Genomic DNA, 57,671 nt, shown 5'->3' with positions numbered 1-57,671 from the left:
AATGGCGTCCCGGACAGAATGGAAAAGCAGGTCACACAGGGGTCACATTTGAACTTGGGGCGAATCCCTTTGATTCGATAGGTTCGATTGCCTCTGCACGTGGGGCATATCGCGTGTGGAGCATTGAGCATCGTTTCGATCCAGACCATGACCGCTTGCTGCTGCACAGCAATATGCTCCGGCGCTTGCAGGTTTTCCCGGTAATGCCTTGCCGCCCACCACTGATGCAGCTCAGGACACTCTTCAGCCATCACCTTGCGGATCGCCTTGCCCCAACTGAAATAGACCTTGTGGTTCACTCCCAGACGAGACGCTATCTGGACACTGGACCAACCGGCCAGCAGGTACAGGGCAAACGTAGACCACAGCTCCATACGGTGCAGTTTTGCGAACGGCGTATCGCTCAGACTGTTGCAGCTCCTGCGACATGAAGCGCAGTAGTAATGCGGTAGCCGGCGGGCCAAACCAGCCCGGCAGGTCAGATTGGTGTTGCTGCACCATGGGCAAAACTTCAAGCGCCGACTCGGCAACCGGTGCAGATAGCGGATCAACCGATTTGCGTCGGCACGCATATGCATCGGCAGACACACCTCGTAGTCCGGCATATCGCCGTGACCTGGGACGGGCAGAGCGGGAAGTTGAGACATAACGGGCTCAGGACCGATTCATGATCAAGGATTGCCCGGCAAGTTCGGCCTCACGCCGGGCGATGGCGAGTTCCAGTTCTGGCGACCGTTTGGCCCAGTGTTCCGGCGGGAGTGGTTTTGACCATTCGAGGATGTCGGGATGGGGCAATTCCGGTGGATGGGAAAGCTTCCAGTCCTGAAGCTTTTCCGCCAGATAGGTGCCCAGAAACGTTATGCAGAAAACTCCCCACAGGACGCTTAATATTTCCCCTTTACGCAGGTCGACGATTAGCGATCCGATTTGGGTTTCTTCGTAAGGTGCGATACCCACCCGACTTTCGGGGACAGCCTCAGGTCCAATTTCCATGTAACTGCGCGTGCATTCCCATAACGCCATCGCTGTAGTGCCGCCGCCACAGTTAAAGCCTAGTGAAAAGTGTTTGTTGTCTTCTTTAGCGTGCGGGTTGGGGTTTTCGAAACCAATGACCAGAAGGCCCATTGTGGCTTTGCCGGCCTGACTGACTGATGACTGTTGAGTGGCGGCCTCCGTCACGGTTTCCCAGGAGACAATCCAGTACTCGCCGTTGTCGCGGGGGACGCAGACTTCGCGGCGTTGGCGGTTGAAGCGTATGGGTAAGGGGACTTCGCGGAAGAGGCTTTGGATCAAAATCAGCGTAGGGACACCCAATATAACGGCCCCTAGGATCAAAACATCTCGGCTGTAATCAGGGTCGAGATTTAGAGTAAAAAAAGAAATAGCTAAAAACACCATCATCGTCGGCCACATCCCCATCACGGCCGATCCGATGCTGTAGTTACCAATATCGAGAAACACCTCGCTCTTGCGCCAGATGATGTTGAGCACATCACATGGCTTTTCACCTGTGGGAATGGGTAATGGCGCCAGATAGTCATTACGCGAAAACATCCTTTTTTCCGTTGTGCCTGCCGGTGGCGTACTCATGACTGCGCCTCAACTCGTTCGGCCAACTCGGTTTCGCGTTTGACGATGGCTGCTTCTAGTTCTGGAGAGCGTTTGGCCCATTGTTCAGGCGGGAGCGGTTTTGACCATTCGATGATGTCGGGATAGGGCAAGTCGGGCGGAGGGTTCAACTTCCAACGCTCCAGCACATCGATCAGCAGCGTGTTGAATATGAATATTCCGCAGAACCCCTCCCAGAGAACGGTTACGAACCAGCCTCTCAACTTCGCGGCTTTGATCAGATCGTCCAGATAAGTCGCCCAGATTCCTTTTGACCTGTCGAAACGCGCGGTTTGATCCTCGACAGCATCTGGCCCGATCTCCATGTAACTGCGCATGCATTCCCACAGAGCCATCGCCGTAGTGCCGCCGCCACAGTTGAAGCCCAGCGAAAATTGCTTGTTGTTGTCCGAAGCGTGCGGGTCGGGGTTTTCGAAACCGATGACCAGTAGGCCCATTGTGGCTTTGCCAGCCTGACTGACTGATGACTGTTGAGTGGCGGCGGCTGTCACGGTTTCCCAAGGGACGATCCAATATTCACCGTTTTCACGAGGGACGCAGACTTCGCGGCGTTGGCGATTGAAGCGTATGGGTAAGGGGACTTCGCGGAAGAGGCCTTGGATCAAGAAAAAAGTTGGCACGCCAATAATGAACGTCGTCATGACCGCAAAAATATGCATGTCATCGTGATCATTTCGAAACAGATACCCCATGAAAGCGAACAACACCACCATTGGCCAAAGCACCATCACCGCCGAACCGATGCTGTAGTTACCAATATCGAGAAACACCTCGTTCTTGCGCCAGATGATATTGAGCACATCAGAAGGTTTTCTACCGGTGGGAATAGGTAATGGCGCGAGATAGTCATTGCGCGAAAACATCCTTTTTTCCGTTGTGCCTGCCGGTGGCGTACTCATGACTGCGCCTCAACTCGTCCGGCCAATTCGGTTTCGCGTTTGACGATGGCTGCTTCCAGCTCTGGAGAGCGTTTGGCCCATTGTTCAGGCGGGATTGGTTTCGACCATTCGATGATGTCGGGGTAGAGCAGATCGGGTGTCGGGTAAAGCTTCTTCCTCTGCAGGTAGGTGGCGAGAGGAGCATTGAAGATGAATACGCCAAAGACACCTTCCCACAACAGGGTCAAAAACCAGCCACGTTCTTTGGCTTTATCCTTCATGTAATCGATGTAGTAACGCAGGTTGGCCCCTGAATTAAGCGCTGCGGCATCCGGAGCCGCCTCTGGCCCAACTTCCATGTAACTGCGCATGCATTCCCACAGAGCCATCGCCGTGGTGCCACCGCCACAGTTGAAGCCCAGCGAAAAATGCTTGTTGTCTTCCGTGGCGTGCGGGTCGGGGTTTTCGAAACCGACGACCAGTAGACCCATTGTGGCTTTGCCGGCCTGACTGACTGATGACTGCTGAGTGGCGGCGGCTGTCACGGTTTCCCAAGGGACAATCCAGTACTCTCCGTTGTCGCGGGGGACGCAGACTTCTCGGCGTTGGCGATTGAAGCGTATGGGTAAGGGGACTTCGCGGAAGAGGCCCTGTATTAAAAAGAAAGTTGGAACTCCAATGATGAACGTGGTCATGACTGCAAAAATATGCATTTCATCGTGATCATTTCGGAACAAGTAACCCATGAAAGCGAACAACACCACCATTGGCCAAAGCACCATCACCGCCGAGCCGATGCTGTAGTTACCAATATCGAGAAACACCTCGTTCTTGCGCCAGATGGTGTTGAGCACATCACAAGGCTTTTCACCTGTAGGAATGGGCAATGGCGCCAGGTAATCATTGCGCGAAAACATCCTTTTTTCCGTTGTGCCTGCCGGTGGCGTACTCATCGCTTGTCCTTGGGTTGCAGATAAATCGCGCCGGGGTGATCCTCGCCGAGCGGATAATTCGGTACACGATCAAGTTCGGGAGTTGGGTCGTTTCTCAGCGCTATGACGCCCGAGGTGTTGTTTAAAGTAAAAGCCAAACCTCGCTCCCCGCCAATAAAGCTCCAGGCGCCGAGTATCGCGGTCAATGGCGTGCGGTAACGCAACCTTAGCGACAGCGTGCTGGGGGGTGTGCCCAGCACGTCTTTCAACTCCTTGAAAGGGCCGCTTATACGCAGGCCCTGGCCTTCCTTGAACGGTATCCACTGACAGCTGCTGCCGGACAACCAGTGAGGCGTCATGTCACGCCACGGACGGGGTGGTTTGTAGTTGCTGGTCGGGCTGTTCTTGATCAGATGCCGATAACCCTGGGTGTCCACCGGGTCGCCGACCATGCTCAGTTCCAGGTAGACACTGCCGGGTTCGGCGCCCGGCAAGTCGATGGTCAGCGCCTCAATGGCACTGACGTAAGCCAGGCCGGTACGGCCGTCATCCGGCGCGGGTCTGGCACTGCTTTGCATGGTGACCCGAGGCGTATAGAGGATGAGATACAAACGGTCGAGTTCGTCGTGCTGGACTTTAGGCGCGATGGGGTTCAGATCGATAGCCCGCGCTTTAGACCAGCAGCAATTGTTAAGGAAATTTTGCAGCGGCGTTTTCTCAAAAATCCAGACAGTCAGATACAACAGGCCCAATCCAGCAATTACCCAGTTCAGCGGCCCCATGTACAGCGTGTAACGCAAAATGGCGACTTCGGCTGTTATCGAACCAGCCAACGCTCTCATCGTGTAAGAAGCCCCCAGTAATGCTTGGGTACTAAATGCAGCGACTTGTCCTCCTACCGCAACTTGGCGCATTTGCAGCCAGGGATCTATCTGACTCTGGGAGTTTTCGAGTTGCTTTTGCAAGGACCTAAACTCCTGATATGCGGCACCCGCTGACAACCCACCAATCACCCCACCAAACAACGTAAGCGCCGGCGCCGCAGATGAACGAATAAAGAACCGATCCTTCCCCAACCCCATCCGCACCTGACTATCCACCACCGCCACCAACGCCGCCGCCCCATACAAACTCGCCGACACCGTGTCATTCACCCGCCGGGCATCCATCCCCTCCAGCACCCCGGCCTCGCTCAAATAGTTCTGCACATTCACCACGTTGACCAACAACGCCGCCAACGGCACCACTCCCCCGCTGTTGACCACCACCGGCGAATTGACAATCCGCTCCACCCGCCCAACCCCAATGGCTTTCCCCGTCTTGTTCACCCATTCACTCAACGCCTCGGCCCGTTGCCCCAGCAATTTCCACACGGGTCGCCCGGCTTCGATTGCGAACTGCAAGCGGCTCTCCCCGCCCAACCTCGCAGCGATAAAAATACTCATCCACGATGCACTGAAACCCTTGTCTCCCTTGAGCAACAACAACGCCGCACCCAGCCGATTGACCAATACATTCCATTGGCTGTCGGCCTCGCGGGCCATGGTTGCGATGTCGTCCAGCACCACCACGCTCAGCGGCGCCAAGGCCTGATGGGTGGCGCTGAGGTTGTCGGCGGACAGGGCGGCCATCAACTCACCAAGGCGCGAGGCGTTGTTGACTGCCGCCTCAATCGACGGCGCCCAGGCGCTGAACAGTTGCCGGAGTGCGCCACCGTCGGCGGCGCGCACGTAGTCGGCGTATTGCTCGGCGCCCTGGGCGCGAATGCATTGGGCGGTCAGGCAGCCGGTGGCGAGTTCGGTCAGCCATTGGCGGGTTTCGAGGTCGTCGTAATCGACAAACCAGGTGCCGCTGGCCGAGCGTTTCAGGTACACGCCACGGTCGGCGAACAACGCCGTGTGGCGTTGTTCGAGTTGTTGGAAGTGGCCGGCGGCGGTGTCGGTGAACCATGTGTTCATGGCGTCGAGGTCGATGTACTTGCCGACCTTGGCGCTGAATGCGTGATTGTTGAGGTTGGCGTGTTTTTCCGCGCGGTATTGCCGGACCACTTCCTCCGCTTCGTAGTACAGATCGGCCGGAATAAACGCCCGCACCGGGCCGACAATGGCCGCGATTCGCCCGTCACGGACGGCAGCTTCGGCCTCGGTCGGCCGACCGCCGTATTGGCGATCCCGGGTTTCAACCCTGAGTTCCTCGTTCAGCCGATCCTGGGTGTCGAGCATGATCTGGCCCTGTTCGGGCGTGAGGCTGATGTCGCGATCCTTGTAGCGGTAGCTGAGATTGCCGGCCAGTTCGGCGCCATCTTCGCTGATCAGACTGCGCACGAAACCGCCGATGCTCAGGCGCAGATTGTTTTCGCCCAACCATTTTTCGTGGCCGGCTTCCAGCCATTCCTGTTCGTGGTTGATGTCGCGTAACACGCCCAGATCATCGTCCAGGCAGGCGAAAACGGCGAACAGGCCCTCGGTTTGCGCTTTGGCGCTTTCCAGCCAATCGCGCGTGCCCTGCCCGTCCCACGGCTCGGCGCTCCACTCGCCCGGTGGCTCGTCGCTGGCGTCGGGATATTGCGCAAGAACCTTGTGGCGCTCGCGGTTGCGATGCATGGCGTCTGTGTAGGCCTTGATGTTGGTCGGCGTCGGGGCCTCTAACAGCGTCGCGCCGAGGGCTTCGGTGTCCTCGGCGTTTTTTTGCTGGTCGACTTTCATTGACCGGGCAAAGGTCTCCGGGAGAAGTTCGGCGATGACCTCATCGGCCTTCTCCAGTGGCGGACAGTGCGGGGCCAGCAATTCGTCGGCCACCGTGCGCAAGGCGATCTGGCGCATGTGCTGGCTGCGTTTGGCGCTGCTCTCGCTCAGGACTCGGCAATGCCCGGCGTTCAACGGGAACTCGCTGTAAAGCATCCAGGCGTCGTGGACTTTTTGCAGTGACAGGCCTGTGAGTGTGGCGTCGGGCACCGGAGCCGCCGCCGCGTCCAGCGCCTGCTCTTGCAGCAGCCCCTGCGGCGAAACGGCAAAACGCTTGAGCGGCCCCTGATGCTGCCAGAGGTACACAAACCCCGCCCGCAAACGACGTGCTGCTATCGGGCGGCTCTGCGGTGTAATACCGGGAACGCAACAAGCGTGTTCAGCCTTTTCGTGCGCCAGCGCATAGCGCACCGGCACCACAAACAGTTCGGGCTGACTGGCGGGACACGGATGCACCGTGCAGTTGATATCTACGCTTGGCTGGGCTTTGGCCTCGCGTTCGGCCTGAGCGGCCTCGTCGACCATGGCCAGTTTTTCGGCGCTCATCGGGCGAAGTCCTTGTCGGTCAGCAATTGGTGCGTCAATGCGCTGTTGAGGTTGTCCAGACGCTGGTGCGGCAACACCCGGGGTTCGGCCAGCAATTGCCGGTAGGCGCCGTGCTCCGCCCCATCGGGAAAGTCAGTGCCCAGCACCGTGAAAAAGCGCGCCCAGAGCAGGACTTCATCGACGGCACTGAAGCCCCGGCGTGCAGCACTGGCCTGACAGTCCATGGCCCATTGCTGCAAAGCAGTCGAATCCATTGAGTTGAGGTATGTGGCGAAATGGCGTTGACCGTGTGCGATCAACTGTCGGGAGAAAGACTGGCGCTTGACCGCGTTCAGCTGATCGAGTTGTTCCGCTGTCAGCAGCAGCCAGGGCTTATGCGCATAGGGGATCGCGGGGTGCTCGGTTTGCTGATGAATCTGTAAATCCGGCAGACGAATCAGCCGTACCGGCCCCATCAATCGATCACGCTCAGGCGCGGGCAAATCCTTCAGCCACAACGCGGCAATTCGCGGGTCGTAGAACCGGAAGAAAACCGTCGCAGCCCCGTCGACACGCGCGTGGATCAGGCTGCGCAGATGTTCCAGCACCTGGTCTTCGTCGGCCTCAGACTCCAGCCAGATGCCCACCGTTGCGCTCCACTCCTGGCAAAAAACCGTTGCCAACGGGCTATCGGGGGGCACACCGATCAGCACGGGGCCGGCCTTGTCCAAAGCGCTGTAGGCGGTACGTTGATAAAGCGAGTGAACAGGCGTGCCGCCCGTCAGCTCGAACAGGCGATCCGGAAGGTTTTCGATCTGGACTCGATCCAGCAACATATACGCCCGGCTCATGCGCTCACCTGTGACAGTTTTTCGCACACGGCACAGACTGAGGAGGCTTGCGCTGCCGCCTGAGTCAACGCAGCCATTTGCGCGGTGACCGACAGCGCGAGCAGCGCCTGCGGATCTTCGGGCACCGCCGACAACGCCGTCTGCGCCGCCACCCCCGCCACCGGCGCACCGCCCTCGACGATGGCCACACTGCTGAATATCCCGGCCGCATTGATCACGAGGTGATGCCCACCCGCCGTCAGCGTCAGGCTCGTGCCGGCATCAATCACCACTTGGCTCGCGGTGAGCCGCGCATGCGGGCCGGCCTGAATCACCAGCGTGCCTTGCGCCGTGGTGCTGCTGTTGCCGCTGACGCTCAGCACGTCATCGGTGCCGATCAGCGTGTGGCGCGTACCGTCAGTGGTGTGCCGTTCATCAGCCTTGATCAGGCTGGTGCTGTGGTTGTCGACCTGTTCGAAACGGTCGCGACGGATCTGGTTGCGGCTGTCGTTGAGGATCAGTTGTTCGAAATCACGTTCGGCGCGCAGGTAGATTTTTTCCTGGCCGGCGCGGTCTTCGATCATCAGTTCGTTGTAGCCGCCAGTGTGCGGCGAACTGTGGCTGCGCAGCACGGTTCGGGTGTTGTGCTCGGGCAAGGCGTAAGGCGGAGACTTGACCTTGTTGGCCACGCAACCGGTGATCAGCGGCTGGTCCGGGTCGCCCTCGAGAAAGGTCACCACGACTTCCATGCCGATGCGCGGGATGGTCACCGAACCGAAATTTTCACCGGCCCAACTCGATGCAACACGAGTCCAGCAACTGCTGCGTTCGCTGTTGAATTCAGCACGGTCCCAGCTCAGCTCACACTTCACGCGGCCATATTCGTCGCAGTAGATTTCTTCGTTGGCAGGCCCGGTGACGCGTGCGGTCTGGCTGACCAGCGGCCGGCGAGGCGCTGGCAATGGCGGGCGAAACACCACCTCGGCGGGAATCGCGCTGAAGCTGTTGCGATAGCCCTGAGTGAAACCGTCGGTGTCTTTCGCGTCGCTGGTAATCGATTCCTCAAGCACCTGGGGCTGTCGGCCAGTGTGAGAAACGCTGAGCAACAGCCACAGGTCATTGCCGCTTTTGCGCGGGTGCTCGGTCAGTTCGAACAGGTGGCCGCAGCGCAAGCTCGACTGATCGCTCTGCCCCTCGCCCATTTCATAGTCGCTGCGATAGCGCTCAAGTGCCTGCCGGGCCAGTTGCTTGCCGCGCTTTTCGTTTTCGATCAACAGCGGGTATCGGTAGTCCTCCAGCACCGGGGTGAAGTCGGCGGTGAATCTACTTTCCAGCAGTAGACTCGGACGTTCGAGGTCATAGTCGCGGCGGGTAACGGTGCTGGTGCGCGTGCTTTTGCGCACACTGAAGCGGCTGACCACCGGGTGCTCCGCGACCATACCCGAGTCCTGTTGATAGGGCGTGGCACCGAGTGTGGGCAGGAACACCTGATCGTCGGTGAACACCAGCAAATGATCGTCCGCCGAGTGCTGATGATGCCAGGCGATGCCGTCCTCGGCGCATAGCCTCTGGATGAACTCGTAGTCACTTTCGGCGTACTGCGTACAGTATTCGCGAACAGCGCTGGTGCTGACATGAAAGCTGAACGCATCGGCCTGAAGGCCATGGCCCTTGAGCACCTGCGCGATGATCTGCGGCACGGTCAGACGCTGAAAAATTCGTTGATCGCGGCTGAACTGCAAGTAATACAGCGCTGGCACCAGCGTCAGGTGATAGCGGGTCAGGCGCTTGCCTGATTCGCCGACCAGGACGTCTTCGATATGCCCGTGAATGCCTTCGCCGCGATGGCCGAATTGCAGAAACGCGGGTTGGCCGAGCACACTCTCCAGATCGAAATCAGGGTGCTCGCTGACCAGTTCGACCCGGATGCCGTAGAGGGTACTGATCGCTTCGGTGCCACTGAAGGCCAGCACCTGAAAGTCGTGACGGATTGCAGGAATCTGCAACGCAAAATGCGCGGCATTGGCCGGCCGGAACATACGCTTATCCTTAAGCAAATAGGAAAAGAGCGCGATGTCCAAACCGTCCGTGGTTCGTGCTCGCGAGTATTGGCGGGCACGGTAACAACGGGGAAAAAAAATCTATGTAGGAAGGCTCGCTGAAGAATGCGGGAACATTCCTCAATGCGAATATCAGCTTCTACTAAAAGGCCGGTTTAAAAGAGATCGCTGCGCGCGATCTCTTTTAAGCCGGGCTACTTTAATAACCTGCCCAGTCCATCCAGCAGTCGCTGCAACGCGCCCTGATTGCGGCGCATCACCGCCAGCCCGGCCTCGGCCATGCGTTGCGCATCACGCGGCAATTCGAACAGCCGCTGCACTTCCACCGCCAGCCCTTCGGCATCATCCACTTCGGCCAACGCCCCGGCCTCGCGCAATTGCGCGGCGATGTCGAGGAAGTTGAACAGGTGCGGGCCGCTGAGCACCGGTTTTGCCAGGGCCGCCGGCTCCAGCAGGTTATGTCCGCCGTTCGGCACCAGGCTGCCGCCGACGAAAGCGCTGTCAGCCAGCGCATAGAGAAACAGCAACTCGCCCATGGTGTCGCCGAGCAGCACCGAGGTGTCGGCCTCGACGTTGGCACCGGTGGAGCGGCGCACCGTGGCAAAGCCTTCGCGCAGGCACAATTCGAACACCGCGTTGAAACGCTCTGGATGACGCGGCACCAGAATCAGCAGCGCATTCGGGTAGTTCGCCAGCAGGCGACGATGGGCGTCGAGCACCACTTCGTCTTCGCCTTCGTGGGTGCTGGCGGCGATCCACACCGGGCGCTCCAGCGCCTGCCATTGGCCGCGCAGTTGATTGGCGCGTTGCAGCAGTTGCGGGTCGATGGTCAGGTCGAACTTGATCGAACCGGTGACCTCGACCGTCTCCGGGCGCGCACCCAGATCACGAAAGCGCTGGGCTTCGGCTTCGGTCTGCACCGCGAACAAGCTCATTTCAGCCAGCATCGGCGCGGTCAGCTTGCTGAAGCGGCCATAACCCCGGGCCGAACGTTCGGACAATCGGCCGTTGGCCAGCGCCACCGGGATCCCGCGTTTGGCGCACTGGTGGATGTGGTTGGGCCACAGCTCGGTTTCCATGATCACCGCCAGTTTCGGCTGGACGCGATCCAGGAAGCGCGCTGCCGCACACGGCAAGTCGTACGGCAGATAGCAATGCTGGATGCGCGGCTCGTTGGCGAACAACGCCTGAATCCGCTCCGAACCGGTCGGGGTCATGCAGGTCACGGTGATCGGCAGCTGTGGATAACGTTGCAGCAAGGCGCGGATCATCGGCGCGGCGGCGATGCTTTCGCCCACCGACACCGCATGCACCCAGATCCCGCCGGGCTGCAGCGACGGCATCCCGTAGGAGAAGCGCTCGCCAATCCGCTTGGCATACGCCGGGGCCTTGCGCGAGCGCAGCCACAGCCGAATCGCCACCAATGGCAGCCCCAGGTAAAACAGCGCGGTGTAGAGAGTTCTATTCATGGCGGCGGAGTTTATCGACTTTTGTCGCCAATCGCCCGCAAGTGCACGGCAAAACGTTCAGCCAGCCAGCGCGCGGCGGGCCCCAAAGGCTCATCCCGACGCCAGACCAGCTCCACCACCAGCGCTGGCGGCGTCCATTCGCTCTCCAGTTCAACCATCAGGCCCTGATAGGCCGAATACTGCACCACATGCCGGGGCAGCCACGCCCAGCCAAGATCACGCACCAGCCATTCGGCCATCACATAGAAACTGTCGGCGCGCCATACCTGTGGGCTGGCCGGTTCGTTGCCGGGATAAACGCTGGTTTGCGTCGACATCAACAGCTGCCGGTGTTGCGCCAGTTGCTGACAGGTGACATAGGACTGCGTCGCCAGCGGATGATTGATCCCGCAGACCGTGACCATTTCCACCCGACCCAAGACCCGGCGCTCCAGTGCTTCGGGGATTTCATCGTGATAGAACAGCAGGCCCAGATCGGCGCGGCGCTCGACCAGTTTGCGCGCCACCTCGCCTTGGGCGGCGCTGGTCAGTTGCACTTCGAGGCTGGGGAATTGCTCGGCCAGGGCATCGAAGCTTTCCACCAGAGCCTGATAAGGCATCGCCTCGTCCTGAGCCACGCGCAACTGCGCTTCCTGGCCGCGCATCATCGCCATCGCCCGACCATTGAGGCGCTCGCATTGGCGCAACACTTCCCGGGCCTCTTCGAGCAGCGCTTCCCCCGCTTCGGTGAGCTTGGGCTGCCGTCCACTGCTACGCTCGAACAGGCTGACGCCCAGATCATCCTCCAGCATGGCAATTGCGCTGCTGATCGCTGATTGTGCCTTGCGCTGCTGGCGGGCCACAGCGGAAAACGAGCGTTGCTCGGCGACGCTGACGAAGGCGCGCAGTTGTTCCAGGTTCCATTGGGTATTCATGGCGTAACCCATCTTTAAAACAGATAGGTAATGACTTTACCCCATCTGGCGAATCACTAGAATGCCGCCTCAGCAAGCAATGTTTTACATGAGGATTTACACATGAACGCCTACGCCTTTCTGGCTATCGCCATCTGCGCCGAAGTGATTGCCACCGTTTCGATGAAAGCGGTCAAAGGCTTGAGCACCCCGCTGCCGCTGATCCTGGTCATCGTCGGTTACGGGATCGCCTTCTGGATGCTCACGCTGGTGGTGCGTACCGTGCCGGTGGGCGTCGCCTACGCCGTGTGGGCAGGCATGGGCATCGTGATGGTCAGCGTCGCGGCGCTGTTCATTTATGGGCAGAAGCTGGATGTGCCGGCAATGCTCGGGATGGCGCTGATCGTCCTCGGTGTGGTGGTCATCCAGTTGTTCTCGAAAACTGCCGGGCATTGACTGAGTAATGCATATCCCCCTGTGGGAGCGGGCTTGCTCGCGAAGACGGTGTGTCAGGCAACATTGGTGTTAACTGATAGACCGCTTTCGCGAGCAAGCCCGCTCCCACAGGGGCCGACGCCTTCCCCTCTGTTGATCATCGACAAATCCCCTCTTTCCCGAGTCTGTATACTGCGCCCTCGTCTTGAACACTGAGGTCGTTGCATGCCATCCGTTATTTCCACCGACGTTCTGATTGTCGGCGCTGGTGTCGCCGGCCTCTGGCTGAACGCGCGTCTGCGCCGTCAGGGTTTTTCGACCGTGCTGGTGGAAAGCGCCAGCCTCGGCGGCGGGCAGAGTGTGAAGTCCCAGGGCATCATCCATGGCGGTGCAAAGTACGCCTTGCACGGCGCGCTGACCGGCGCCTCGGAAGCGATCGCCGACATGCCGCGCCGCTGGCGTGAAGCGCTGGCCGGCACCGGTGAGCTGGACCTGTCCGGCGTACGCCTGCTATCCGAAGCGCATTACCTGTGGTCGCCAGGCACCCTGGCCGGCAACCTCACCAGTTTCTTCGCCAGCAAAGCCGTGCGTGGCCGCGTCGATCAGGTCAAGGGCGATCAACTGCCGCCAGCGCTGCAAGACAAACGTTTCAAGGGCAAGGTCTATCGCCTGGCTGAACTGGTGGTCGACGTGCCGAGCCTGATCCAGCGTCTGGCCGATCTGGCCGGGGACGGTCTGCTCGCCGGACAAACCATCGAGCCGCTGTTGGAAGCGGGCGTGCTGGTCGGCCTGAAAGTCGACGGCCGCGAGATTCGCGCCCAGCGCATCGTCCTCAGTGCCGGGGCCGGTACCGCGCGGTTGCTGGAAGACCTGGGCCTGACCCAACCGGCAATGCAACGTCGTCCGCTGCACATGATCATCGCCAAAGGCCCGGGCCTGAAGCCGCTGTACGCTCACTGCCTGGGTGGCGGCACCAAACCGCGCATCACCGTGACCACCCACCCGGCCGCTGATGGCAACTGGGTCTGGTACATGGGCGGTGACATCGCCGAAAGCGAAGGCGTAAACCGCGAGCCGGCCGAGCAGATTGCCACGGCGCAAAAGGAAATCGCGCAGTTGTTGCCGTGGATCGACCTCAGCACCACGCAGTGGGCGACCTTGCGGGTCGACCGCGCAGAACCGCTGCAAACCGGCCTGAGCCGTCCGGACAACGCCTTCCTCGCCGAACAGGGTCGCCTGCTGGTCGGCTGGCCAACCAAGCTCGCACTGGCGCCAGACTTCGCCGATCGTGTCATCGCCTCACTGGAGCGCGACGGCATCCAGCCGCAAGCTGCCGAGCCGTTGCCGGCGCTACCGAAACCACCGATGGGCGTACCGGCCTGGGAGCAACTGTTGCCATGAGCGTAGCGACCCTGCACGAACTGCATCGCCCGCTGGGCAGTACCGGACTGCTGGTTTCACCGCTGGGCCTGGGCACGGTCAAGCTTGGCCGCGACCAGGGTGTGAAATACCCCAACGGCTTTCAGATCCCCGACGATGACGCAGCACGCATGCTGCTCAAGCAGGCGCAGGGGCTGGGCATCAACCTGATCGACACCGCCCCGGCCTATGGCCGCAGCGAAGAACGCCTCGGCCCGCTGCTGCGCGGCCAGCGTCAGGACTGGGTGATCGTCAGCAAGGTCGGTGAAGAGTTTGCCGACGGCCTGTCGCGCCATGACTTCAGCGCTGCGCATACGCGGATGTCGGTCGAGCGCAGCCTGCAACGTCTTGAAACCGATTTTATCGATCTGGTGCTGGTGCACTCCGACGGCAACGACCTGGCGATTCTTGAGCATGAAGAGGTTTACGCCACGCTCGCCGCACTCAAGGTCGAGGGCAAGATTCGCGGCTTCGGCTTCTCCGGCAAAACCGTCGAAGGCGGCTTGAAAGCGCTGGAGCAAGGGGACTGCGCGATGGTCACCTACAATCTGAACGAACAGAATGAGAAGGCAGTCATTGACTATGCTGCTGCCCACGGCAAAGCCATCCTGGTGAAAAAAGCCCTGGCCAGCGGCCACGTGTGCCTGAGTCCGGGCGTGGACCCGGTGCGCGCCAGCTTCGAGCTGTTGTTCCAACAGCCCGGCGTTGCCAGTGCTATTGTCGGGACGATCAATCCGCTGCACCTCGCCCATAACGTTGCGACCGTTGCCCAGGTCCTTCGTGGTCACTGACGCCGCCTCGCGGCCTTAAGCAGGAGCCGACATGCCGCGCACGCTCATCAGAAAGAACCCGAGCAACTTCAAGACCCTGCCGCTGTTCGTCGAAGCCTCGCCCGAAGGCCTGACCTATCAGAGCGTGGGCATGCCGCTGAACTTCGCCCAGACCTTGCAGCGACGCAAACCGGTGAGCGTGGCGGATGCCGAGCGCTTCGCGCTGGAGCTGGCCAACCTCGGGGTTTCGGTGCGCCTGACCCTGCATTGGCAGAATCGCGACTACTGGGTGCTGGTGCGCCAACGCCGCCAGGATCGCGGTGACGTGGTGCTCAAACTGATCTCCGGTTACGTGCCGGCCCATGAGCTGAACATCCCGCTGCACACCGCGATTCAGGAGATTGCCGAGGAGTGCCTGCTGGAAACCCCGGAAGGCTGGCTCGGCGGGCGCTTCAACGACACCTGGCTGCCGGCGCCCTACTCGTCCGCGCTGCATTATCGCGAGGCCCTGCCGTTTCGCCTGACGCCGCTGTCCGGCTCGGCGCGGCCGGTGCGCTGTGCCAACCTGCAATTATTGGAGCGTCCACGGGCCTATGTGCATTTACCCACCGCGTCGCTGCAACTGATCTACGACCTGCGTCTGGAAGTACCAAAAGAAGCCAAGTCGCTGAGCCTGTTTCATGTCGATGAGCGCCTGGAGGGTGATCAACTGGTCGCGCGCCTGGACCGCAAACGCCCGGATCTGTACCTGATGCCGTTGCAGGATGGCGAGCCGCTGGCCGAACTCTACACCTTGAAGAAAGGTCAGCTGTATCCGGCCGGCACGCGCGGTCTGTATCTGGCCGAAAGCTTTGCCAGACAGGATGGCTGGCTGGTGCGCGAGGAGCGGATTCGCTGGAAGGACTGGCTGCGCCAGCAAGGCCTGACACCGCCGGAAAAGCCCACGGGACTGGCGCGGTTGCGCGGCAAGGCCAAGCAATTGCTGAAGAAGATCGTACCGCGCAAGAAAGTCAGTTCCTGAAACGAAAAAAATCGCCCGAACGCAGGCCAGGGCCGCGTTCGGGCGATTTTTTTAGCGTGAATCAGTGACCGCGGATTTTCTCCACGATCGCTGTCGTCGAACTGTTTTCCACCAGCCCCAGCACTTTCACCGTGCCGCCGTACGCCTTGACGATGTCCGCGCCGACCACCTGATCAATGCCGTAGTCACCGCCTTTGACCAGCACGTCCGGCTTGACCTCGCGCAGCAGGTTTTCCGGAGTGCCTTCCGGGAAGCTGATCACCCAGTCCACCGCACCGAGGCCGGCGAGTACCGCCATGCGCCGGTCGACACTGTTGATCGGACGTCCCGGCCCTTTCAGGCGACTGACGGAGGCGTCATCGTTGATCGCCACGATCAGACGGTCGCCCTGCGCGCGCGCCTGCTCGAGGTAGGTCACGTGACCGGCATGCAGAATGTCGAAGCAGCCGTTGGTGAAGACGATGCGCTCGTTATGCGCGCGAGCATCGGCGACTGCCTGTACCAGTTGTTCGAGACCCAGCACGCCACGTTCCGAGCCTTCTTCGCGCTGGATCGCCCGGCGCAGTTCCGGCGCGCTGATCGCTGCGGTACCGAGCTTGCCGACCACAATGCCGGCTGCCAGGTTGGCCAGCGCCACCGCGTGCGGCAACTCTTCACCGGCAGCGATCGCCGCCGCCAGCGTGGAAATCACCGTATCACCAGCACCGGTCACGTCGAACACTTCACGGGCACGGGCCGGCAGGTGCAGCGCCGGATGCTCCGGGCGCAACAGGGTCATGCCGTGTTCGCCACGGGTCACCAGCAGCGCGCCGAGTTCGAGATCGTGCATCAGGGTCGCGCCCTTGCTCACCAGCTCGTGCTCATCGACGCAACCGCCGACGATGGCTTCGAATTCGCTGAGGTTCGGCGTGATCAGGCTGGCACCACGGTAGATCGAAAAGTCCTTGCCCTTGGGATCGGCCAGCACCGGAATGCCTTTGGCCCGGGCAGCCTGAATCAAGGCCTGATGGTTTTTCAACGCGCCTTTGCCGTAGTCGGACAGCACCAGCACCTTGATGCCTTCCAGCAGATCATCGACCTGCGAGGCCAGGGCCAGTGCATCGGTGGCAAACGGTTCTTCAAAGTCGATACGCAGCAATTGCTGGTGCCGGCTCATGACCCGCAGCTTGACGATGGTCGGCTGATGCGCAATGCGCTGGAACAGAGCACGCACGCCAGCCCCCTTGAGACTGTTGCTCAGGCTGTCGGCGGCTTCGTCATCACCGGTCACACCGACCAGGGACGCCGGCGCACCCAGCGCGGCAATGTTCAAGGCAACGTTGGCAGCACCGCCCGGGCGGTCTTCGATTTGCTCGACTTTTACGACCGGAACCGGTGCCTCAGGGGAAATCCGTGAGGTTCCACCATGCCAGTAACGGTCGAGCATGACATCGCCGACCACCAAGACTGGGGCTTGATCGAATCGCGGCATGGACAACTTCATGGAGCAACCCACATACAAAATGAACAGGGGCGCGATATTAACACAGGGTTGGCGCAGGCTTGAGTGCAGCCTGCAACAGGATGAAACAGCTGAGTATTTTGCTTATTTTTTGAGCACCAGCGCCGCCAGTTGCTGGCAGGCTTCGGACAAATCGAGGTCCTCGGTGTCGATCTGCCACTCGGCTGTCAGCGGCGGCTCGTAAGGACTGTCCACCCCCGTGAAATGCTTGATCCGCCCTTCCCGCACGGCCTGGTACAGACCTTTTGGATCGCGCCTGGCACAGACGTCCAGCGAGGTACTGACATGCACCTCAATGAACTCATCCGGCGCAAACAGCCGGCGTGCGGCATCGCGTTCGGCGCGGAACGGCGAAATGGCGGCGACGATCACGATCAACCCGGCGTCGACCATCAGCCGCGCCACCTCCGCCATGCGTCGGGTGTTTTCCCGGCGACAGGCATCACTCATGCCCAGGTCACGGCACAGACCGTTGCGCACGTTGTCGCCATCGAGCAGAAAAGTGTGTCGACCGAACGCATGCAGGTGCAGTTCGAGGGCATTGGCCAGGGTCGACTTGCCGGCCCCGGAGAACCCGGTCAGCCACAGGCAGCATGGGCGCTGCGCCTTGAGCGCAGCCCGGGCCTGGTGCGAGAGCGCCAGACCATAAGGCCGGATGGCGAGCGTCTGTACCGCCCGTGACATGGACTCATTCATAACCGAGCAACTCGTAGTCACGCTGATAGACCCGACGCACCAGGCGCCGGGTGCGTACGCAACAGAACTCACGCACAGGCATCGATTGCCGCTCCCGCGAACTGTTGACGTGAGGCAACTGACTGTCCAGCCCCAACTGTGCGCAGACCAGACCAAAGTCGCGCGTCAGGTGCTCCTGATAACCGACGAAATCCAGCGCCAGGTGACCGAGCGAATCAACGAGAAAGTCCGTCTGTGGCGCGAAGTGCAGTTGCCGGGCGATGGTTTCCGGGTGCAGCCAGCGTGCGACAAAATCGTCGAAATCGCGGTATTTGCGCACCAGCTGCTGCGCCGGGTGGTCGCGCGCGCTCAACGCGTTGCCACGCAGAAAGGCATAGGCCGAATAGGCGCGCTCCAGCGGGTCGCGGACAAAGGCAAACTTGAAAGCGCTCGCGAACTGCGCGGGGAACTGCGCCTCGTACCAGTACAGCGGCAAATGCCCGGGACGCCAGCCGTCAAACATTGCCGTGCAGATGCTGCTGCCGGCGCATTTGGGGACGTGAATGAACAGGCAGGAACGCTGCTGGAAGGCTTGGGGAAACGTCAGGTTGGCCGACATCGATTTGTTCACCACCTGACGATCGACCACCGACAGGCGCCCCAACAGAAAGGCCCGCTGCGACTTGGGCAGCAGTTTCCAGAGATAGCGTTGCAGCATGAAAGCACCCGCGCGACGGGGATGGCCCCCTCGATGAAAGTCAGAGTTCGTTGAGGAACCTTAACAAGCGCGGTGCCCGGATTTATTCCGGTTTGGTCAAGAAGGGTAAAGGTCTGGATACAAACGACTGTGGGAGCGAGCCTGCTCGCGAAGGCGTGTGCACATTCGACACGGATGTCGTCTGTTGCACCGCTTTCACGAGCAGGCTCGCTCCCACAGGATCAGGCCTGGAATCAGGCGATGTCTTCGGCCGGAGTGTCCAGGCCCATGGCGTTCAGGCGTGCGTAATAGCCGTTCTGGGCGAGCAACTCGTCGTGAGTACCGCGCTCGACGATCCGCCCCTGATCCATGACCAGAATCAGATCGGCCTTCTCGATCGTCGACAGACGGTGAGCGATCACCAGCGTGGTGCGGCCCTTCATCACTTGATCCAGCGCCGCCTGAATGTGCCGCTCGGATTCGGTATCGAGTGCCGAGGTGGCCTCGTCGAGAATCAACAGCGGTGCATTCTTGAGCAGCGCACGGGCAATCGCCAGGCGCTGACGCTGACCACCGGAAAGCAGTACGCCGTTTTCGCCAACCTGAGTGTCCAGGCCTTCAGGCAGTTGCGCAATGAAGTCCATCGCATAAGCATCACGCGCGGCTTTCTCGATGTCTTCGCGGGGCGCGCCGGCCAGATCGCCATAAGCGATGTTGTTGGCCACGGTGTCGCTGAACAGGGTGACATGCTGGGTCACCTGGGCGATATGGCGACGCAGGTTGAGCAGTTTGTACTGTTCGACTTCCACGTCATCGATAAGGATTTCGCCCTTGTCGTGGTGATAGAAGCGCGGAATCAGGTTGGCCAGCGTCGACTTGCCGCTGCCCGAGCGCCCCACCAATGCCACCATCTGCCCCGGTTGAACCGAGAAGCTGATGTTGTCGAGCACCTGACGTTCGGTGCCCGGGTAGGTGAAACTCAGGTTGCGTACGTCCAGACGACCGCTGACCGAGTCACGCTCGACCGTACCGGTATCGACTTCGGGCTCGACGTCCAGTTGCTCGAAGATGCTCTCGGCACCGGCCACACCTTTCTGGATGGTCGAGCTGACTTCCGACAATTGGCGAATCGGCTTGGGCAGCAGGCCCGCCAGGGTGATGTAGGCGACCATGTCACCCGCCGAGGCGTCACCGCGCAGGAACAACACCAGGAACATCAGCACGGCCATGGCGGTGTAGATCACCAGTTGCAGCATCGGCGTATAGATCGCACCGGTGCGAGTCATGCGCAGTTGCTTGTCGGTGTTACTTTGGCTGGCGTTGAGGAAGCGCTGTTCTTCGTAAGCCTCGCCGCCGAAGCTGCGTACCACGCGATAGCCCTGGATGGTTTCCGAGGCCACGTGCGTGACGTCGCCCATCGCCAGCTGGATCTTCTTGCTCTGCTTGCGGAATTTCTTGCTCGCCGTGCGCACCATTACGGCGATGAGCGGCAGGATCGCAACCATCACCAGGGTCAGCTTCCAGTTCATGAACAACAGCGATGCGAACAGGAAGATCACCGTCATCCCTTCACGGATTACGACCTTGATCGCATCTGTTGCCGCCCCCGTGACCATGGTCACGTTGAAGGTGATACGCGAAATCAGATGACCGGAGTTATGCTTGTCGAAATAGCGGTTAGGCAGGACCAGCAGGTTGTTGAACAACTGCACCCGCAGGTCATGCACCAGGCCCAGGGAGACCTTGGCCAGGAAATAGTTGCCCAGATAGGAGCCAAGCCCCTGCCAGGCGGCGATCAAGATGATCAGCAGCGGTACGGCCTGCAGCAGTTGCAGGTCACGCAGATACGGCACGCTGGGAAACAGCACCGCTTCAGGGTTGGACAGGCCATCGACAAAGTACTTGAGGATGTAGCCGAGCATCGGCTGCGTCGAGGCGAAAATCAGAAAACCGACGATGCTGATCAGAAACAGACTGATGTACGGCCGGACATAGCCGAGCAGGCGGAAGTAGATTTTCAAGCTCGAAGGGCTTGCGGCTGGACTGGAGTCGGTCATATCACGCGAAAGTCGATAAAAAGGACGCTGACTTTAGCACAGCTTCTTCAGGGTTCTGGCAATCGGCGAAAGGCTGTTATTGTTAGGCATCTTTTTCCGTATCAAATAGCCATCACTCGAATGGTCGATCAACCTCAGGAATGAATCTCACAGCATGCAACTCAGCGGCTTCAGCAGTACGTCCAACCGGATTTTCGATTTCATCAGCCTGTGGATACTTCCCGCCGGCTATTTCCTGCTCCTGTGCGCGCTGTTCTTTTTGCCGGGCCGAAGCCTGCATCACAAGCTGTTTTACGGACTGTTCAGCATTCCGACATTGATCGCATTGTGCCTGCGCCCGCGCGAGCTCAGAGAGTTGCTGCGCGAGCCGATTTTCATCGCGGTTCTGCTGTTTGCGGCGTGGGCCTTGCTCAGTCTGGCCTGGGGACCGGGCGGTGAACCTTTCGGCGGAATGCTCAAGCCGCCACTGCATACCCTGCTGTTGTTCGCCGGCTGCTACCTGCTGGTGCGCTACCGCAGCGATATCCTTCAACCCTTGATGTTCGGCGCAGCGCTGGTCGCCCTGATTGCCACCACCATTTTCCTGTTCATGTTCGCCCGGGTCTATGAACCGGGGATGCGCCTGATCGGCGGTGGCGCCTTCGACAATCCACTGCTCAGTTCGCACCTGTTCGGGTTCTTCAGTGCCTACTGGCTGAGCGTGACCATGACCTGCAAACGCCGCCGGATGATGTGGCTCAGCGTGCCGGCGATGGCCATCATGTTCATGGCGGTGATCGGTACCGGCTCCAGAACCCCGCTGGTGGCGCTGACCATGGCAGCACTGTGGCTGTGTTTCATTTGCTGGAACCGACGCTCGGTGGGGCTGCTGATCGCCCTGGCCCTGAGCGGTGTGACCGTTGTCATGCTGTTTGGGCAGATGATCACCGAGCGTGGCGACTCCTACCGCCTGGAAATCTGGCAGAAAGTGCTGCACATGATTGCTGATCATCCATGGATCGGTCACGGCTACAGCGCCACCCTTGCCGTCGATCCCGGCAACGGTGTCAGCTTTCAGGAGCCGCACAGTTTTGTCTTGGGAGTTCTGTATTACGTCGGCATCATCGGCTTGCTGCCCTGGTTGTTTTTTCTGCTCTGGGGCCTGCTGAGCAGTTGGCGCCAGCGCGTGCAGCCCATGCTGATCATTGCCTCGACCTGGCTGGTGTTCGGTATTGGTGCAGGACTGACCGAAGGCGGTGGAATCATCTCGCGGCCCAAGGAGCACTGGTTCCTGCTGTGGATCCCGCTGGCGCTGATCGCGGCGCTGAGCATCAATCAGCGCGCGCGTCGCCTGTTGACCCTGCCGGTGCAAAAGCTCGCCGCGGCAGACCTTGAGCAATTGAGCCGCGAAGCGCAGATCATTGAAGAAGACGGCCTCGGCCCGAAAGTCCTGCGCCTGAGCGACGGCAGCTTCCTCAAACTGTTCCGCCGACGCCGCTGGTACACCTCCGGCAGTTTCAATCCCTACTCCGAACGCTTCGCGGTCAACAGTGAACAATTGCATCAGATGGGCATTCCGACCCCGCCAGTATCGAATCTGTACCGCCTGGACGATGGCAGCAGCGCCGTGCATTACTCACCATTGCCGGGCCACACCCTGCGTCAGGTGCTGCAGAGCATTACCGCCCCGGCGGTACGTCAGGCGCTGGTAGAGCGCTTTGGCAAATTCATGGCGCAACTGCACGAGAAAGGCGTGTATTTCCGCTCGCTGCATCTGGGCAATGTGCTGGTACTGGAAGATGGCGAATTCGGGCTGATTGATCTGGCCGACCTGCGTATCTACCCTACCCCGCTCAGTCTCTCCCTGCGCCAACGGAATTTGCGTCATATGCAACGTTACACTGTCGACAAACGCTGGTTGTTCGAGGATCACCTCGATGCGTTGCTCCAGGGGTACGCCATGACGGCGTCTAAATCCGCGGTTGAAAATCTGCACAGGCAAGTGCTGGCCGGCAACACTGCGGCCCGAGTTCACTGATGAACGAAACTAATCCCCTATTTGCGCTGGCCGCCTATCTGCTGGCCATCGTCACCTCCGCCCTGCTGTTGCGCGCGGTACCGAAAATCGCCCGGCACCTGCAGCATTCCGGCGAAAGCCGTTATGCCAGCATCGACGGCCTGCGCGGCTACCTGGCGTTTGGTGTATTCGTGCACCACTCGATCATTACCTGGATATTCTTGCGCACCGGGGTGATCGATTTCCCCCCGAGCAACTTCTATTCGATGCTCGGCCAGGGCAGCGTTGCGCTGTTCTTCATGATCACCGGGTTTCTGTTCTGGAGCCGCCTGCTTGCGCAAGGACGCGACCACGACTGGCTGGCGTTCGGCGTCTCACGGGTATTTCGCCTGTACCCGCTGTACCTGCCGCTGATGGTGCTGGTGTTCGTTTCGATCTTCCACTTGCAGAACTGGCAACTGAAAGAGCCTGGCCTGGAACTGTTCAAGCAGATTCTCGCCTGGCTGACGTTCGACCGACCGGACATCAACCAGTACCGCCACTCGGGCATGCTGATATCCAACGTCACCTGGACGCTGGCCTATGAGGTGTTTTTCTACCTGGCGCTGCCACTGGCCGGGCTGGTGTTCATCTACCGCGGCAGTTGGTTGCAAGTGGTGCTGTGCCTGATCGGCATCTACGCGCTGTACCAATTCATCGGCTGGGAGCATTCGCTGAAAAAGCACTTTCTGGCGAGCTTTCTCGGTGGCATCGCCGCCGCGTACTGGATTCGCCGGCCGGCGCTCGTGGCATGGAGCCAGTCGCGCCTGGCGAGCATCATCGCCGTGCTTGCGCTGCTGATCGCGTTCACCGCGTTCAGTCGAGCGTTCAAGGCTGCACCGCTGTTTCTGCTGGGGCTGTTTTTTGTGATCGTGGCGTCCGGCAACAACCTGTTCGGCGCGCTGAAGCCACGCAGCATTCGCTGGCTCGGCGAAATCAGCTACAGCACCTATCTGCTGCACGGTTTCGTCCTGTGGCTGATGGTGCAACGGCTGCCACTGCTGCTGGACATCGATGCGCGGGAAACCTCGGTGTACCTGCCCTTGGTGGCGGTCTGCACATGCTTGCTGATTCTGATCAGCAGCGCGACGTTCCTCTATATCGAGCAACCGGGCATGGCTGCCGGCAAGAAGGTTCTGCACTGGTTGCGCCAGCGCCAGAAGGGCGAAAAGCGCCTGTCGGAGAAAGTCGCTCGCTGAGTGCGAGCGACCGTTACCTCAGTCCTTTTCCAGCGGGGAAAAAAGCAAGCGCCCCAGGCCGCGCCAGGTCTTCTTGTTCCAGGCCTTGAACGGGATCTGCGCCAACAGCTCGCGGGCCAGCTTGCGATTGCGGTTGGCGGTCTTGAGGAACATCGAGTTCAGCGCCTTGAAGCGTACTTCGTCGTACAGCGGATGATCACTGAACAGTGCGTAAGTGCGCAGAATGTTCTCGATCATGAAGCGATGATTCTTGTACGAGTTGGTGGCGTGTTTGCGATAGCGCGCCATCACCACGTTCAGGCCATCGATGAAGTAACCGGCACGGGTCACCTTCAGCTCGATGTACAGGTCCTCTAGACGAATCGTCGGATCGAACCCCCCCACCTTTTCCAGCGCCTCCCGACGGATCATCAGGGTCGGTGCCGGTGGATAAGGCTTGCGCTCCAGGAACATGTCATCGAAATCGAGGCGGCGGAACGGCACGTCGCGGCGCTGACGCTTCTCCGGGTAAAGGCTGCCGTCGGCATGCATCAACTCGATGTTGCCGGCGCAGATTCCGACCTCGGGCTTGCCGTCCATGTACGCCACCTGGGTGGCGATACGCTCCGGGTACATGATGTCGTCGGAGCCGAACGGTACGATCAGGCTGCCCTTCGCGCGGGCAATGGCACCGTTTAGCGTATTGGTCAGACCCTGATTCTGCTGCACGCGAAAATCGAAACCGTACTGCGCCTGCAACGCGTTGATGCGCTCGACGCTGTCATCCTTCGAACCGTCATCGACCACTAACAGTTCGATGTTCTTGTAGCTCTGGTTGAGGACGCTGAGGATGCTTTCCTCAATGTACGGGCCATGGTTGTACGAGGCGATGATCACGGTGACGAGGGCGTTTGCTTCGCTCGTGGCTTGTTCTTCGCTCATGGCTTGTTCTTCGCTCACGGCTGCTCCTTGCGAGCCTGTTCCAGGCCAGAGTCGATCAGGTCCAGGTATTCCTGACGGAACACCTCGATGTCGTGTTGCTCCTGCAGATAGCGGTAGGCCTGCTCGCCCTTGGCCTTGAGTTCGTCGTCCGACAGCGCCAGATAGTTATCCAGCGCGGCGACCAGGCTCGGCACATCCTTGGGCGTGATCGCCAGCCCGCCGGCACCCTCGATCAGCGGCAACATGGCCGGCACGTTCGAGGCGATCACCGGCAAGTGGCCGCTCATGCCTTCGAGCAACGCCAGCCCCAGGCCTTCGGCCAGCGACGGCATGGTCCAGATATCGAACGCACGCACGTATTGCAGTGCGTTTTCCTTGAAACCCAGCAGGTGTGCACGGCCACTCAGGCCCAGTTGCTCGATCTCGGCCGCCAGTGGCATTTGCAGGCGCCCGGCACCGATGATCGCCAATTGCGTGTTCGGGTATTTGTCTTTCAGCGCAGCAAACGCCTGCAACAGATAGGTGTGGCCCTTGACCGACACCAGTCGCCCCAGTGCGCCGATCAAGCGCACATTCGGGTCAATGCCCAACAGCTCGCGGGCTTTTTCGCGGCTGTGCTGCAAACCTTCGGCCTGCTCGATGTCGATGGCATTGGTAATGGCGTAGGTGTTTTGGTCAGTAAAACCGCAATCGCAGTCCAGCAGATACTGTTTGACCGCCGGCGACACGCCGACGAAACGCCAGTGGCGGTCGATCAGGCGCTGAGTCTGGCGACGTCGGTAAAAGCGGTCGTACTCACCGAAACCGTGGGAGATGCCGATGCACAGCGGCACCTTCAACCAACGGTTGAGCGCGAGCATCATGTTCACCGGTTTGAAGCGGTTGCAGATCACCACGTCGAACTTTTCCCGGCGACAGAACTTGTACAGCTGCCACATCGCCCGCAAGCGCATGCCCTTGAGCGACTTGTCGGAAAACTCGAAGTACACCGAACGGTCGGCGCGGCTGACCGGCTCGCCCGGTCCCGGTTTGCCGCGCAGGAACGCGGCGGTGACCTCATAGCGATCCGAAGGCAACGCCTTGACGATCTGCTCGGCCAGGTCGGCGAAATCATGGGCTTTGACGTTGTAGTCGGGTTGCAGCTGCAACACCTTGGACCGTTGACTCATGACTCTCCCCGCTGATCGCCCGGCTCACCGTGCTTCAATAACCAGAACAATTCCTGGCGTCTGACCGCTTTTCGAAAAAATTCGTTTTCCCCGTACACCGAGGGTACCCGCCCCGCCAGCAGGCGCTGAATCACTCGGCGCAGGCGGCGCTTGAACGGAGCCGGTGGCTGCAGGTCATGCATCATGCCCAGCGCCATGGCTTTGTCCCGCTGCAACTCGATCGACAACGGCAGGCACAACGGCTGCATCGCCACGGCCGAATCGAAGGCCGGCGGCAGCGCAATGCCCTGTCCGGTGTTGCCCATCGGCCAGCGGTCGTTGTCGTGCAAATGGTTGGCGTAACCGAGCAACGTCGGCTGCCAGTCCAGATCGTGCAAGGCCTGCAAGACCGCTTGCTGGGCGCAGATATGGTCAGGGTGCGGATCGAGCGTCGGATGCGGCAATACGATCACGTCCGGACGCGCGCGCAACAGCACTTCACGCAGGTCAGCCAGCAGATTGTTCCAGGTCGGCGCCCCATCGGCATCGCCCGGCAAAGTGAACGGGTTCAACTGGCGAAACAGTCGCGTGTCGTTCAAGTCTGCTTCCCGCGAACCCACCGCCTGATTCGGCGCGGCCTGCATCGCCGCCAGTTGCAGGCAGAAGTAACCGAGCTGCACGCAATGTTCCTGCGGCACACCCGCCCAACGCGGCACGGCAAGACTGTCCCAGGCACGCAGACGCCCCTTGAGCCGCGCCGCCTCGACCTTGTTCATGCCCATCCGCTGATAATGTTCGGCTTCGATCTCGCCAGCGGTCAGGGTGACGATCCAGGCTTCTTCGGCCTGGCTGTACAAGCCATACGCCGCGAGCTCAGCATCGTCGGCATGCGGCGCGATCACCATCACCCGTTGACGACGATAATCCGGTTGCTCCAGCGCCCACAGCACCGGCTCGCCGGCCACCCGACAGAACCGCCCGCGCAGACGCAACCGGCCTTGCGACAGGGCTTGCGCCTGACCGCTGAGGTTCAGGTAACGCAGGCCATTGACGCCGCGCTCGAAGGTTTGCGCATCCGGATTCGTTCCGCCGAACAGTTCGACGCGCGGATCGAAGAAGCGTCCGAGCCAGCTGCTTTTGACCCGCACCGCGAGGATCAGCGTGGCCTCGTCTACCAGCATCACGCCCTCGTCCAGGCGCAGTTGCTCGCCGTTCAGATGGACCTTCGGCTGCGGAGTGAATGGTGGAAAGCTGTACTGGTAATCGTCTTTCGGCGAATAGAACAGATGATCGGCAAACCACGCCTCGTGGGCGATCCAGCCGAGCACCGCGAGCACCAGCGGCAACCACCACGCGACCAGCACACCGAGCGCAATCAAAGCGATCAGGGCGATCAGCAAGGTGATGCGTTTGTTGCGACGATGACGCTTGAGCAGTTGCTGTTTGCGGCTCATGGGCTGACTCATACGGTGAACACCGGCACAGGATTGCACCAGCGGTCCTTGTATTCACGGTCGGCGCGACCGAAGGAAAACCGCAGCGGCTTGTTCAGTGCCCGGGCGTGTTCCCAGGCGCTTTGCGTATTGAGGAAGCTCAACACGCTGCCGGGGCTGAATTCGCGGGTTTCGGGATCAACGCCGCCGTTGATGTACTCGACGCTGATCCACTCCGGCGCTTCGACGCGGTACACCAGTTGAATGGCGATGGGCGCATCGTTGAGGAAGATCACCGAACCGATCAGCAGTTCGCGCAGCAGCTCGATGACTTCGGCCATGCGCGCCGCGCCAGTGGCTGGAAAGCCCCAGCGGCGCTGGAACAGATCGCAGTAGATCGCCGCCAGTTCGGTGCTGGAGAACTCGCCGACCGCACGCACCACACCGCCCGCCTCTTCCAGCAGGCGCAATTCGCGGCGCTGGTTGTAGCGAAACTTCTTCGACAACTCTTCGGGAGTACGCGCCATGGCCAGTTGTTCGGTCTGCAACTTGATGCCGCTGAAGCGGTTTTCGTTGAGTGCCGACAGGTAGCGCGCGCGATGACGCAGCGGTGCCTGGGCATCGACGGCAGCCGGCAGGATCAGTTCGGCATTGCCGAGGTCGAACAGGCCTTTTTTGCCATTGCGCTTGAGCACGTCCTTGGACAGCGCCAGATCGCGGCCCCAGGTCGGGATCGCCGCTTTGAATTCGCCGCCTTGCTCCCACGCCAGATAGCGCACCGGGATGCCGGCCAGCGCGGCCAGACGCTCGACCACCAGCGGATGGGTCGCGACGCTGCCGCCAAAACGCTGCCAGGCAGTTGCATAGGTGGAGGCGTCAACGGGCGACCAGCCACGTTCGCGCCAGCCTTGAAATCGGTTGAGCATCAGCCCCTCGGTGCCAGATCGGTAACTTGCGGCAGACGCCAGAAGGTGTCGCGCACCGCACGGTCGGAGAAACGCTCACGCAGGCGATCGAGCATCAGCTCGGCGCACTGCCGGCGCTGCTGATCATCCATACCCGCCAGATGTTGCAGGCCTTGTGCAAGGTGTTCGGCATCGCCCAACGGGAACAGGATGCCCACGCCTTCGACCACTTCCTTCGCCCCGCCACACGCCGTAGCGAGCAAAGGCACGCCGGCGGCCATGGCCTCCAGCAGCACCATGCCGAACGGTTCGTGGTCGGAGCTCAGGGCAAACACATCGAAGGCGCGGAAGTAATTGCGCGCCTCCGGCACCTGACCGAGAAACAGCACCCGGTCACCGATACCCAGTTCGCGCGCCAGTTCCTTGAGGTCCTGCTCCAGACGGCCCTTGCCGAGGATCACCAGTTGGCTGTTGCCCGGAAGTCCGGGCAACGCTGCAGCGAAACCGTGCAGCAACGTGGCCTGATCCTTGTCCGGGTGCAGACGACCGACGTTGCCGACAATGAATGCATCCGCCGCCAGCCCGAGGGTTTCGCGCGCTTCGCGGGCCGACACCTGACTGGCCTGCAAGGCCGGCACATCGATGCGGTTGTACAGGGTCTGGATGCGGGTGGACGGCCATTTCGGCAGGCAACGACGCATGTCGTCACGCACCGCGTCGGACACGCCAAGCAGGCTCAGGCGTTTGCGGAAAATCTGCGCAAACAGTTTGCGCGTACCGCGTTTGTAATCGTCAAACGCGTGATGCACGCCAATCACCGGCAGCGAAGTGCCGAGCAAGGCGATGTAGATCGGCTTGAAGCGATGGGCGATGCAGAAACTGAAATTGCGTGAAGCGGCGATCTTGCGCAGATCGCCGATGGCACCCAGCTTCAGGCCACGAATGGCCTTGGAGCTGTATTCCATGAACAACACTTCATCGGAAGCACACGCTGCGGCCACCTCGCTATCGGCGGCCCCGGTCAGAAAGACCGTGGTCACCCGATAACCGGTGCCCGCGAACAGGCTGGCGTACTGCCGTGCGCAGTCGAGGAACGGCCCGTCATAGCCGTGACAGAACTGCAGCACATGGCGTTCAGCCGAGCGAGTCATAAGCGTTTGCGCCCTCTTTGACCACCAGAATGTCTTCCATGATCAGGTACTGCAGATCGGAGCCGAAGAACATGTTCAGGGCGTCGGTCGGCGAGCAGATCATCGGTTCACCACGGCGGTTCAGCGAGGTGTTCAGCGACACGCCGTTGCCGGTCAGCACTTCCAGCGCCTTCATCATGTCGTAGTAGCGCGGGTTGTATTCGCGCTTGAGCACCTGGGCACGGGAAGTACCGTCTTCGTGAACGACTTCCGGCACGCGGGTCTTCCACTCTTCCGCCACTTCGAAGGTGAAGGTCATGAACGGCGCCGGGTGATCGATCTTGATCATCTGCGGTGCCACGGTGTCGAGCATCGACGGGCAGAAAGGCCTCCAGCGCTCGCGGAACTTGATCTGGTGGTTGATGCGGTCAGCCACCCCGGCCACGCTCGGGCAACCGATGATCGAACGACCACCCAGTGCACGCGGACCGAACTCCATGCGGCCCTGGAACCAGGCCACCGGGTTGCCATCGACCATGATTTTGGCGATCTGCTCCGGCATGTTGTCGAGCTTGCGCCAGGTCGGCTTGTTCTCGTGACGGGCGCACGCAGCGATCACGTCTTCGTTGCTGTACGACGGGCCGAGGTAGACGTGTTCCATCTTCTCGACCGGTACGCCACGGGCGTTGGACACATAGGCCGCCGCGCCAACCGCAGTGCCGGCGTCACCGGAAGCAGGCTGTACGAACAACTCTTTGACGTCATCGCGCGCGATGATTTTCTGGTTGAGCTTGACGTTCAAGGCACAGCCACCGGCGTAGGCCAGTTTGCCGGTTTCCTTGAGCACGTCGCCCAGGTAGTAGTCGATCATCTGCAGCGCGATTTTTTCGAACAGCGCTTGAATGCTGGCGGCGTAGTGGATGTAAGGTTCGTCGGCGATGTCGCCTTCGCGCTTGGGACCCAGCCACTCGATCAGTTTCGGCGAGAAGTAGTAACCCTTGCCTTTTTCCTTGTAGCGACGCAGGCCGATCACGTTGGCGTAGTCGGTGTTGATCACCAGCTCGCCGTTCTCGAACGAGGCCAGACGCGAGAAATCATATTTGCTGGCGTCGCCGTACGGCGCCATGCCCATGACCTTGAACTCACCGTCAAGCATGTCGAAGCCGAGGAACTCGGTGATCGCGCCGTACAGGCCGCCGAGGGAGTCCGGATCAAAGAATTCCTTGATCTTGTGGATCTTGCCGTTTTCGCCATAACCGAAGAAAGTCGTGGCGTATTCGCCCTTGCCGTCGATACCGAGGATCGCGGTTTTCTCTTTGAAACCCGAGCAGTGGTAGGCGCTGGAGGCGTGAGCCAAGTGGTGCTCGACCGGCTCGATCTTGATCTTCTTCGGATCAAAACCCAGTTGCTCCAGGCACCAGACGATCTTGTTGCGATAACGCTTGTAGCGACGGTTGCCCATCAGGATCGCGTCGAGTGCACGATCCGGGGCGTACCAGTAACGCTTGGCGTACTGCCAGCGGGCCTTGCCGAACAGGCTGATCGGAGCGAACGGAATCGCCACCACGTCAACGTCGGACGGCTTGATACCGGCCTGCTCCAGGCAGAACTTCGCCGATTCGTAGGGCATGCGGTTCTTTGCATGCTTATCGCGGACGAAGCGCTCTTCTTCAGCCGCCGCCACCAGCTTGCCGTCGATGTACAAGGCGGCTGAAGGGTCATGGCTAAGGGCGCCGGACAGGCCAAGAATCGTCAATGCCACAGGGTCTAGCCTCTTTAGTCTGCATTCAGGCGCGATGCGCCTTGAAAATTGATGTGCCCTCGCACCGGGCGAGAGACAGCTAAAGGGCGGGATTATAGCGTAAACGTGGCGGGAATGACCCTGTGCGAATTACCCCAGGTTGATTGGGCTGGATAAACCTTGTGCTCAGGCTCAATAACCGCGCTGCCGCCAATAGATACCAAGGTTGCCATCACTGGCCTGACGATAAATCGTGTACGGCAGCACCACCGTGTCCAGCACACCCGACAGCGGCAGATCCAGCAGCACGAACGGCAGCAGCACGCCAGTCGGGTCAGGCGGGGCATTCAGTACGCAGAAATCAAACGCCAGACCGCTGTAGATCCGTGGAATCGACTGACAGTAGGTTTTCTGTTTACGCAGGTCGCGGGCGGCGTCGGCGTCCATTTGCAGCACCGAGGCGGCGGTGCCGCAACCGGATAAAACCCATGAGCAGGCGCTCAGTGCTACAGCCTTTTTGATGGTCAAGTTATGCGCTCCCAAGTGGTCAGGGCAAACTAGCATCGGGGCTGGAGTGGGCACAGTTCATGGCTTCCGGAGAAGCTGTAGGACAAGTCAGTGGCGCTTGTCCGTCGTTGCTCGAGGGCGGATTTTTTGGGGTTTTAGAGCCTCATCGCGAGCAGGCTCACTCCTACAGGGGAATGTGTGGGAGCGGGCTTGCACGCGAAGGCGGCTCAGGCCGCGCTGGAGATGCTCTTGGGCAACCGCTGATCGATCACCTGATACAGCGCGCTGTTCTCGGGCCAGTTGCGCATGAAGCGCGCCCGATCCCGCGCATAGGCTGGCGCGAAACTGCTGGCAGACGCGTGCTGACACATCGAATCCAGGTCGATCAATGCCCAGCGATCCTCCTGCCAGAACAGGTTATGCCCCTTGAAATCGCCATGGCTGATGCGTTCGGCAATCAGCTGCGCAAACAGTTGATCCAGCGCCAGCAACTCGGATGCCGGCGCCGCGCCGCTTTCGACGTACGGTGCGAAGCGCTCGATGATGTCCGGCCCCGGCAAAAACTCGGTCACCAGATAGGCACGGCGGCGCAGCCACAGAAAACGCTTCTCCAGCACCGCCAGCGGTTTCGGCGTGGCAACGCCGAGGAACGCCAGGCGATTGCCTTCACGCCACGAGTGCCACGCGCGGCTCGGGCGCCAGAAACGCTTGAGCCAGTGCGCAAAGCCTTTGATGTTGTAGCGCTTGATCACCAACGTGCGCCCGGCCACCTCGACCTTGCCGACGCTCGCCGCGCCGCCGGTCTTGTACAGATGGCCCTGATCGAGCAGGGCATCGGCTTGATCCAGCACCGGCAGCATCGCTGCTGCTTCCTCGCGACGGATCGCCCGCAGGCCAAATGCACCGCGCCGCACACTGAACAAGGTGCACTCGCGGCCGACCTTGATCAGGTAGTCCTTCAGGCGCCAGGCGCGAACCTTGGCGATCTGCTTCTGCAACGCTTCCAGCGGCAGCGCGTGCTCGCTGTTGCTCAGCAGGTAATACACCAGCAACTCTTCGGTGAACGGTTCCAGCGACTTGGGCAACTGGGCGAAAAACACTCCGAGGTTTTCCAGCACCTTCTGCCGCGACAACGGCTGACCGGCGGTCTCGACACAGATCCCGGCGCCATCGATCAAGTACAACTGACCGCCGTGGCGCAGCAGGTTGTCCAGGTGCAGATCTTCCTGCCACAGGCCCTTGCCATGCAGTTGACCGATGGCCCCCAGCGCCTCGGCCAGCACCGCCGATTGCTCATCCGCCAGCACCGGCAGCGACTCGACCTGCTGCCAGGCATCACCGAGGCTTTCGGCGTTTTCAAGGAATTCGAACAACAGCCAGCCGCCCTCACCGTCCTGCAAGCCATCGGCCAGCAGCAACGGTGTGGTCAGGCCTTGCTCGGCGAGCCATTTGACGCCCGCCAGCTCGCGCTGAAAATGCCGCGCAGCCTTGCTGCCCACCAGCAATTTGGCCAGCACCGGCCTGCCGCGCCACACGCCGGCACCGACATAGCGCTGCCCGGGCAGTACCCGCAGCAGGCTCAGCAACTGCAGATCCGCAGAGCCTGCCGCATCGGCGAGGGTGATCGTCAGCGGCAGACTCGGCGCGCGTCCGGCATTTTTCAGTTCGGACAACCGCATCAACGGGTCTCCTTGCGACTGCGACGTGCAGTCAGTCGCGTAACCCAACTGTCGACCAGCGAGCTGTCGATTGGCTGATCGAGATAGGCCGCCAGCAACTCGCGCAATTGCGCCTCGCTCCACTCCGGCGCGCGACGCAGCAGCGGTTCCAGATCCTTGACCCGATCACGCAGACCGAACAACAAGGGCCGGGTCTTTTCCAGGTCGATCAGTTGCGCCCGGTAGCGCTCGCCGTCAGCCTGCAAAAAGATGTGTTTGGGGTAGAAGCAACCGTGCACTTGGCGCACGCCGTGCAGCTGGCGCGCCAGTTCTCCACAGGCCTTGAGAATCGCCGAATGCTGCGCAGCGGTCAGTTCAGACCAGCGCTGCAACAGCGAATCAAGGTCGTCCCAACCGTCGAGGGCACGGGTCAGCAGGATCGCGTGGACGTCGCCCTTGACCTTGCGCTCACCGAAAAATGCCGCTTGCAGCGCCGGAATCCCCAGCTTGTTGTAGCGGCTGATATTGCGAAACTCGCGGGCAAAACTGGGTTCGCCAAACGGCGCGTGCAGGGTGCGGGTCAGATAATTGCTCTGACGCTTGAGGTAGTAGGCCTGCCCTTCGAGTTCCAGGCGAAACACGCTGCTCCAGCCACCGCCATCGGTGTTCGGCTCGTCCACCGCTTCGAGCTGTTTGGCCCAAAGCGCATCGAAAGTGCCGAGGCCATGACGCTCAAGCAGCGCCCGGTCTTCAGCGGCCAGGAAATCAGTCATTCGCGTCCCTCGAAAAATCTCACCACGTGACGAATCCGTTTCTTGTCGGCGGCATTGAGCCGATCACGTCCGCGGTATTGCAGGTAGAAGCGCAGGCGCTGGGTGTTCGACAGGTGATATTTGGCCACTTTGTCGAGACAGGCCAGGTCCTTGGTGATTCGGTATTTGAGCCAGAAGCCGCGCCAGAAATCGCCGTTCGGGCAGTCGATCAGAAACAGCTGCGCCTGATCGTCGATCAGCAGGTTGCGCCACTTCAGGTCGTTATGGGTAAAGCGCTGATCGTGCATGGTCCGGGTGTAAACGGCCAACTGCCGGCTGATGCCATCGACCCAGCGGCGATCCTTGAGCTTCGGATCGTTGCGTTCGGCCAGCGCCGAGAGGTCTTCGGTGCGCGGCAGTTCGCGGGTGATCATCGCCCCACGGGCATAGGCGGCGCCGCGCCGTTCCAGGCCCCAGGCCACCACTTCGGCGGTGGGAATACCCCACTTGGCGAAGCGCTTGAGGTTCTGCCACTCCATCTTCACCCGAGGCTTGCCCAGGTAACGGCGCAAACCCTTGCCGGCGCCGACGTAGCGTTTGACGTAGTAATTGACGCCGTTACGCTGCACGCGAATGACTTCAGACAGCGGATCGCGGGTCAGGCGTTCGCCTTGCAGGGCAAACACCGCCTCGAGGCTGCCGAAGTCTTCGGCCAGATCGCTGTACTGCGGCTCTAGAGTCCAACCCGCCATCAGAGCGCATCCCCGTAACGCTGTTTACGCGCATAGAGCTTGTTGGCCTTGCCTTCGAGCCAGCTCAGCAGCGGTGCTTCTTGCGCCAGGATCTGCCGTAGCGGCTGCTGGAAATAGCCTTTGAGGAAACGCAGTTTGTCGCGACGGGTCAGGCCGATGTCCAGCGCCGAGAAATACAGTGCCGCCAGATCCTTGTTGCGCCAGCGCTGGGTAATTGCCGGGCGGGTCTGGGCACGGTGCAGGTCGATCACCGAGAGCTTGAAGCTCTGCGGGGTGATCGGCTTGTCGGTGTGCAGCAGAAAGTGGCAGATGTAGCAGTCGCGATGGTTGACCCCGGCGCGGTGCATCATGCCGGTCATGCGCGCCACTTCAGCGATCAGCGCACGCTTGAGCGTTGGCTCTGGCGGCTGCTTGACCCAGTCGATGCTGTAGTCTTCGAGGCTGATGGTCGGCGCCAGTTCTTCGGTGACGATGAACGAATGCTGATCGGCCGGGTTGCTGCCCTTCTCACCGTAGGCGACAGCGGTCATGGTCGGCACGCCGACTTCCTGCAGGCGCTGGATGGCCTTCCACTCCTGACCCGCACCGAGTACCGGCAGCTTGGCGGTCAGCAGGTTCTTGAAGATCTCGCCCCAGCCGATGCCACGGTGGATCTTGACGAAAAATCCGTGGCCGTCGACTTCCGTGCGCAGCGTCCGTCGAGCCTCCAGCTCGCGGTAGACCTCGCCCTGCAAGCCCTCGACTTCGGCGAACGGGTCGCGTCCGGCCCAGAGGCTCTTGAACGGTTCAGCCAGCATCAACTTCATTTAAGCGTGCTCCGCCAGAATCACATCGGCCGCGTGCTGCGGCATGCTGTAGAGGTCGGCCGTCTCGGCGAAGGCCAGACCATTGCGGCTCCAGGCCGCGCGTGCAGAGGCGTCGCTCAACATGTCAGTCAGGTATTGCGTCAGTTGCGCCTGATCGAATGGCTCGTCCAGCACTCGCCCGGCGTCCGCCTCGGCGATGTAATGGGCATAACCGCAGACCGCGCTGACCAGCACCGGCAAACCCGCCACCAGCGCTTCGAGCAGCACCGTACCGGTGTTTTCGTTGTACGCCGGGTGGATCAACAGGTCGGCACCGAGCAGGAAACGCGGGATATCGCTGCGGCCCTTGAGGAACGTCACGTTGTCGCCCAGGCCCAAAGTGGCACTCTGCATCTGGAACAATTTGGGGTCATCCTGGCCGATTACAAACAGCCGGGTGCGTTTCTTCAGCTCGGCGGGCAACGCGGCCAGCGCCTTGAGACTGCGATCGACGCCCTTGGTCTTGAACCCGGAACCAATCTGCACCAGCAGCAGTTCGTCATCCTTCAGATTGAATTCGGCGCGGAAGCCGGCACGAATTTCATCGGCATCTGCCGGGCGCCGACGATCCAGGGCAATGCCCGGCGGCAGCAGGTGGAAACGCTCAAGCGGGGTGTCGTAATGCTTGATGAACAGCGGCTGCTGGACTTCGGAAATCATCAACACTTCGGTTTTCGCATCTTTGGCGAACACCGCGCGCTCGTACTCGGCGAAGTGGCGATAGCGACCCCAGCGGCGGTACAGCGAGTGGCGCAAGTTCTGCGCCTTGTCTTCGAAGCAGCCGTCGGCGGCGTAGTAGACGTCCAGCCCGGGCATCTTGTTGAAGCCGATCAGCCGGTCCACCGGACGCTTGGCCAGGTCCGCTTCCATCCACGCGCTGAGTTTTTCGTTGCGACGGTGATTGAAGAACGCCTTGACCGGCGCCACCAGCACTTCGAAACCGGGCGGTACGTCACCTTCCCAGATCAGCGTGTAGACACGGATCTGGTGGCCGCGCTTCTGGCATTCGAGGGCGATGCGCATGAAGTCGCGCTGCAAACCACCGAACGGGAAATATTTGTACAGGACGAATGCCAATTGCATCAGCGCAGCTCCTCAGCCATTAACAACGTGCTCAGTCGGCTGGCGACACGCTCGGGATTCACACGCGTGAAGCACAGAGGCTGCTCGCGTTTCAGGTCAAACTGACGGGCATCCTGCGCAGTCGGTTGGTAAGTGCATTTCTTTTGCAGGCAAGGGGCGCAGGGGAAATCACTGGCCATGTGAATCTGCACCTTGCCGTAGGCGCCGGTCAGACCCGGGTTGGTCGGGCCGAACAGCGAAATTGTCGGCACGTCCAGCGCAGCGGCCAAGTGGCCGAGACCGGTGTCGACCGCCACGCAGGCCTGGGCGCCGGCGAGGACTTTGCCGACGCCGGCCAGGTTCAGCTTCGGCAACACTTCAGCATGCTTGAACCCGGCGGCAATGCGCTCGGCGCGGGCCTTCTCCAGCGGGTTGCCCCACGGCAGCTTGACGCCGACGCCAAGATAGCCGACCCGCTCGGTCAGCTCGCGCCAGTAGGCTTCCGGCCAGTGCTTGGTGTCCCACGTGGTGCCGTGCAAAAACACCACGAATGCGCTCTTGCGCGGCAATTCCACCAGGCGCTCGACGTTGAGGCCGTAATCGCCCAAGCCTTTGGGCAGGTCATAACCGAGGGCGATGGCGAACAACTGCCGCACGCGCTCGACCGCGTGCTGCCCCCGCGCCACGGCCAGCTTGCGGTCGTAGAAGCGTGCCGCCATCGGCTCGCGCGCCGAACCTTTATCGAGGCCGGCCACCGGGGCTTTGACGTAACGGGTTAACCAGGCACTTTTCAGCAGGCCCTGGGCATCGATCACCAGGTCGTATTTGCTGGCGCGCACGCTTTGCTTGAAGCGTTTCCACTCGCCGCTGGTGATGGTTTTCCAGATGTTTTTGCGCCAGCGGCGGATCGCCACCGGAATCACCTTGCCAACGGCCGGGTGCCAGGTCGGAATCTCGGCGAAGCCTTCTTCCACCACCCAGTCGAACTTGATCCCGGGGATGGCCCGGGCCGCGTCGGTCAGCGCCGGCAACGCATGAATCACGTCGCCCAGCGATGAAGTCTTGATCAGCAATACCCGCAACTTAATGAACCTCGACCACAGTGCCCTGCAGTTTCTGCAAGGCATCGTTGACCGCGTCCGGCATCAGCTGGCGCAGGCAGTTGTAATGGCCGAAACGGCAAGTGCGATCGAAGCAAGGACTGCAATCGAGCCCCAGCCGAACGACTTCGACGTGCTCGGCCAGCGGCGGGGTGAAACCCGGCGAGGTCGAGCCGTAGACCGCCACCAATGGGCGGTTCAGTGCGGCGGCGACGTGCATCAGGCCGGAGTCGTTGGACACCACCGAGTCGGCACAGGACATCAGGTCGATCGCCTCGGCCAGCGAGGTACTGCCGCTGAGGTTGACCGACTCTTCACGCAGGCCGGGAATCAGCCGCGCGCGGATGTCTTCGCCCACCGCGTGATCGTTTTTCGAGCCGAACAGCCACACCTGCCAGCCTTCACGAATTCGTGCTTCGGCGACCTTGGCGTAATGCTCGGACGGCCAGCGCTTGGACTCGCCGAACTCGGCGCCGGGGCACAGGGCCAACACCGGGCGGTCGAGGGTCAGGCCAAATTTGGCCAGCGCGGCTTCGCGGGTCACCGGGTCGATTTGCAGGCTCGGGCGCGGATAGGGTTTGGGCAGTTCGGCGTTCGGCTCATAGGCCAGCGCCATGAAGCGCTCGATCATCAGCGGATAACGCTCTTTATCCAGCGTACGCACATCATTGAGCAGGCCATAGCGGAACTCGCCGCGCCAGCCGGTGCGCTGCTTGATGCCGGCAAAGAACGGCACCAGCGCCGACTTCAGCGAGTTGGGCAGCAGGATCGCCTGATCGTACTGGCCGGCCAGCGACTTGCCGATCCGCCGGCGCGTCGCCAGTTCCAGCGCGCCGTGGCCGAGCGGAAAGCTCAAGGCCTTGCGCACTTCGGGCATGCGCTCAAGGATCGGCCGGCTCCACTCGGGGGCCAGCACGTCGATTTCGCATTGCGGGTGGCGCTGTTTGAGACACTGAAACAGTGTCTGCGCCATCACCATGTCACCGACCCAACTGGGCCCAACGATCAGAATATTCATGTGGTTTCCATAAACGAACCGGGGAGGCATCTACGCCTCCCCGCCTCGAGAATTCTACAAACACTGTAGATCTGCTGTGGGAGCGGGTTTGCTCGCGAAAGGGTCTTCACATCCAACATTATTGTCGTCTGATACTCCGCTTTCGCGAGCAAGCCCGCTCCCACAGGGTTTTGCATTCGGTCCTGCATTTGCAATGCAACGCAGATCCAACGTGGGAGCGGGCTTGCTCGCGAAGGGGCCGTCACCTCCAGCATCGATGGTGACTGACACTGCGCTTTCGCGAGCAGGATCGCTCCCACAGGGTTTTGCATTCGGTCCTGCATCTGCAATGCAACGCAGATCCACCGTGGGAGCGGGCTTGCTCGCGAAGGGGCCATCACCTCCAGCATCGATGGTGACTGACACTGCGCTTTCGCGAGCAAGCCCGCTCCCACAGGGTTTTGCATTCCGTCCTGCATCTGCAATGCAACGCAGATCCAACGTGGGAGCGGGCTTGCTCGCGAAGGGGCCGTCACCTCCAGCATCGATGGTGACTGACACTGCGTTTTCGCGAGCAAGCCCGCTCCCACAGGGGCCATCAGGTGTTTCAAATATCCGGTTTCAGCTTAGCCCCAACTCTTTCCAGATCCGCAATACCTGCTGGCGTTCCTCGACAAACTGATCGCCCTGGATCACCCCGGCGTCCTTCTGCAAGGCCTGCCGGTGGGCAGCGGAGCGGTAGGCTTTATACGCCTCACGCAACAGGCTGGCGTCTTCGGCAGGCATCAGCCCTTCGTGTTCCAGCTCTTCCAGAATGCGAATGTTATCAGTCCAGCGCAGCAATGGCGGGTGGCTGTGCGACCACGCCAAGGCCGCGTATTGCACCATAAATTCAATATCGACGATACCTCCGGCGTCCTGCTTGAGGTCGAACGGCGCCGTGGCCTCGAAGGCATTTGCCGCCGTACCGGCCGCAGTGCCCTTGCTGCCGAGGTTGTCGCGCATCTTGGCGCGCATCTCACTGACTTCCTGCTGCAACTTCGCCAGATCCCGCGCCTTGCCCAATACCTGAGCGCGGACTTTCTCGAACGCCTGACCGACATCCTGACTGCCCACCAGTACCCGCGCACGCACCAGCGCCTGATGCTCCCACGTCCAGGCTTCATTTTCCTGATAGCGCTCGAATGCACCGAGCGAACTGACCAACAGCCCCGACGCGCCGGATGGCCGCAGGCGCATGTCCACTTCATACAACTGCCCGGAGTTGGTCTGCGCCGTCAGCAGGTGAATGATCCGCTGACCCAGCCGGGTGAAGAACTGCGCGCCATCGATTGGCTTCGGCCCGTCGGTTTCCGCCTGCGGATCGCCGTCATGGATGAACACCAGGTCCAGGTCCGAACCATGCCCCAGTTCCAGCCCACCGACTTTCCCATAACCGACAATGATGAAGCCGGGATCGCACAAGGTGCCATCGGTGCGCAGCGGCGTGCCGTACTTGGCGACCGTCTGGCGCCAGGCCAGGGCCAGCACTTGTTCGAGAATCGCTTCGGCCAGCCACGTCAGGTAATCGCTGACCTTCATCAACGGCAGGCTGCCGGCGATTTCCGAAGCGGCGACTCGCAAGCGATGCGCAAGCTTGAAGTGACGCAGGGCTTCCATCTGTTGTTCGAGGTCGTCTTCGGGAATCCGCGTCAGGCGCTCGCGCAATTCGGCAGCCAGCTCAGGGGCCAGTGGCGGCTTGAACAGGCGACCTTCATTAAGCAATTCGTCGAGCAACAGCGGGAAGCGAGTGATCTGCTCGGCAATCCACGGGCTCGCTGCGCACAGCGTCAGCAAACGCCGCAGGGCGCCGGGGTTCTCCGTCAGCAGCACTAGATAAGCTGAACGCCGGGCCACTGCTTCGACCAGCGGCAGCACCCGCTCCAGCACCAGATCCGGATTGGCATGCTCCACTGCCTGGGCCAGCAATCGTGGAATAAAGGCATCGAGACGCTCACGCCCCAATCGCTGCATCGCGCGCAACTGCGGGCTGCCGCGCAAACCGGCCAGAGCCTTCAGCGCTTTGTTCGCATCCTTGAAACCGCCCTCTTCCAACTGCCGGCAAGCGGCTTCTTCGTCCTGTGCCTCTTCCCACAGCGGCAGCCATTCACCGCCAACCACCACTTCGCAATCAGCGCCCTCTTCTTCATCGGGATCAGCGATCACCTGCGCAAAGTGCCAGGCGACCCGGCCCCGCCAGAACATCAGTTTTTCGTGGAAAGCATCCCAATCGGCGAAACCGAGCATGAACGCAATGCGCGCCTGATCCTGAGCGCCATCCGGCAACATCTGGGTCTGGCGGTCGGCAATCGCCTGGATCGCGTGCTCGGTGTAACGCAGGAATTCGTAGCCTTCACGCAACTCGCTGATCACTGCCGGTGGCAGATAACCCTGCCCCTCCAGCGTGCTCAATACCTTTAATAAAGGACGCTGTTGCAGGCTCAGATCGCGCCCGCCGTGGATCAACTGGAAGGCCTGGGCAATGAACTCGACCTCGCGGATGCCGCCCGAACCGAGCTTGATATTGTCGGCCATGCCCTTGCGCCGCACTTCCTGCTGGATCAGCTGCTTCATGGTGCGCAGCGCCTCGATCGCCGAGAAATCCAGATAGCGCCGGTAGACGAACGGTCGCAGCATGTCGAGCAACTGCGCACCAGCCGCTTGATCGCCGGCCACCACCCGCGCCTTGATCATCGCGTAACGTTCCCAGTCACGACCCTGATCCTGGTAATACTGCTCCAGTGCATTGAAGCTCAGCACCAATGCACCGGACGAACCGTACGGGCGCAGGCGCATGTCGACGCGGAACACGAAACCGTCGACCGTCATCGGGTCAAGGGCCTTGATCAGACGCTGGCCGAGACGAATGAAGAATTCCTGATTATCCAGCGCACGTTTAACCCCGACGGTTTCGCCGCCCTCGGGGTAGGCGAAGATCAGATCGATGTCCGAGGACAGATTCAACTCGACGGCGCCGAGCTTGCCCATGCCAAGGATGACCATCTGCTGCGGCAAACCACTGCGCCGGCCGGTCGGTGTACCAAACTGCTGGCAATGGCGGCTGTACAGCCATTGATAGGCCTGATCGATGGTGGCGTCGGCCATGTCCGACAGATCGCGACAGGTCTGTACCAGGTCGGCCTGGCGATTGAGGTCACGCCAGATGATGCGTACTTGATGACGGGCGCGCTGACGACGCAGTACGCGCCCGAGCTCGTCTTCGCTTTGTGCGGTGTTTACGGCGGCGGCAATCTGCGCGCACAGTTCACCCGGCGCGAATGGCCGGTCGAGTTCGCCGGACTGCACCAAGGAGAGCAACATCAAAGGGTCACGAACGCTCTGTTCAATGACGAAATCGCTGGCGGCGCCGACGCGAGCCAATTGCGCCCAGCGCTCCGGCGTCCAGTGGGCAAGGCCATGATCGTCTTCCAGTGAGGCGACGGCCGTACGGAACGACTGCTCGGATCGAGTGACCAACGGCAGGAGAATGGCGGGCAGATCGGCAAGCGCGGGCAGGGTCATGGTCTATCCTTGATCGGCGTGTAAATGGCCGCTTGTAGTGAATGATGAAAACCCGCTACGCGAAGGACTGTCGAACAAAAGTTAGAAATAGCTGAAATTTCTTCTTCTTTAGCATCCAGCATCAAAGTTTCACCTTTTACGGATGGTAATCGACCAACCTTAACGATTATTCTCACAACGCAGTCGGAGGCCACAAGCCTTTCATCTGTAGTTTTACTACTCGTCTATACATCCGAAAGGCTGAAATGCTCAAAGATTTGTAGTAAAACTACACGCCGCCGGAACAACCTGTCGGCAATCCAAGAATTTTAAATCGTCTGCCCACAAGGCCAGTCGCAAACTCAGGCAACCGATTCTGGAAGCCTTTCCGCCCTGGAGCAAGCCATGCAAGACCTCGATCCCGTCGAAACCCAGGAATGGCTGGACGCCCTGGAATCGGTTCTCGACAAAGAAGGCGAAGACCGTGCTCACTATCTGATGACCCGTATGGGCGAACTCGCGACCCGCAGCGGCTCGCAGCTCCCTTACGCCATCACCACGCCTTACCGCAACACCATCCCGGTAACCCACGAAGCACGCATGCCTGGCGACCTGTTCATGGAACGCCGCATTCGCTCGCTGGTACGCTGGAACGCGATGGCCATGGTAATGCGTACGAACCTGAAAGATTCTGACCTGGGTGGTCACATCTCCAGCTTCGCTTCCAGCGCGACCCTGTATGACATCGGCTTCAACTACTTCTTCCAGGCCCCGACCGACGAACACGGCGGCGACCTGATCTACTTCCAGGGCCACACCTCGCCAGGCGTTTACGCTCGTGCGTTCATGGAAGGCCGCATCACCGAAGACCAGATGAACAACTTCCGCCAGGAAGTCGACGGTCAGGGCCTGTCGTCCTACCCGCACCCTTGGCTGATGCCTGACTTCTGGCAGTTCCCGACCGTATCCATGGGTCTGGGCCCGATCCAGGCGATCTACCAGGCTCGCTTCATGAAGTACCTGGAACACCGCGGCTTCATCCAGCCAGGCAAACAGAAAGTCTGGTGCTTCCTGGGCGACGGCGAGTGCGACGAGCCGGAATCCCTGGGCGCGATCTCCCTGGCCGGCCGCGAGAAGCTGGACAACCTGATCTTCGTCATCAACTGCAACCTGCAGCGCCTCGACGGCCCGGTTCGCGGCAACGGCAAGATCATCCAGGAACTCGAAGGCGTGTTCCGCGGTGCACAGTGGAACGTGACCAAAGTCATCTGGGGCCGTTTCTGGGACCCACTGCTGGCCAAAGACGTCGACGGTATCCTGCAACGTCGCATGGACGAAGTCATCGACGGCGAGTACCAGAACTACAAAGCCAAAGACGGCGCGTTCGTCCGTGAGCACTTCTTCAACACGCCAGAACTCAAGGCGATGGTTGCTGATCTGTCCGACGACGAAATCTGGAAACTCAACCGTGGCGGCCACGACCCGTACAAGGTCTATGCGGCGTACCACGAAGCGGTCAACCACAAAGAACAACCGACCGTCATCCTGGCCAAGACCATCAAGGGTTATGGCACCGGTGCCGGCGAAGCGAAAAACACGGCGCACAACACCAAGAAAGTCGACGTCGACAGCCTGAAGTTGTTCCGCGATCGTTTCGACATCCCGGTCAAGGACGAAGAGCTGGAGAACCTGCCGTTCTTCAAGCCAGAGCCAAACAGCGCCGAAGCCCGCTACCTGAGCGAGCGTCGCACTGCACTGGGCGGTTTCGTGCCACAGCGCCGCGCGCAAAGCTTCAGCGTGCCGACGCCGGATCTGGACACCCTCAAAGCCATCCTCGATGGTTCGGGCGACCGTGAAATCTCCACCACCATGGCGTTCGTGCGGATCCTCGCGCAACTGGTCAAGGACAAGGAAATCGGCCCACGCATCGTTCCGATCATCCCGGACGAAGCCCGTACCTTCGGTATGGAAGGCATGTTCCGTCAGCTGGGCATCTACTCGTCCGTCGGCCAGCTCTACGAGCCAGTCGATAAAGACCAGGTGATGTTCTACAAGGAAGACCAGAAAGGTCAGATCCTTGAAGAAGGCATCAACGAAGCAGGCGCCATGAGCTCGTTCATCGCCGCCGGTACTTCGTATTCCAGCCACAACCAGCCGATGCTGCCGTTCTACATCTTCTACTCGATGTTCGGCTTCCAGCGTATTGGCGACCTGGCCTGGGCTGCCGGCGACAGCCGCACCCGTGGCTTCCTGATCGGCGGCACCGCCGGTCGTACCACCCTGAACGGTGAAGGTCTACAACACGAAGACGGTCACAGCCACCTGCTGGCCGCGACCATCCCGAACTGCCGCACCTACGATCCAACCTACGGCTACGAGCTGGCGGTGATCATTCAGGACGGCATGAAGAAGATGACCGAAGAGCAACAGGACATCTTCTACTACATCACCGTGATGAACGAGTCGTACCAGCAGCCAGCCATGCCGGCCGGTGCCGAAGAAGGCATCAAGAAAGGCATGTACCTGCTTGAAGAAGACACCCGCGATGCGGCGCACCACGTACAGCTGATGGGCTCCGGCACCATCCTGCGTGAAGTCCGTGAAGCGGCGAAGATCCTGCGTGAAGAGTTCAACGTCGGCGCCGACGTGTGGAGCGTCACCAGCTTCAACGAACTGCGTCGCGACGGCCTGGCCGTAGAGCGCAGCAACCGTCTGAAGCCTGGCCAGAAGCCTAAGCTGAGCTACGTCGAAGAGTGCCTGAACGGCCGTAAAGGTCCGGTCATCGCCTCTACCGACTACATGAAACTGTTCGCCGAGCAGATCCGTCAGTGGGTACCGTCCAAGGAATTCAAAGTCCTGGGCACCGACGGTTTCGGCCGCAGCGACAGCCGCAAGAAACTGCGTCATTTCTTCGAAGTCGACCGTCATTTCGTGGTGTTGGCAGCCCTGGAAGCACTGGCTGACCGTGGTGATATCGAACCTAAAGTGGTGGCTGAGGCCATCGTCAAGTTCGGCATCGACCCGGAAAAACGCAACCCACTGGACTGCTGAGGAGACATTTTGTGAGCGAACTCATTCGCGTACCTGACATCGGCAGCGGTGAAGGTGAAGTAATTGAACTGTTTGTGAAGGTCGGCGACCGTATCGAAGCCGACCAGAGCATCCTGACCCTGGAATCGGACAAGGCCAGCATGGAAGTGCCGGCCCCGAAAGCCGGCGTCATCAAAAGCCTGAAAGTGAAGCTGGGCGACCGCCTGAAAGAAGGCGACGAACTGCTTGAGCTGGAAGTCGAGGGCGCCGCGCAAGCGGCCCCTGCGCCTGCCGCTGCACCGGCAGCAAAAGCTGAAGCCAAACCGGCTGCGGCGCCTGCTGCCGCGCCTGCCGCTGCCCCTGCTGCCGCTTCGGTTCAGCAAGTGCACGTGCCGGACATCGGTTCGTCGGGCAAGGCCCAGATCATCGAGATCCAGGTCAAGGTCGGCGACAAGGTCGAGGCTGATCAATCGCTGATCACTCTGGAATCCGACAAGGCGAGCATGGAAATCCCGTCGCCTGCCGCTGGCGTGGTCAAGGCCATCAGCGTCAAGCTCAACGACGAAGTCGGCACCGGCGACCTGATCCTGGATCTGGAAGTGGCGGGTGCTGCGGCCCCTGCTGCTGCCGCTCCAGCCCAGGCTGCTGCACCGGCCGCTGCGGCTGCACCTGCTCCTGCAGCAGCCCCGGCTGCTCCAGTGGCCGACAGCGTTCAGGACATCCACGTTCCGGACATCGGCTCGGCTGGCAAAGCGAAGATCATCGAAGTGTTGGTCAAGGCTGGCGACAGCGTTGAAGCCGACCAGTCGCTGATCACCCTGGAATCCGACAAGGCGAGCATGGAAATCCCGTCGCCCGCTGCCGGCGTGGTGGAAAGCGTTTCGATCAAGCTGGACGACGAAGTCGGTACCGGCGACCTGATCCTCAAGCTGAAAGTCAAAGGCGCAGCGCCTGCTGCTGCCCCGGCTCCAGCTGCCGCTGCCGCTGCTGCTCCAAGTGCTCCAGCCGCTGCCGCTCCGGCTGCCGCTGCGCCTGCACCTGCTGCTGCGCCAGCCGCCGCACCGGCCAAGCCGGGTGCGAAAGTTCACGCCGGTCCTGCAGTGCGTCAACTGGCTCGCGAGTTCGGCGTGGAGCTGAACGCTGTCGGCGCCAGCGGCCCGCACGGTCGTATCTTGAAAGAAGACGTGCAGACTTACGTCAAAGCGATGATGCAGAAGGCCAAGGAAGCACCGGCCGCTGCTGCCGGCGCAACCGGTGGCGCGGGCATCCCGCCGATTCCGGTCGTCGACTTCAGCCGTTTCGGCGAAATCGAAGAAGTGCCGATGACTCGCCTGATGCAAATCGGCGCGTCGAGCCTGCACCGCAGCTGGCTGAATATCCCGCACGTGACTCAGTTCGATTCGGCTGATATCACCGAGCTGGAAGCGTTCCGCGTGGCCCAGAAAGCCGTTGCAGAGAAGGCCGGCGTCAAGCTGACAATCCTGCCACTGCTGCTCAAGTCGTGCGCGCACATGCTCAAGGAGCTGCCGGACTTCAACAGTTCGCTGGCGCCAAGCGGTAAAGCGATTATCCGCAAGAAGTACGTCAACATCGGCTTCGCCGTCGACACTCCGGATGGCCTGCTGGTACCGGTCATCAAGAACGTTGACCAGAAGAGCCTGTTGCAACTGGCAGCCGAAGCCGCTGCGCTGGCTGCCAAAGCCCGCGACAAGAAGCTCACCGCTGACGACATGCAGGGCGCCTGCTTCACCATTTCCAGCCTCGGCCACATTGGCGGCACCGGCTTCACGCCGATCGTCAACGCGCCGGAAGTGGCGATCCTCGGTGTCTCCAAGGCAACCATCCAGCCAGTCTGGGACGGCAAAGCCTTCCAGCCGAAACTGATGCTGCCGCTGTCGTTGTCCTACGATCACCGTGTGATCAACGGCGCCGCTGCCGCACGCTTCACCCAGCGTCTGGGCAGCCTGCTGGCGGACATCCGCACCATCCTGCTGTAATCCCAGGCGGCCCTCCGGCAACGGAGGGCCGCTTGTGTTTCACGTTTTCGAGCGCCACACGCTCGTACCTCAACCCCGTCAGTTTGACGGGGCTTTTTTTGCCTGAAGAAATACCAGCGCATCTTCCTACATGTTCGGCTTATTTAAGCCACGAGCACAGTCCACTTCGCCTCGATATTTTTGCTCGACGGCCAACTAACCTTTGTCCCTCTAGTTAAATAACAAAAACCCTGCGTTATTTATCAACAACAAACTTACTCGAACGGATTCGAATATGTTAAAGCCAACAATTGGCCCGATCATCGGCCACGTGACAACTCATCATGCGCGGATATTCATGCGCGCAGACCGCCAGGACAATGCACCGGTATTTGCCGGCATTCGCTACCGGATGGCAGACACACAACAGTGGTCAACGGGTAATTTCGCTGAACTCGATAGTTTGCGCGACATGACGGCGGTGTTCGTACTCAACAACTTGAGCAGCGACACCGAATATGAATACCAGGCCGGCTGGTTCAGCCCGATGAATCCGGTACACACCGTGGACAGTGTGGCCGAACTACCGCTGCAGTGGCCCCGGGAAATCTATCGCCTGCGTACCCGTTCCAGCCAGGCCCTGCAGCCACGGGCTTACATCGTCGGCTCCTGCCGCTATTTGCGCATGAGCGCAGGCATCCCCTCGCTGCCCCACCTCGGCGACCGGATCTTCGCTTCCATCAACCAGTTGATCGAAGGTGCGCAACCGCCGATCAGTGCCACGTTGATGACGGGTGATCAGATTTACGTCGACGACCTTAATCTGTTCGCACCTGATCGTGAATACGAAGAGATCCTCAGCAAATACCGCGCGGCGTTCTCCCAACCCAACATTCAGCGCCTGATGGCCGGCACCTCGACTTACATGATCCTTGATGATCACGAAATCGAAGACAACTGGCCGGCGAATGCCGGAAAGTCTGATCACGCGTTATATCGCAATGCCATGGCGGCCTATGAGATCTATCAAGTAAGCCACAGCCCTGCGCATGAGCTGACAACTAACGAAGAAGTCAATCGGGAAAAACTCGAGCACTACTGGTATCAATTCAGTGACGGTGACATTGAATGGTTCGTGACCGACAGTCGCACCCGACGCAACCTGTCGGCCGATGATCGCCGCATCCTCGACGAGGCGCAGGAACAGGCGCTCCTTCAGTGGCTGATCAACAGCCCGGCGCGGGTCAAGTTCGTCGTCACCAGCGTGATGATCTACCCGGATCGCAAGCTGCACGGCGACGACGCCTGGAAAGCCTTCCCGGAGCAACGCCTGCGCCTGCTGGAAACCATTCGCACCCAGCGGATCAGGAACGTGGTGTTTGTCTCGGGCGACGTGCACGGCTCATTGACCTCGCGCCTGAGCCACAGCGAAGACCCCGACTTCGAAGTCCACACCATCGTTTCCTCGCCTTTTCATAACAGCAAGCTGTTGCCCTACGCCAGGGCCTCGACGTTCATCCTCGATCAACCGCTGGCGCGCACCGCAGCAGGCGACTATCACCACGAGTTGACCAGCGCAGTGGTCAGTGAAGACAACTTCGCGCACATGGTGGTTGAGGCTGATCAGATTTTGATCAATTACCACGATCGGGATGGAAAGAAGCTGCAATCGATCAGTATGAAATTACGCTGAAACCTAAAAAAATTGCAGCCTTCGGCAGGTCCTGCACGGGTGTGCGCCCCCTGTAGAAGCTGCAGCAGGCTGCGATCTTTTGCTCTTTTACGAGAGGCGCTGGAGAAATGCCTTGCGCGGCCGACATATTCTTATAGCACTTGGCCTTCATCTCTCTTGTCAGTCGGTGCCGCAATGATGCAACCTTGCCGCAGGCAACAGTAAAGAGGGCGAGAGCCCGGCGCGTTCAGCATATTTCCAAGCGAGTTCCTTCATGAAGAGCCAACCCGATGCCGCCAGCCGTATGGCGGCCGAGGTAGTGACGCAGTTGCCTGTGCCCTCGCGGCTCGGCATGCTGCGTTTCGAGCGCTTGAATGAAGCCAGCTGGGCGATGCTGTTTCTCGACCCCAACTGCGAGCGTCAGTTCGGCCAACCGGCGGTCGAACTCTGTGCGCTGGTCGGCTCGCCCTACGCCAGCCTGATGGAGCCTGAAGCGCGCTATCAACTGCACGACACCATCCAGCAGCAACTCGGCGTCAGCCCGCATTATCTGGTGCGCTACACCCTGCACACCGCCGCCGGCGCCTTGAGCATCCTCGAACTCGGCGAAGCCTACAAACAGCACAATCGCCACCTGTTGCGCGGCTATTTGCTGGCCGTTGATAACGTGTTCGCTGAAGCGCCCACGCTGCCGTCCGTCGACCTCGAAACCCAGAACTCCCGCCTGCAGATCGCCCTGGAACTCAACCAGCGTGCCCAGCAGGAACAACTGCAACATCTGGATCGGGTGCGCGCCCAGCAGGATCTGATCCTGTTGCTGGCCCGCCAGCGCTACAGCAGCCACAATTCGCTGCAGGAAGCCGCCGAGCTGATCACCCGCTGCGCCTGTGACATCTATGAAATCGACTGCGCCAGCCTGTGGAACCTCGAAGGTAATCTGCTGGTGCCGATTTCGGCGTATCACCGCGCGACTCAGGAATACATCCTGCCGGAGGTGATCGACATCAGCGGTTTCCCCGACTACATGGACGCCCTGCACGGCAGTCGCGCCATCGACGCGCACAACGCCATGCGCGACCCGCGCACCCGCGAGATGGCCGAAGCCCTGCGCCCGCGCGACGTCAACGCAATGCTCGACGCCAGTATCCGCGTCGATGGCCAAGTGGTCGGCGTGCTCTGCCTGGAACAGACCGGCGTCACCCGCGCCTGGCAGTCCGACGAAATCGCCTTTGCCGGTGAGCTGGCAGACCAGTTCGCCCAGGTCATCAACAACCACAACCGTCGCACCGCCACCAGCGCCCTGCACCTGTTCCAGCGCGCGGTCGAGCAAAGCGCCAACGCCTTTTTGCTGGTCAATTGCGACGGCGTGGTCGAGTACGTCAACCCGAGCTTCACCGCGATCACCCAGTACTCCACCGAGGAAGTCCACGGCCAGCGCCTGTCGGAGCTTCCGGCCCTGGAAAACCTCAGTGAACTGCTGTTCGACGCGCCCTCGGCGCTGGCCAAGAGCAACAGCTGGCAGGGCGAATTCAAGAGCCGGCGCAAGAACCTCGAACCGTACTGGGGTCAGTTGTCGATCTCCAAGGTGTATGGCGACAACCGCGAGCTGACGCACTACATCGGCATCTACGAAGACATTACCCAGACCAAACTCGCGCAACAGCGCATCGAGCGTCTGGCGTACACCGACAACCTGACCAACCTCGGTAACCGGCCTGCATTTATCCGCAATCTGGACGAACGCTTCGCCCGGGATAGCGATACCCCGATCAGCCTGTTGCTGGTGGACATCGACAACTTCAAACGAATCAACGACAGCCTCGGTCACCAGACCGGCGACAAACTGCTGATCAGCCTCGCCCGGCGCCTGCGCAACAGCCTGAGCCCGAGCGGCAGCCTGGCGCGGTTTGCCAGTAACGAGTTCGCCGTGCTGCTCGACGACACCGATCTCGAAGCCGGGCAGCAGATCGCCAGCCAACTGCTGATGACCCTCGACAAACCGATGTTCGTCGACAACCAACTGATCAGCGTCACCGGCTCGGTCGGCCTGGCCTGTGCGCCGCTGCACGGGCGCGATCCGCAGACCCTGATGCGCAACGCAGGCCTGGCCTTGCACAAGGCCAAGGCCAACGGCAAACACCAGGTGCAAGTCTTCACCGAGGCGCTGAACGCCGAGGCCAGCTACAAGCTGTTCGTCGAGAACAACCTGCGCCGCGCCCTGACCCAGAACGAGCTGGACGTGTTCTATCAGCCCAAGCTGTGCCTGCGCAGCGGTCGCCTGCTGGGCATGGAGGCACTGCTGCGCTGGAACCACCCGGAGCGTGGCATGATCCGTCCGGACCAGTTTATCAGCGTCGCCGAAGAGACCGGCCTGATCATTCCGATCGGCAAGTGGATCGCCCGTCAGGCCTGCCGCATGAGCAAAGCGCTGACCGCTGCCGGCATGGGCAATCTGCAAGTGGCGATCAACCTGTCGCCCAAGCAATTCTCCGACCCGGACCTGGTCGCCTCGATCGCCAACATCCTCAAGGAAGAAGCGCTGCCGGCCAATCTGCTGGAGCTGGAACTGACCGAAGGTTTGCTGCTGGAAGCCACCGAAGACACGCACCTGCAGCTCGACCAGCTCAAGCGCCTGGGCCTGACCCTGGCCATGGACGACTTCGGCACCGGTTATTCGTCGCTGAGTTATTTGAAGAAATTCCCGATCGACATCATCAAGATCGATCGCAGCTTCATCCACGAAATCCCGGACAACCAGGACGACATGGAAATTACCTCGGCGGTGATCGCCATGGCGCACAACCTCAAGCTCAAAGTCGTGGCCGAAGGCATCGAAACCGCCGAACAGCTGGCATTCCTGCGTCGCCACCGCTGCGATGTCGGCCAGGGCTACCTGTTCGACCGCCCGATACCCGGCGCCGAGCTGATCCAGGCGCTCAAGCGCTACCCACGCGGCCCGCTCTGCCTCTAAACAACACAGATCCCTTGTAGGAGTGAGCCTGCTCGCGATAGTGGTAGGTCAATCAACTTATTCGTTACTGAAATACCGCTATCGCGAGCAGGCTCACTCCTACAATGGGTGCGAGTACCCGCACATTTTGGGTAGTGATTAACTGGGCATCATTGGGCACACTGGCGGTCTGATTTTTTACATCCCATCCTGACTGAGAGGAACGATCATGGTTCTGCGCTCGGAAATTCTGGTGAACAAAAACGTGCTACCGACCAAAGACCAAGCTCTGCCCGGACGCGAAACCGCGATGACCCTGCCTGAAAAGCACTTCGTCTTCGAAGAAACCCCGCTGCTCGGCCCATTCTTCCAGGACGTCGACTTCGCGATCTTCGGTCTGGGTTGCTTCTGGGGTGCCGAACGCCGCTTCTGGCAGCGTGAAGGCGTGGTCAGCACCGTGGTCGGCTACGCCGGTGGCTACACGCCGAACCCGACTTATGAAGAAGTCTGCTCGGGCCTGACCGGCCACGCCGAAGTGGTGCTGGTGGTGTATGACAAGGCCAAAGTCAGCTACGAAGAGCTGCTGGCGATGTTCTGGGAACTGCACAACCCGACGCAGGGCATGCGCCAGGGCAACGACATCGGCACCCAGTACCGCTCGGTGATCTACGCGACCTCGCCAGAGCAACTGGATGCGGCGCTCAAGAGCAAAGCGGTGTATCAGGCTGAACTGTCGAAGGCCGGTCTGGGCGAAATCAGCACTGACATCGAACAGGCGCCGACCGTGTACTTCGCCGAGGCGTATCACCAGCAATACCTGGCGAAGAATCCCGAAGGCTACTGCGGGATCGGCGGCACCGGCGTGTGCATGCCACCGAGTCTGGCGGGCAACTAAAGTCTGGAAGCTTCGCGAGCAAGCCCGCTGCCACATTTGAAATGCGTTCCAAATGTGGCAGCGGGCTTGCTCGCGAAGGCGTCCGATCAGACACCATCAAAGCAACTGATCAACTCTCGGCAATCAACCAGTCCATCTGCCACCCACCCTGGGTCTGCCCAAGTTTCCTGGACAGCCACGGCAGCAGCTCACGCAATTCTTCCTCCAGCCCCCACGGCGGATTGGCAATCGCCATGCCCGAACCGTTCAGGCTGTTCGGCGTATCCAGCGGATGCACCAACAGCTCCACGCGCAGCAGTTTCGGCGCACCAGTACCGGCCAGGTCCTGATAGAAACGACGCAGCGCACGCTGGTCCTTCACCGGGTACCAGATTGCCGCCACGGTCTGGCGCATCCGGCCAATCGCCTCTTTCAACGACGCCGCGCAACGTTGCATTTCATCGAGCTGTTCGAACGGCGGATCAATCAACATCACCGCACGCTTCTCCTGCACCGGCAACATCGCCCGCGCCACATGCCAGCCCTCGCCCAGATGCACCTTCACCCGACGATCGCCGGCCATGTTGTCCTTGAGCAGCACGCCGTCTTCCGGGTGCTTCTCGTTGAGCATCACCCGGTCCTGCGGCCGGGTCAGACGCCGCGCCAACTCCGGCGAACCCGGGTAATAGCGCAACTGGCCATCCGGGTTCATCTCGTGCAGCACTTTCATGTAGTCGGCGGTCAGCGCCGGCAGATCCGGCTGATCCCACAAGCGCGCGATGCCTTCCAGGTACTCGCCGGTACGGTTGGCCTGATCACCCTGCAGGTCATACAGACCGATGCCGGCGTGGCTGTCGAGATAGGCAAACGGCTGCTCCTTGCGCGACATCAGGGCGATGAGACGGGTCAAAGTCAGGTGTTTGAACACATCGGCGTGATTGCCGGCATGGAAGGCGTGACGATAATTCATGGCTGCTCCTGCGAGGGCCGTGAAGTTTACCTTTTACCGGGCGGCAAGTCAGGGGTTGGCGGCCGAGTGGGCCTCTCACATCTCAAGAACCCGCCACAGTTTGAAACTCACCAACATTCAGTTCGGCATTGAGCCCAATCGTTTCCCGATCACATCCAGCAAATCACACCCATCACGCAAGGGAATGGCGCAGAGTTTGGCGAAGTCGCTGAGGATGATGGAGTCGCACTCGATCGAGCCGCGCATGCACAGGTTTTCCAGCACCTGGACGACGGTGCGGATGCGGTAGTTGGCGGCGTCCATCAGCTATCCCTGCAACCCATCGCCTACCAGTTCATGAAAACCGCCGCGACTCGAAGGAAACGTCCGGGGCCTTCGCCCGGAAACCTCACTCCGACTCTGTCAGCAAATACTCCAACAACGCCGACTGTGACGATTCTTCCGACGTTGCGACCTGAAAAAACTGCCTGACCTTGCAGCGTAGAACCGGCTCGGGGAAGTCCTCGAAGAGCATCGGATGCTCCTCGCTCAGCCACTGCACAGCATTGCCGACGCGAACGTCGTCACCCGCCGCAGCCAAGACCGACTCCGGTACTGTCCACCAAGGAAACACCCGCTCCGAAGCCTGCGCCCTGCCCCCGACAGCCACGGCCTGACCATTGATCAAACCGCGCGATATCACCGGCATCAGTTGCGCCGAATCCACTGCGTCCGAATGCAGGATCGGCAACAGAAACCGCCCATCCCAAAAACGGAAAAACACCGCTTTGCCGTCCGGCATCAACACCTGGGTCAAACTGCGCAAATGCTCAACCACCACTTCAAGGCTCGCCGAAGAAACCGCTAGCCAGCCCCAATCAAGAGACTCGGTAGTCGCCACCCAATCGAGAAACTCACTGTCTGCCGGGACAATTCCCACGAAAGGCATCACAGCATCCCACTCGGCGTAAATCGTATCCGCCCAAATCGGACTTGGCGCTTGGGCGGTAGTTGACCCGCTCCAGATCTTGAATGGCTCGCCATCGCTGGTGCTGCTGAGAACTGCAAACAGTTGTTCATCGGCCATTAGCGGCTGACGCTGTAACCAATGTTGGGGAATTAGTTTTTTCATTCAACGACCTATTCAGCTCTCGACAATATCGAGAATGCTGTTATCTACAAAAACAAATGGCTGAATTACAAACCAGCGTAAAGAGACAACCTGAATGACAAAAACAGATTGATCACCGAAAAATGGTTAACTCAGCCAACCATTAACCTTCCCCAACACCACACCGATTATTGCAAGGGTGCTTAACACCAACATCATCCAATTGGAAAATAAAATTATCCGCCGCAAGCCTACTGGCAAGGCTTCGTAATCCTTGGCGTCCAGCTCTCCATTTCGTATGGATTTACGCGAGAAGATCATGAGCGTGCCCACACTACTAATAAATAGAAATCGGCCAATCGGCTCCCACCCCAAGGTGCGTTTTCTAGAAATAACAGCCGGTGAATTGCTCAAACACTTAAAGATATCCCGCGCAAAAAAATAAGCGACAAACAGCAAAATCAATGACGACAGAAAAATAAGTGCAATCAATACCAAACCACTTAACAGGAACAGCATTTCAATATCCGATCTCATTTCTGGATCTCATAGACAACATCTGCCCCTTGCTCGCCCCACTCCCCGAAAGTATTGCCCAGCACAGCGGTACCCAAACCAGTCAACACAAGACCGCAGGCGATTCCGCCTGCCCCCAAAGTGCTAAGCCCGATAGCGGCGCACACCGGACCCGCAATTGCCGCCCCTGCGGCTCCGCCCATGACAATTCCACTAAATTTCCCACTTTCGGTGAACCGCACTCTCCTGCAAGCCTCTTCAGTACCCTCTCGACAGGTCTCCTTGACCTTAATTCCCGATGCTGTGGCCTGTAGCCCAACTCCGATCCAGCCCCCCACTTTTATTACCTTGCTCGCCTTACTTACCCCCTCAATATGCGTCGCATACCCCGGAATTCCGGCTGAAGTACCCACCTTGCTCCAGTGATGGACAAGGCTGCGGCTGGAAATGCCCAGTGCTTTCCTAAGGTTCGGGTGATCGGGCAAACCAACCATTTTTCGCATTAAGGGACTGAGGCTGTTATCCAGTTGCGTCATCAACTGTTTTCGCTTTTCAAAGAAATCAACACCTTTAAGCTTGCCGTGCTTATCGAAGGTTTCCTTATGCAGTGATTCCCACTCACTCAACGTGCCGGCGAGATTTTTTAAATGATTACTGAACATCGCCGCCCCAATCCCCACGCTTGTCGAACCCTGCGATAAAAACGATTCAATCTCCCCATGATGCCGAGCCATAAACTCCGCCTCCGCATCACTCATCGGCGCCAACGCCGCATCAACTTTCTGCGCCGCCTCCATCAGCAACGCCTATTCCCGAGTGCATTGCGTATTACGTGGATCGCTGAGGACGATCAGTTGCCCAGGTTTGGCGTATTGACTGAGTGCGGATTGAGGCTGCGAAATTTCTCCAGCACGGCCGGATCTGGCTGCGGGAACAGTGTGGATTCCAGCGCAGACCGCGACATTCCCTGTTCAACAATATGAAAGCCCGGCTCAGCGCCCGAAAGCGCCGGCCGGGCTGAGGACTTTGGGGGTTGCGACAACGTGTCGGGCGCCGGGCAGAGGCCATTCTTGCAGCGCTCGCACTCTTCGCAGAACGGTGCATCGCTATTCAGGCTCATGATCTGTGCCGGCGTGAGGATGGCGGAGGGCGCTGCCGCCAGTTTCTCCGGCAATCCCGGCACAATCGGTGCCGCACTCATCGCCGCCATCGGCGCACCACCGACCTGAATCGGCACGCTGCTGAAGATCCCGCCGGGGCCGATGTTGATCCACTGCCCACCCGCCTGAATCGTCGCGCTCGCACCGCCATCGATGACCACTTGTTGCCCGGCGCTGACGTGGAACTGTCCGCTGGCGCTGGTTGCCTGATTGCTCACCCGAATGTGCCGATCGCCAACAACCGTCAAATGGTCGTCCCTCTTCACTTCGGCCTGGCGCTGGCCGTGGGTGATGCGCTGTTCGTCCGCCTTCAGCTCATGCTTTGCGGTGCCGGTGACGACGATGCTGCGCTGATTGTCGACCTGCACCTGTTGGTCGTGTAGTACATGCTGGGTCCAGTTGCGCTGGGCGCGCAGGTAGATTTCCTCGGCACCTTTTTTGTCCTCGATACGCAGTTCGTTGTAACCGCCGCCACCGGGGCTGCTCTGGCTGCGGAAGATGCTGCGGGTCTGGTCGGCCGGCAAATCCAGCGGCACTGGCGTCGCGGCGTTCGGCAAACAACCCATGACCAAGGGTTTGTCGGCATCGGCGTCGATGAACCCGACCAGCACCTCCATGCCGACCCGTGGGATCAGCACGCTGCCGTAATGGTCATGCGCCCACCCCGTAGCGACACGCAGCCAGCAACTGGAGTGCTCGTTGAGTTCGCCGTCACGATCCCAGGCCAGTTGCACCTTGACCCGGCCGTACTCGTCGCAGTGGATTTCCGTGTCTTTCGGCCCAGTGACCACCGCTGGTTGATAGCCGAGCATCCGTGGTTTTTCCGGGCCAAGGGCCGGGCGGAAGAACACATCCCACGGCGTGGCGAGAAAGGTATTACGGTAGCCCTGGAATGTTTCCCCATCACTGGTCACCGATTCCTCCAGCACTTGCGGCTGTCGCCCACAGTGCTCGATGGCGGTGAGCAGCCACAGATCATTCCAGTCCTGGCGCGGGTGCTCGGTCAGTTGCAGGAAATATCCACACACCAGCGAGGATTCATCGCTGATGCCTTCGGCCTGACGGTAGTCGGCGACATGTCGCTCAAGCGCACGTTGTGCCAGGTCCTTGCCAGTTTCACGATCGTTGAATTGACCGGGGAAGTGATAGTCCTCCAGCACTGGGCGCTGCTCG

The 57,671-nt window shown here is 60.4% G+C and carries 44 protein-coding genes and 2 pseudogenes (2 of these 46 cut by a window edge); 11 read left to right on the top strand and 35 right to left on the bottom strand.

The genetic code is table 11. The features are described from left to right. From AC0J41_RS00710 to AC0J41_RS00670, 9 genes are all read right to left on the bottom strand, one after another. Positions 1 to 647, bottom strand: the 5' portion of a protein-coding gene (locus tag AC0J41_RS00710) for a transposase (RefSeq protein WP_473014301.1). The gene continues 298 nt to the left of window position 1, outside the view; 647 of the gene's 945 nt are visible here — the first part of the coding sequence; it begins with the start codon at positions 645 to 647; the stop codon falls past the left edge of the window. Positions 648 to 654: 7 nt separating this feature from the next. Next, positions 655 to 1,590, bottom strand: a complete 936-nt coding sequence (locus AC0J41_RS00705) for a hypothetical protein (RefSeq protein ID WP_473014300.1) — start codon at positions 1,588 to 1,590, stop codon at positions 655 to 657. Further along, complete coding sequence (locus tag AC0J41_RS00700) at positions 1,587 to 2,528, bottom strand: hypothetical protein (protein WP_473014299.1); 942 nt, start codon at positions 2,526 to 2,528, stop codon at positions 1,587 to 1,589. Before AC0J41_RS00700 ends, AC0J41_RS00705 begins: the two co-directional genes overlap by 4 nt. Continuing rightward, positions 2,525 to 3,460 (bottom strand): DUF6708 domain-containing protein, encoded by a 936-nt coding sequence (locus tag AC0J41_RS00695; RefSeq protein WP_473014298.1) that lies wholly within the window; start codon positions 3,458 to 3,460, stop codon positions 2,525 to 2,527. Before AC0J41_RS00695 ends, AC0J41_RS00700 begins: the two co-directional genes overlap by 4 nt. Further along, positions 3,457 to 6,729 (bottom strand): toxin VasX, encoded by a 3,273-nt coding sequence (locus AC0J41_RS00690; protein ID WP_473014297.1) that lies wholly within the window; start codon positions 6,727 to 6,729, stop codon positions 3,457 to 3,459. The genes AC0J41_RS00695 and AC0J41_RS00690 overlap by 4 nt, the downstream gene beginning before the upstream one ends. Further along, the gene (locus AC0J41_RS00685) at positions 6,726 to 7,559 is read right to left on the bottom strand and encodes a DUF4123 domain-containing protein (protein ID WP_473014296.1); all 834 of its coding nucleotides are present in this window, start codon (positions 7,557 to 7,559) and stop codon (positions 6,726 to 6,728) included. The genes AC0J41_RS00690 and AC0J41_RS00685 overlap by 4 nt, the downstream gene beginning before the upstream one ends. Continuing rightward, complete coding sequence (gene tssI / locus AC0J41_RS00680) at positions 7,556 to 9,577, bottom strand: type VI secretion system tip protein TssI/VgrG (protein WP_473014295.1); 2,022 nt, start codon at positions 9,575 to 9,577, stop codon at positions 7,556 to 7,558. Before tssI ends, AC0J41_RS00685 begins: the two co-directional genes overlap by 4 nt. Positions 9,578 to 9,792: 215 nt before the next feature. Then, the gene (gene waaA / locus AC0J41_RS00675) at positions 9,793 to 11,067 is read right to left on the bottom strand and encodes a lipid IV(A) 3-deoxy-D-manno-octulosonic acid transferase (protein ID WP_473014294.1); all 1,275 of its coding nucleotides are present in this window, start codon (positions 11,065 to 11,067) and stop codon (positions 9,793 to 9,795) included. Between the two features lie 11 nt (positions 11,068 to 11,078). Then, on the bottom strand, positions 11,079 to 11,981 hold the full coding sequence (locus AC0J41_RS00670; protein WP_025110189.1) for a LysR family transcriptional regulator: 903 nt from the start codon (positions 11,979 to 11,981) through the stop codon (positions 11,079 to 11,081). 102 nt (positions 11,982 to 12,083) lie between these two features. Between AC0J41_RS00670 and AC0J41_RS00665 the strand changes: the two genes are divergently transcribed. The 4 genes from AC0J41_RS00665 to AC0J41_RS00650 all read left to right on the top strand — a co-directional run bounded on the left by AC0J41_RS00665 (position 12,084) and on the right by AC0J41_RS00650 (position 15,605). Beyond that, complete coding sequence (locus tag AC0J41_RS00665) at positions 12,084 to 12,416, top strand: DMT family transporter (RefSeq protein ID WP_003221050.1); 333 nt, start codon at positions 12,084 to 12,086, stop codon at positions 12,414 to 12,416. 204 nt (positions 12,417 to 12,620) lie between these two features. After that, positions 12,621 to 13,796, top strand: coding sequence for an NAD(P)/FAD-dependent oxidoreductase (locus AC0J41_RS00660; protein ID WP_473014293.1), 1,176 nt, complete (start codon positions 12,621 to 12,623; stop codon positions 13,794 to 13,796). After that, complete coding sequence (locus AC0J41_RS00655) at positions 13,793 to 14,605, top strand: aldo/keto reductase (RefSeq protein ID WP_473014292.1); 813 nt, start codon at positions 13,793 to 13,795, stop codon at positions 14,603 to 14,605. The genes AC0J41_RS00660 and AC0J41_RS00655 overlap by 4 nt, the downstream gene beginning before the upstream one ends. Before the next feature lie 31 nt (positions 14,606 to 14,636). Continuing rightward, positions 14,637 to 15,605, top strand: a complete 969-nt coding sequence (locus tag AC0J41_RS00650; protein WP_025110192.1) for a hypothetical protein — start codon at positions 14,637 to 14,639, stop codon at positions 15,603 to 15,605. Positions 15,606 to 15,666: 61 nt separating this feature from the next. On the opposite strand, the gene hldE is transcribed toward AC0J41_RS00650, so the two are convergent. From hldE to msbA, 4 genes are all read right to left on the bottom strand, one after another. Further along, positions 15,667 to 17,088 (bottom strand): bifunctional D-glycero-beta-D-manno-heptose-7-phosphate kinase/D-glycero-beta-D-manno-heptose 1-phosphate adenylyltransferase HldE, encoded by a 1,422-nt coding sequence (gene hldE / locus AC0J41_RS00645; RefSeq protein WP_025110193.1) that lies wholly within the window; start codon positions 17,086 to 17,088, stop codon positions 15,667 to 15,669. 102 nt (positions 17,089 to 17,190) lie between these two features. Further along, positions 17,191 to 17,802 carry an adenylyl-sulfate kinase gene (gene cysC, locus AC0J41_RS00640; protein ID WP_473014291.1) on the bottom strand — a complete coding sequence of 204 codons (612 nt, stop codon included), beginning with the start codon at positions 17,800 to 17,802 and terminating at the stop codon, positions 17,191 to 17,193. Then, positions 17,795 to 18,499 carry a sulfotransferase family 2 domain-containing protein gene (locus AC0J41_RS00635; RefSeq protein WP_473014290.1) on the bottom strand — a complete coding sequence of 235 codons (705 nt, stop codon included), beginning with the start codon at positions 18,497 to 18,499 and terminating at the stop codon, positions 17,795 to 17,797. Before AC0J41_RS00635 ends, cysC begins: the two co-directional genes overlap by 8 nt. 233 nt (positions 18,500 to 18,732) lie before the next feature. Then, a complete protein-coding gene (gene msbA, locus AC0J41_RS00630) occupies positions 18,733 to 20,535 on the bottom strand; it encodes a lipid A export permease/ATP-binding protein MsbA (protein WP_473014289.1) in 1,803 nt (600 codons plus the stop codon). 154 nt (positions 20,536 to 20,689) lie between these two features. Between msbA and AC0J41_RS00625 the strand changes: the two genes are divergently transcribed. Next, complete coding sequence (locus AC0J41_RS00625; protein ID WP_473014288.1) at positions 20,690 to 22,552, top strand: O-antigen ligase family protein; 1,863 nt, start codon at positions 20,690 to 20,692, stop codon at positions 22,550 to 22,552. Next, the gene (locus tag AC0J41_RS00620; protein ID WP_473014287.1) at positions 22,552 to 23,769 is read left to right on the top strand and encodes an acyltransferase family protein; all 1,218 of its coding nucleotides are present in this window, start codon (positions 22,552 to 22,554) and stop codon (positions 23,767 to 23,769) included. The genes AC0J41_RS00625 and AC0J41_RS00620 overlap by 1 nt, the downstream gene beginning before the upstream one ends. 18 nt (positions 23,770 to 23,787) lie before the next feature. Here AC0J41_RS00620 and AC0J41_RS00615 read toward each other — a convergent pair whose 3' ends face one another. The 16 genes from AC0J41_RS00615 to AC0J41_RS00540 all read right to left on the bottom strand — a co-directional run bounded on the left by AC0J41_RS00615 (position 23,788) and on the right by AC0J41_RS00540 (position 42,403). Beyond that, positions 23,788 to 24,690 (bottom strand): glycosyltransferase, encoded by a 903-nt coding sequence (locus tag AC0J41_RS00615; RefSeq protein ID WP_473016046.1) that lies wholly within the window; start codon positions 24,688 to 24,690, stop codon positions 23,788 to 23,790. Between the two features lie 14 nt (positions 24,691 to 24,704). Further along, positions 24,705 to 25,859: a glycosyltransferase family 4 protein gene (locus AC0J41_RS00610; RefSeq protein WP_473014286.1), complete on the bottom strand. Its 1,155-nt coding sequence runs from the start codon at positions 25,857 to 25,859 to the stop codon at positions 24,705 to 24,707. Next, positions 25,856 to 27,292, bottom strand: a complete 1,437-nt coding sequence (locus AC0J41_RS00605; protein WP_473014285.1) for a PIG-L deacetylase family protein — start codon at positions 27,290 to 27,292, stop codon at positions 25,856 to 25,858. Before AC0J41_RS00605 ends, AC0J41_RS00610 begins: the two co-directional genes overlap by 4 nt. Before the next feature lie 8 nt (positions 27,293 to 27,300). Beyond that, positions 27,301 to 28,197, bottom strand: coding sequence for an antimicrobial resistance protein Mig-14 (locus tag AC0J41_RS00600; RefSeq protein WP_473014284.1), 897 nt, complete (start codon positions 28,195 to 28,197; stop codon positions 27,301 to 27,303). Further along, positions 28,197 to 29,327, bottom strand: coding sequence for a glycosyltransferase (locus AC0J41_RS00595; protein WP_025110203.1), 1,131 nt, complete (start codon positions 29,325 to 29,327; stop codon positions 28,197 to 28,199). The genes AC0J41_RS00600 and AC0J41_RS00595 overlap by 1 nt, the downstream gene beginning before the upstream one ends. Next, complete coding sequence (locus AC0J41_RS00590; RefSeq protein WP_025110204.1) at positions 29,311 to 31,068, bottom strand: carbamoyltransferase family protein; 1,758 nt, start codon at positions 31,066 to 31,068, stop codon at positions 29,311 to 29,313. The genes AC0J41_RS00595 and AC0J41_RS00590 overlap by 17 nt, the downstream gene beginning before the upstream one ends. A gap of 171 nt (positions 31,069 to 31,239) precedes the next feature. Continuing rightward, a complete protein-coding gene (locus tag AC0J41_RS00585) occupies positions 31,240 to 31,575 on the bottom strand; it encodes a YceK/YidQ family lipoprotein (protein ID WP_025110205.1) in 336 nt (111 codons plus the stop codon). A gap of 206 nt (positions 31,576 to 31,781) precedes the next feature. Next, the gene (locus AC0J41_RS00580; protein WP_473014283.1) at positions 31,782 to 33,233 is read right to left on the bottom strand and encodes a lipopolysaccharide kinase InaA family protein; all 1,452 of its coding nucleotides are present in this window, start codon (positions 33,231 to 33,233) and stop codon (positions 31,782 to 31,784) included. Then, positions 33,233 to 33,985 (bottom strand): lipopolysaccharide kinase InaA family protein, encoded by a 753-nt coding sequence (locus AC0J41_RS00575; protein ID WP_473014282.1) that lies wholly within the window; start codon positions 33,983 to 33,985, stop codon positions 33,233 to 33,235. The genes AC0J41_RS00580 and AC0J41_RS00575 overlap by 1 nt, the downstream gene beginning before the upstream one ends. Further along, positions 33,982 to 34,716, bottom strand: coding sequence for a lipopolysaccharide kinase InaA family protein (locus AC0J41_RS00570; RefSeq protein ID WP_025110208.1), 735 nt, complete (start codon positions 34,714 to 34,716; stop codon positions 33,982 to 33,984). The genes AC0J41_RS00575 and AC0J41_RS00570 overlap by 4 nt, the downstream gene beginning before the upstream one ends. Beyond that, positions 34,716 to 35,522, bottom strand: coding sequence for a lipopolysaccharide core heptose(I) kinase RfaP (gene rfaP, locus AC0J41_RS00565; RefSeq protein ID WP_025110209.1), 807 nt, complete (start codon positions 35,520 to 35,522; stop codon positions 34,716 to 34,718). The genes AC0J41_RS00570 and rfaP overlap by 1 nt, the downstream gene beginning before the upstream one ends. Continuing rightward, positions 35,523 to 36,644 (bottom strand): glycosyltransferase family 4 protein, encoded by a 1,122-nt coding sequence (locus tag AC0J41_RS00560; RefSeq protein WP_025110210.1) that lies wholly within the window; start codon positions 36,642 to 36,644, stop codon positions 35,523 to 35,525. Then, positions 36,644 to 37,705 carry a lipopolysaccharide heptosyltransferase I gene (gene waaC / locus AC0J41_RS00555; RefSeq protein ID WP_025110211.1) on the bottom strand — a complete coding sequence of 354 codons (1,062 nt, stop codon included), beginning with the start codon at positions 37,703 to 37,705 and terminating at the stop codon, positions 36,644 to 36,646. Before waaC ends, AC0J41_RS00560 begins: the two co-directional genes overlap by 1 nt. Position 37,706: 1 nt before the next feature. Then, a complete protein-coding gene (gene waaF / locus AC0J41_RS00550; protein WP_108592099.1) occupies positions 37,707 to 38,741 on the bottom strand; it encodes a lipopolysaccharide heptosyltransferase II in 1,035 nt (344 codons plus the stop codon). A 600-nt stretch (positions 38,742 to 39,341) separates the two neighbouring features. Next, complete coding sequence (glnE, locus tag AC0J41_RS00545) at positions 39,342 to 42,281, bottom strand: bifunctional [glutamate--ammonia ligase]-adenylyl-L-tyrosine phosphorylase/[glutamate--ammonia-ligase] adenylyltransferase (RefSeq protein WP_473014281.1); 2,940 nt, start codon at positions 42,279 to 42,281, stop codon at positions 39,342 to 39,344. Continuing rightward, positions 42,278 to 42,403, bottom strand: a complete 126-nt coding sequence (locus AC0J41_RS00540; protein ID WP_473014280.1) for a hypothetical protein — start codon at positions 42,401 to 42,403, stop codon at positions 42,278 to 42,280. The genes glnE and AC0J41_RS00540 overlap by 4 nt, the downstream gene beginning before the upstream one ends. A 262-nt stretch (positions 42,404 to 42,665) precedes the next feature. Between AC0J41_RS00540 and aceE the strand changes: the two genes are divergently transcribed. The 5 genes from aceE (at position 42,666) to msrA (ending at position 52,783) form a co-directional block, all read left to right on the top strand. Further along, on the top strand, positions 42,666 to 45,311 hold the full coding sequence (aceE, locus tag AC0J41_RS00535) for a pyruvate dehydrogenase (acetyl-transferring), homodimeric type (RefSeq protein ID WP_007915682.1): 2,646 nt from the start codon (positions 42,666 to 42,668) through the stop codon (positions 45,309 to 45,311). Between the two features lie 11 nt (positions 45,312 to 45,322). Further along, positions 45,323 to 47,287, top strand: coding sequence for a dihydrolipoyllysine-residue acetyltransferase (aceF, locus tag AC0J41_RS00530; protein WP_473014279.1), 1,965 nt, complete (start codon positions 45,323 to 45,325; stop codon positions 47,285 to 47,287). 274 nt (positions 47,288 to 47,561) lie between these two features. Continuing rightward, positions 47,562 to 48,959, top strand: coding sequence for an alkaline phosphatase D family protein (locus AC0J41_RS00525; RefSeq protein WP_473014278.1), 1,398 nt, complete (start codon positions 47,562 to 47,564; stop codon positions 48,957 to 48,959). A 253-nt stretch (positions 48,960 to 49,212) separates the two neighbouring features. Further along, a complete protein-coding gene (locus AC0J41_RS00520; protein WP_025110216.1) occupies positions 49,213 to 51,909 on the top strand; it encodes a putative bifunctional diguanylate cyclase/phosphodiesterase in 2,697 nt (898 codons plus the stop codon). Between the two features lie 208 nt (positions 51,910 to 52,117). Beyond that, positions 52,118 to 52,783, top strand: a complete 666-nt coding sequence (gene msrA / locus AC0J41_RS00515) for a peptide-methionine (S)-S-oxide reductase MsrA (protein ID WP_025110217.1) — start codon at positions 52,118 to 52,120, stop codon at positions 52,781 to 52,783. 109 nt (positions 52,784 to 52,892) lie between these two features. Here the strand turns inward: msrA and AC0J41_RS00510 are convergent, their stop codons facing one another. From AC0J41_RS00510 to AC0J41_RS00485, 6 genes and pseudogenes are all read right to left on the bottom strand, one after another. Beyond that, complete coding sequence (locus AC0J41_RS00510) at positions 52,893 to 53,732, bottom strand: 23S rRNA (adenine(2030)-N(6))-methyltransferase RlmJ (RefSeq protein WP_473014277.1); 840 nt, start codon at positions 53,730 to 53,732, stop codon at positions 52,893 to 52,895. 117 nt (positions 53,733 to 53,849) lie between these two features. Further along, positions 53,850 to 54,038: pseudogene (locus AC0J41_RS00505) on the bottom strand (hypothetical protein); the annotation flags it as partial. An 82-nt stretch (positions 54,039 to 54,120) separates the two neighbouring features. Next, entirely contained in the window at positions 54,121 to 54,843 is a 723-nt protein-coding gene (locus AC0J41_RS00500) for a DUF4123 domain-containing protein (RefSeq protein ID WP_473014276.1), read from the bottom strand. Positions 54,844 to 54,969: 126 nt separating this feature from the next. Beyond that, complete coding sequence (locus AC0J41_RS00495) at positions 54,970 to 55,341, bottom strand: hypothetical protein (protein ID WP_157836070.1); 372 nt, start codon at positions 55,339 to 55,341, stop codon at positions 54,970 to 54,972. A gap of 14 nt (positions 55,342 to 55,355) precedes the next feature. After that, on the bottom strand, positions 55,356 to 56,141 hold the full coding sequence (locus tag AC0J41_RS00490) for a hypothetical protein (protein ID WP_473014275.1): 786 nt from the start codon (positions 56,139 to 56,141) through the stop codon (positions 55,356 to 55,358). A gap of 248 nt (positions 56,142 to 56,389) precedes the next feature. Next, positions 56,390 to 57,671 (bottom strand): annotated as a pseudogene (locus AC0J41_RS00485) (type VI secretion system Vgr family protein) (its annotated part continues 731 nt past the right edge of the window); the annotation flags it as partial.

This window comes from Pseudomonas sp. Arb-4-2C (genome assembly GCF_055755015.1).
This window is presented reverse-complemented; position numbering and strand designations above follow the sequence as displayed.

Coding starts and splice junctions, on each gene's coding strand:
- tssI (WP_473014295.1), bottom strand. CDS start 9,577: ATGTTCCGGCCGGCCAATGCCGCGCATTTTGCGTTGCAGATTCCTGCA.
- AC0J41_RS00650 (WP_025110192.1), top strand. CDS start 14,637: ATGCCGCGCACGCTCATCAGAAAGAACCCGAGCAACTTCAAGACCCTG.
- hldE (WP_025110193.1), bottom strand. CDS start 17,088: ATGAAGTTGTCCATGCCGCGATTCGATCAAGCCCCAGTCTTGGTGGTC.
- AC0J41_RS00700 (WP_473014299.1), bottom strand. CDS start 2,528: ATGAGTACGCCACCGGCAGGCACAACGGAAAAAAGGATGTTTTCGCGC.
- AC0J41_RS00685 (WP_473014296.1), bottom strand. CDS start 7,559: ATGAGCCGGGCGTATATGTTGCTGGATCGAGTCCAGATCGAAAACCTT.
- AC0J41_RS00610 (WP_473014286.1), bottom strand. CDS start 25,859: ATGAGTCAACGGTCCAAGGTGTTGCAGCTGCAACCCGACTACAACGTC.
- AC0J41_RS00655 (WP_473014292.1), top strand. CDS start 13,793: ATGAGCGTAGCGACCCTGCACGAACTGCATCGCCCGCTGGGCAGTACC.
- AC0J41_RS00625 (WP_473014288.1), top strand. CDS start 20,690: ATGCAACTCAGCGGCTTCAGCAGTACGTCCAACCGGATTTTCGATTTC.
- msbA (WP_473014289.1), bottom strand. CDS start 20,535: ATGACCGACTCCAGTCCAGCCGCAAGCCCTTCGAGCTTGAAAATCTAC.
- AC0J41_RS00510 (WP_473014277.1), bottom strand. CDS start 53,732: ATGAATTATCGTCACGCCTTCCATGCCGGCAATCACGCCGATGTGTTC.
- waaA (WP_473014294.1), bottom strand. CDS start 11,067: ATGAATAGAACTCTCTACACCGCGCTGTTTTACCTGGGGCTGCCATTG.
- AC0J41_RS00575 (WP_473014282.1), bottom strand. CDS start 33,985: ATGACTGATTTCCTGGCCGCTGAAGACCGGGCGCTGCTTGAGCGTCAT.
- AC0J41_RS00540 (WP_473014280.1), bottom strand. CDS start 42,403: ATGCTGGATGCTAAAGAAGAAGAAATTTCAGCTATTTCTAACTTTTGT.
- AC0J41_RS00525 (WP_473014278.1), top strand. CDS start 47,562: ATGTTAAAGCCAACAATTGGCCCGATCATCGGCCACGTGACAACTCAT.
- AC0J41_RS00665 (WP_003221050.1), top strand. CDS start 12,084: ATGAACGCCTACGCCTTTCTGGCTATCGCCATCTGCGCCGAAGTGATT.
- AC0J41_RS00580 (WP_473014283.1), bottom strand. CDS start 33,233: ATGCGGTTGTCCGAACTGAAAAATGCCGGACGCGCGCCGAGTCTGCCG.
- waaF (WP_108592099.1), bottom strand. CDS start 38,741: ATGAATATTCTGATCGTTGGGCCCAGTTGGGTCGGTGACATGGTGATG.
- AC0J41_RS00705 (WP_473014300.1), bottom strand. CDS start 1,590: ATGAGTACGCCACCGGCAGGCACAACGGAAAAAAGGATGTTTTCGCGT.
- AC0J41_RS00605 (WP_473014285.1), bottom strand. CDS start 27,292: ATGAGCCGCAAACAGCAACTGCTCAAGCGTCATCGTCGCAACAAACGC.
- AC0J41_RS00500 (WP_473014276.1), bottom strand. CDS start 54,843: ATGAAAAAACTAATTCCCCAACATTGGTTACAGCGTCAGCCGCTAATG.
- AC0J41_RS00635 (WP_473014290.1), bottom strand. CDS start 18,499: ATGCTGCAACGCTATCTCTGGAAACTGCTGCCCAAGTCGCAGCGGGCC.
- AC0J41_RS00670 (WP_025110189.1), bottom strand. CDS start 11,981: ATGAATACCCAATGGAACCTGGAACAACTGCGCGCCTTCGTCAGCGTC.
- aceE (WP_007915682.1), top strand. CDS start 42,666: ATGCAAGACCTCGATCCCGTCGAAACCCAGGAATGGCTGGACGCCCTG.
- AC0J41_RS00690 (WP_473014297.1), bottom strand. CDS start 6,729: ATGAGCGCCGAAAAACTGGCCATGGTCGACGAGGCCGCTCAGGCCGAA.
- AC0J41_RS00660 (WP_473014293.1), top strand. CDS start 12,621: ATGCCATCCGTTATTTCCACCGACGTTCTGATTGTCGGCGCTGGTGTC.
- AC0J41_RS00695 (WP_473014298.1), bottom strand. CDS start 3,460: ATGAGTACGCCACCGGCAGGCACAACGGAAAAAAGGATGTTTTCGCGC.
- AC0J41_RS00570 (WP_025110208.1), bottom strand. CDS start 34,716: ATGGCGGGTTGGACTCTAGAGCCGCAGTACAGCGATCTGGCCGAAGAC.
- AC0J41_RS00595 (WP_025110203.1), bottom strand. CDS start 29,327: ATGACTCGCTCGGCTGAACGCCATGTGCTGCAGTTCTGTCACGGCTAT.
- AC0J41_RS00615 (WP_473016046.1), bottom strand. CDS start 24,690: ATGAGCGAAGAACAAGCCACGAGCGAAGCAAACGCCCTCGTCACCGTG.
- msrA (WP_025110217.1), top strand. CDS start 52,118: ATGGTTCTGCGCTCGGAAATTCTGGTGAACAAAAACGTGCTACCGACC.
- AC0J41_RS00600 (WP_473014284.1), bottom strand. CDS start 28,197: ATGCTCAACCGATTTCAAGGCTGGCGCGAACGTGGCTGGTCGCCCGTT.
- rfaP (WP_025110209.1), bottom strand. CDS start 35,522: ATGAAGTTGATGCTGGCTGAACCGTTCAAGAGCCTCTGGGCCGGACGC.
- AC0J41_RS00495 (WP_157836070.1), bottom strand. CDS start 55,341: ATGCTGTTCCTGTTAAGTGGTTTGGTATTGATTGCACTTATTTTTCTG.
- cysC (WP_473014291.1), bottom strand. CDS start 17,802: ATGAATGAGTCCATGTCACGGGCGGTACAGACGCTCGCCATCCGGCCT.
- glnE (WP_473014281.1), bottom strand. CDS start 42,281: ATGACCCTGCCCGCGCTTGCCGATCTGCCCGCCATTCTCCTGCCGTTG.
- AC0J41_RS00520 (WP_025110216.1), top strand. CDS start 49,213: ATGAAGAGCCAACCCGATGCCGCCAGCCGTATGGCGGCCGAGGTAGTG.
- AC0J41_RS00560 (WP_025110210.1), bottom strand. CDS start 36,644: ATGCAATTGGCATTCGTCCTGTACAAATATTTCCCGTTCGGTGGTTTG.
- AC0J41_RS00620 (WP_473014287.1), top strand. CDS start 22,552: ATGAACGAAACTAATCCCCTATTTGCGCTGGCCGCCTATCTGCTGGCC.